Annotated in this window: 48 protein-coding genes (2 of these 48 only partly in view); 19 read left to right on the top strand and 29 right to left on the bottom strand. The window is 72.7% G+C overall.

Going from position 1 to position 57,671, the window contains the following annotated elements:
• Positions 1-823, top strand: the 3' portion of a protein-coding gene (locus tag Cba03nite_RS06360; protein WP_203742965.1) for an ABC1 kinase family protein. It extends 509 nt beyond the left edge of the window; 823 of the gene's 1,332 nt are visible here — the last part of the coding sequence; its start codon lies beyond the left edge, outside the window; its stop codon occupies positions 821-823.
• Positions 824-1,205: 382 nt separating this feature from the next.
• Here Cba03nite_RS06360 and Cba03nite_RS06365 read toward each other — a convergent pair whose 3' ends face one another.
• From Cba03nite_RS06365 to Cba03nite_RS06375, 3 genes are all read right to left on the bottom strand, one after another.
• Complete coding sequence (locus tag Cba03nite_RS06365) at positions 1,206-1,565, bottom strand: WhiB family transcriptional regulator (protein WP_203742967.1); 360 nt, start codon at positions 1,563-1,565, stop codon at positions 1,206-1,208.
• Positions 1,566-1,686: 121 nt separating this feature from the next.
• Positions 1,687-2,040: a hypothetical protein gene (locus tag Cba03nite_RS06370; protein WP_203742969.1), complete on the bottom strand. Its 354-nt coding sequence runs from the start codon at positions 2,038-2,040 to the stop codon at positions 1,687-1,689.
• Positions 2,041-2,172: 132 nt separating this feature from the next.
• Positions 2,173-4,347, bottom strand: coding sequence for an ATP-dependent DNA helicase UvrD2 (locus Cba03nite_RS06375; RefSeq protein ID WP_239125507.1), 2,175 nt, complete (start codon positions 4,345-4,347; stop codon positions 2,173-2,175).
• An 84-nt stretch (positions 4,348-4,431) separates the two neighbouring features.
• Here Cba03nite_RS06375 and Cba03nite_RS06380 point away from each other — a divergent pair, with 84 nt between their 5' ends.
• On the top strand, positions 4,432-4,692 hold the full coding sequence (locus Cba03nite_RS06380) for a mycoredoxin (protein WP_203742971.1): 261 nt from the start codon (positions 4,432-4,434) through the stop codon (positions 4,690-4,692).
• Between the two features lie 21 nt (positions 4,693-4,713).
• Here the strand turns inward: Cba03nite_RS06380 and Cba03nite_RS06385 are convergent, their stop codons facing one another.
• The 10 genes from Cba03nite_RS06385 to Cba03nite_RS06430 form a co-directional block, all read right to left on the bottom strand.
• The gene (locus tag Cba03nite_RS06385; protein WP_203742973.1) at positions 4,714-4,962 is read right to left on the bottom strand and encodes a hypothetical protein; all 249 of its coding nucleotides are present in this window, start codon (positions 4,960-4,962) and stop codon (positions 4,714-4,716) included.
• A gap of 161 nt (positions 4,963-5,123) precedes the next feature.
• Positions 5,124-6,062, bottom strand: a complete 939-nt coding sequence (locus Cba03nite_RS06390; RefSeq protein ID WP_203742975.1) for a helix-turn-helix domain-containing protein — start codon at positions 6,060-6,062, stop codon at positions 5,124-5,126.
• Between the two features lie 157 nt (positions 6,063-6,219).
• The gene (gene nudC, locus Cba03nite_RS06395) at positions 6,220-7,125 is read right to left on the bottom strand and encodes an NAD(+) diphosphatase (protein WP_203742977.1); all 906 of its coding nucleotides are present in this window, start codon (positions 7,123-7,125) and stop codon (positions 6,220-6,222) included.
• A complete protein-coding gene (locus Cba03nite_RS06400; RefSeq protein WP_203742979.1) occupies positions 7,122-8,444 on the bottom strand; it encodes a M16 family metallopeptidase in 1,323 nt (440 codons plus the stop codon). The genes nudC and Cba03nite_RS06400 overlap by 4 nt, the downstream gene beginning before the upstream one ends.
• Entirely contained in the window at positions 8,441-9,736 is a 1,296-nt protein-coding gene (locus Cba03nite_RS06405; protein WP_373315733.1) for a M16 family metallopeptidase, read from the bottom strand. Before Cba03nite_RS06405 ends, Cba03nite_RS06400 begins: the two co-directional genes overlap by 4 nt.
• A gap of 99 nt (positions 9,737-9,835) precedes the next feature.
• Positions 9,836-11,290, bottom strand: coding sequence for an FAD/NAD(P)-binding protein (locus Cba03nite_RS06410; protein WP_203742983.1), 1,455 nt, complete (start codon positions 11,288-11,290; stop codon positions 9,836-9,838).
• A gap of 192 nt (positions 11,291-11,482) precedes the next feature.
• On the bottom strand, positions 11,483-12,685 hold the full coding sequence (locus tag Cba03nite_RS06415) for a S8 family serine peptidase (protein WP_203742985.1): 1,203 nt from the start codon (positions 12,683-12,685) through the stop codon (positions 11,483-11,485).
• A 109-nt stretch (positions 12,686-12,794) separates the two neighbouring features.
• A complete protein-coding gene (locus tag Cba03nite_RS06420) occupies positions 12,795-12,938 on the bottom strand; it encodes a hypothetical protein (protein ID WP_203742987.1) in 144 nt (47 codons plus the stop codon).
• 121 nt (positions 12,939-13,059) lie between these two features.
• A complete protein-coding gene (locus tag Cba03nite_RS06425) occupies positions 13,060-16,347 on the bottom strand; it encodes an ATP-dependent helicase (protein ID WP_203742989.1) in 3,288 nt (1,095 codons plus the stop codon).
• A complete protein-coding gene (locus Cba03nite_RS06430; RefSeq protein ID WP_203743311.1) occupies positions 16,344-19,604 on the bottom strand; it encodes an ATP-dependent helicase in 3,261 nt (1,086 codons plus the stop codon). The genes Cba03nite_RS06425 and Cba03nite_RS06430 overlap by 4 nt, the downstream gene beginning before the upstream one ends.
• Before the next feature lie 232 nt (positions 19,605-19,836).
• On the opposite strand from Cba03nite_RS06430, the gene Cba03nite_RS06435 reads away from it, so the two are divergent.
• A complete protein-coding gene (locus tag Cba03nite_RS06435; RefSeq protein WP_203742991.1) occupies positions 19,837-20,367 on the top strand; it encodes a SigE family RNA polymerase sigma factor in 531 nt (176 codons plus the stop codon).
• Between the two features lie 2 nt (positions 20,368-20,369).
• Positions 20,370-21,629, top strand: coding sequence for a hypothetical protein (locus Cba03nite_RS06440; RefSeq protein ID WP_203742993.1), 1,260 nt, complete (start codon positions 20,370-20,372; stop codon positions 21,627-21,629).
• A 76-nt stretch (positions 21,630-21,705) separates the two neighbouring features.
• Here the strand turns inward: Cba03nite_RS06440 and Cba03nite_RS06445 are convergent, their stop codons facing one another.
• Together Cba03nite_RS06445 and Cba03nite_RS06450 are read right to left on the bottom strand one after the other, a co-directional pair.
• Positions 21,706-23,343, bottom strand: coding sequence for a PKD domain-containing protein (locus Cba03nite_RS06445; protein WP_239125508.1), 1,638 nt, complete (start codon positions 23,341-23,343; stop codon positions 21,706-21,708).
• Between the two features lie 288 nt (positions 23,344-23,631).
• A complete protein-coding gene (locus Cba03nite_RS06450; RefSeq protein ID WP_203742997.1) occupies positions 23,632-25,683 on the bottom strand; it encodes a glycosyl hydrolase family 28-related protein in 2,052 nt (683 codons plus the stop codon).
• A gap of 319 nt (positions 25,684-26,002) precedes the next feature.
• Here Cba03nite_RS06450 and Cba03nite_RS06455 point away from each other — a divergent pair, with 319 nt between their 5' ends.
• The gene (locus Cba03nite_RS06455; protein ID WP_203742999.1) at positions 26,003-27,304 is read left to right on the top strand and encodes a DUF4407 domain-containing protein; all 1,302 of its coding nucleotides are present in this window, start codon (positions 26,003-26,005) and stop codon (positions 27,302-27,304) included.
• A 33-nt stretch (positions 27,305-27,337) separates the two neighbouring features.
• Here the strand turns inward: Cba03nite_RS06455 and Cba03nite_RS06460 are convergent, their stop codons facing one another.
• A complete protein-coding gene (locus tag Cba03nite_RS06460) occupies positions 27,338-28,123 on the bottom strand; it encodes an LOG family protein (protein ID WP_203743001.1) in 786 nt (261 codons plus the stop codon).
• Between the two features lie 157 nt (positions 28,124-28,280).
• Here Cba03nite_RS06460 and Cba03nite_RS06465 point away from each other — a divergent pair, with 157 nt between their 5' ends.
• Positions 28,281-28,421 carry a hypothetical protein gene (locus Cba03nite_RS06465; protein WP_203743003.1) on the top strand — a complete coding sequence of 47 codons (141 nt, stop codon included), beginning with the start codon at positions 28,281-28,283 and terminating at the stop codon, positions 28,419-28,421.
• Between the two features lie 36 nt (positions 28,422-28,457).
• Here the strand turns inward: Cba03nite_RS06465 and dapE are convergent, their stop codons facing one another.
• Entirely contained in the window at positions 28,458-29,528 is a 1,071-nt protein-coding gene (gene dapE / locus Cba03nite_RS06470) for a succinyl-diaminopimelate desuccinylase (protein WP_203743005.1), read from the bottom strand.
• 19 nt (positions 29,529-29,547) lie between these two features.
• On the opposite strand from dapE, the gene Cba03nite_RS06475 reads away from it, so the two are divergent.
• From Cba03nite_RS06475 to Cba03nite_RS06495, 5 genes are all read left to right on the top strand, one after another.
• Entirely contained in the window at positions 29,548-30,486 is a 939-nt protein-coding gene (locus tag Cba03nite_RS06475) for a DapH/DapD/GlmU-related protein (protein WP_203743007.1), read from the top strand.
• 57 nt (positions 30,487-30,543) lie between these two features.
• Complete coding sequence (locus tag Cba03nite_RS06480) at positions 30,544-31,482, top strand: hypothetical protein (RefSeq protein WP_203743009.1); 939 nt, start codon at positions 30,544-30,546, stop codon at positions 31,480-31,482.
• On the top strand, positions 31,479-33,020 hold the full coding sequence (locus Cba03nite_RS06485) for a hypothetical protein (protein ID WP_203743011.1): 1,542 nt from the start codon (positions 31,479-31,481) through the stop codon (positions 33,018-33,020). The genes Cba03nite_RS06480 and Cba03nite_RS06485 overlap by 4 nt, the downstream gene beginning before the upstream one ends.
• Complete coding sequence (locus tag Cba03nite_RS06490; RefSeq protein ID WP_239125509.1) at positions 33,017-34,303, top strand: AAA family ATPase; 1,287 nt, start codon at positions 33,017-33,019, stop codon at positions 34,301-34,303. Before Cba03nite_RS06485 ends, Cba03nite_RS06490 begins: the two co-directional genes overlap by 4 nt.
• Positions 34,304-34,375: 72 nt before the next feature.
• Positions 34,376-35,719: a hypothetical protein gene (locus tag Cba03nite_RS06495; protein ID WP_203743012.1), complete on the top strand. Its 1,344-nt coding sequence runs from the start codon at positions 34,376-34,378 to the stop codon at positions 35,717-35,719.
• A 72-nt stretch (positions 35,720-35,791) separates the two neighbouring features.
• On the opposite strand, the gene dapC is transcribed toward Cba03nite_RS06495, so the two are convergent.
• The gene (gene dapC / locus Cba03nite_RS06500; RefSeq protein WP_239125530.1) at positions 35,792-36,865 is read right to left on the bottom strand and encodes a succinyldiaminopimelate transaminase; all 1,074 of its coding nucleotides are present in this window, start codon (positions 36,863-36,865) and stop codon (positions 35,792-35,794) included.
• 32 nt (positions 36,866-36,897) lie between these two features.
• Entirely contained in the window at positions 36,898-37,224 is a 327-nt protein-coding gene (gene fdxA / locus Cba03nite_RS06505; protein ID WP_239125510.1) for a ferredoxin, read from the bottom strand.
• Between the two features lie 102 nt (positions 37,225-37,326).
• On the opposite strand from fdxA, the gene Cba03nite_RS06510 reads away from it, so the two are divergent.
• A complete protein-coding gene (locus Cba03nite_RS06510) occupies positions 37,327-38,277 on the top strand; it encodes a GNAT family N-acetyltransferase (RefSeq protein WP_203743016.1) in 951 nt (316 codons plus the stop codon).
• Between the two features lie 52 nt (positions 38,278-38,329).
• Here the strand turns inward: Cba03nite_RS06510 and Cba03nite_RS06515 are convergent, their stop codons facing one another.
• Positions 38,330-38,779 carry a hypothetical protein gene (locus Cba03nite_RS06515; protein WP_203743018.1) on the bottom strand — a complete coding sequence of 150 codons (450 nt, stop codon included), beginning with the start codon at positions 38,777-38,779 and terminating at the stop codon, positions 38,330-38,332.
• An 11-nt stretch (positions 38,780-38,790) separates the two neighbouring features.
• Positions 38,791-40,506, bottom strand: coding sequence for a VanW family protein (locus Cba03nite_RS06520; RefSeq protein ID WP_239125511.1), 1,716 nt, complete (start codon positions 40,504-40,506; stop codon positions 38,791-38,793).
• A 101-nt stretch (positions 40,507-40,607) separates the two neighbouring features.
• On the opposite strand from Cba03nite_RS06520, the gene Cba03nite_RS06525 reads away from it, so the two are divergent.
• Positions 40,608-41,975: a DUF2254 domain-containing protein gene (locus tag Cba03nite_RS06525; RefSeq protein WP_203743020.1), complete on the top strand. Its 1,368-nt coding sequence runs from the start codon at positions 40,608-40,610 to the stop codon at positions 41,973-41,975.
• 207 nt (positions 41,976-42,182) lie between these two features.
• Here the strand turns inward: Cba03nite_RS06525 and Cba03nite_RS06530 are convergent, their stop codons facing one another.
• Positions 42,183-43,607 carry a DUF6923 family protein gene (locus tag Cba03nite_RS06530; RefSeq protein WP_203743022.1) on the bottom strand — a complete coding sequence of 475 codons (1,425 nt, stop codon included), beginning with the start codon at positions 43,605-43,607 and terminating at the stop codon, positions 42,183-42,185.
• 58 nt (positions 43,608-43,665) lie between these two features.
• On the opposite strand from Cba03nite_RS06530, the gene Cba03nite_RS06535 reads away from it, so the two are divergent.
• Complete coding sequence (locus Cba03nite_RS06535; RefSeq protein ID WP_203743024.1) at positions 43,666-44,424, top strand: bestrophin-like domain; 759 nt, start codon at positions 43,666-43,668, stop codon at positions 44,422-44,424.
• On the opposite strand, the gene Cba03nite_RS06540 is transcribed toward Cba03nite_RS06535, so the two are convergent.
• Together Cba03nite_RS06540 and mshB are read right to left on the bottom strand one after the other, a co-directional pair.
• On the bottom strand, positions 44,421-44,843 hold the full coding sequence (locus tag Cba03nite_RS06540; protein WP_203743026.1) for a hypothetical protein: 423 nt from the start codon (positions 44,841-44,843) through the stop codon (positions 44,421-44,423). The two genes, Cba03nite_RS06535 and Cba03nite_RS06540, sit on opposite strands and share 4 nt — an antisense overlap.
• Positions 44,840-45,685, bottom strand: a complete 846-nt coding sequence (mshB, locus tag Cba03nite_RS06545; protein ID WP_203743317.1) for an N-acetyl-1-D-myo-inositol-2-amino-2-deoxy-alpha-D-glucopyranoside deacetylase — start codon at positions 45,683-45,685, stop codon at positions 44,840-44,842. The genes Cba03nite_RS06540 and mshB overlap by 4 nt, the downstream gene beginning before the upstream one ends.
• A gap of 83 nt (positions 45,686-45,768) precedes the next feature.
• Between mshB and Cba03nite_RS06550 the strand changes: the two genes are divergently transcribed.
• Positions 45,769-47,484, top strand: a complete 1,716-nt coding sequence (locus Cba03nite_RS06550) for a S9 family peptidase (protein WP_203743028.1) — start codon at positions 45,769-45,771, stop codon at positions 47,482-47,484.
• A gap of 134 nt (positions 47,485-47,618) precedes the next feature.
• Here the strand turns inward: Cba03nite_RS06550 and Cba03nite_RS06555 are convergent, their stop codons facing one another.
• The 5 genes from Cba03nite_RS06555 to Cba03nite_RS06575 form a co-directional block, all read right to left on the bottom strand.
• The gene (locus tag Cba03nite_RS06555; RefSeq protein WP_203743030.1) at positions 47,619-49,358 is read right to left on the bottom strand and encodes an ABC transporter substrate-binding protein; all 1,740 of its coding nucleotides are present in this window, start codon (positions 49,356-49,358) and stop codon (positions 47,619-47,621) included.
• Between the two features lie 99 nt (positions 49,359-49,457).
• On the bottom strand, positions 49,458-50,444 hold the full coding sequence (locus Cba03nite_RS06560) for an ABC transporter permease (RefSeq protein WP_203743033.1): 987 nt from the start codon (positions 50,442-50,444) through the stop codon (positions 49,458-49,460).
• A gap of 9 nt (positions 50,445-50,453) precedes the next feature.
• On the bottom strand, positions 50,454-51,449 hold the full coding sequence (locus Cba03nite_RS06565) for an ABC transporter permease (RefSeq protein WP_203743319.1): 996 nt from the start codon (positions 51,447-51,449) through the stop codon (positions 50,454-50,456).
• A gap of 2 nt (positions 51,450-51,451) precedes the next feature.
• On the bottom strand, positions 51,452-52,492 hold the full coding sequence (locus tag Cba03nite_RS06570) for an ABC transporter ATP-binding protein (protein ID WP_203743035.1): 1,041 nt from the start codon (positions 52,490-52,492) through the stop codon (positions 51,452-51,454).
• Entirely contained in the window at positions 52,489-53,538 is a 1,050-nt protein-coding gene (locus tag Cba03nite_RS06575; protein WP_203743037.1) for an ABC transporter ATP-binding protein, read from the bottom strand. Before Cba03nite_RS06575 ends, Cba03nite_RS06570 begins: the two co-directional genes overlap by 4 nt.
• Before the next feature lie 267 nt (positions 53,539-53,805).
• On the opposite strand from Cba03nite_RS06575, the gene Cba03nite_RS06580 reads away from it, so the two are divergent.
• The 4 genes from Cba03nite_RS06580 to Cba03nite_RS06595 all read left to right on the top strand — a co-directional run.
• Positions 53,806-55,242, top strand: a complete 1,437-nt coding sequence (locus tag Cba03nite_RS06580) for a TldD/PmbA family protein (RefSeq protein WP_203743039.1) — start codon at positions 53,806-53,808, stop codon at positions 55,240-55,242.
• Positions 55,239-56,558, top strand: a complete 1,320-nt coding sequence (locus tag Cba03nite_RS06585; protein WP_203743041.1) for a TldD/PmbA family protein — start codon at positions 55,239-55,241, stop codon at positions 56,556-56,558. Before Cba03nite_RS06580 ends, Cba03nite_RS06585 begins: the two co-directional genes overlap by 4 nt.
• A gap of 247 nt (positions 56,559-56,805) precedes the next feature.
• Positions 56,806-57,612 (top strand): succinate dehydrogenase subunit SdhC, encoded by an 807-nt coding sequence (gene sdhC, locus Cba03nite_RS06590; protein WP_203743042.1) that lies wholly within the window; start codon positions 56,806-56,808, stop codon positions 57,610-57,612.
• 19 nt (positions 57,613-57,631) lie between these two features.
• Positions 57,632-57,671 carry the beginning of a fumarate reductase/succinate dehydrogenase flavoprotein subunit gene (locus Cba03nite_RS06595; RefSeq protein WP_203743044.1) on the top strand. Its footprint extends 1,847 nt past the window's final position, so the window shows 40 of its 1,887 coding nt (coding positions 1-40); the start codon lies at positions 57,632-57,634; its stop codon lies beyond the right edge, outside the window.

Here is a 57,671-nt window from a genome sequence, read left to right on the forward strand (position 1 = left end):
CCTGACCCAGCTGTCCCGGCTGGCCGGCCTGTTCAAGGTGATCCAGCCCGGCCTGGACGTGAAACCGCTGGTCACCGAGCTGCGCGAGCGGGTCGTGGAGGAGCTGGACTACGAGCTGGAGGCGGCCAGCCAGCGCGCTTTCGCCGAGGCCTACGCCGGGGACGAGGACTTCCTGGTGCCGCGGGTGATGGCCGCGGCGCCCCGGGTGATCGTCACCGAGTGGGTGGAGGGCATCCCGCTCTCGAAGATCATCGGCTCGGGCACCGTGGCGCAGCGCGACCGGGCCGGGGAGCTGATGGCCACGCTCCACTTCTCCGCGCCGGAGCGGGCCGGGCTGCTGCACGCCGACCCGCACCCCGGCAACTACCGGCTGCTGCCCGACGGGCGGCTGGCCGTGATCGACTTCGGGGCCGTGGCCCGAGTGCCGCAGGGGCTGCCGGAACCGGTCGGCCGGATCACCCGGCTGGCGCTGGCCGGCCGGGCCGACGAGGTGCTGGCCGGGCTGCGTGGCGAGGGTTTCCTGCGCAAGGACTCCGACATCGACGCGCAGGCGGTGCTCGACTACGTGCGCCCCATGCTGGACCCGCTGGCCGAGGAGGAGTTCCGGTTCAGCCGTGCCTGGCTGCGGGAGGAGGCGGCCCGGCTGGCGAGCCCGCGCAGCCCCGCGTACCAGCTGGGACGGCAGCTCAACCTGCCCCCGTCGTACCTGATGATCCACCGGGTGACGCTGGGCTCCATCGGCGTGCTCTGCCAGCTGGAGGCCAAGGCCCCCTACCGGGCCATCCTGGAACGCTGGCTCCCCGGCTTCGCCGACCCGGAGTGATCCACCCCGCGCCATGATCGCGGTCTCGTGTCGGAATGTGCGGCTGGGCCGCAGGTTTGGACACGAGACCGCGATCTTCACCCGGGGCGGAGCCCTGATACGAGCGAAGCTCCCGCCCGGCTGGACAGCCCGGCGGGAGCTTCGGTCATCACTTGCTTAGCGCTGCGACAGCTCACGAGCGCGCTTACGCGCGCGAACCATGATCTGGCGGGCGGAACGGGAAGCCTCAGAGGGGATGGTCTGAGGCTCAAGCATTCGGGCCCGGCTCATGACTTCGTGGATCATATAGATGTCGCTCATCTCGCTTCTCATTTCCTTCGTTTCCGTTCTCGAGTAGTTGCGTAGCCGGCAGGCGGCTGGATCGGTGTTGCGGAGTTGCTGCTCAGGCAGCGAGCCGGACCGACTCGCGAGCGGTGACCGCGGCGACGCGCGCCTCGGTCTCGGCCACCAGGGCCGCCTCGCGAGCGAGGTCGTCCTTACGCGGACGGCCACGCGGACGCTTGCGCGCCACGACCGCACCACGCTCGAAGATCTCGCCGCCCCAGACGCCCCAGGGCTCCTCGCGCTCCAGAGCGCCGGAGAGGCACTCGACCTTGAGCGGGCACTCGCCGCAGAGCGACTTCGCCAGCTCAAGCTCCGCAGGAGCGTCGGAGAACCAGAGGTCCGGGTCGAACTTCCGGCAGGGCAGCTCCGCACCCAGCTCGACGCTGAAGTCGAGGGCTGGGGCCAATGCCAGACTCATCTTCCGGTCACCTTCCTTTCATCGCGATCTCGTGGATCGGCTTTCCATGGGGGTGGAAATAACTAAGGCCGCGGATCCCGGTGTACGGGTTCCGCGGCCTCGAGGTGAGCCGGTGGTCTGGTCAGACCTTTGGTTTACCTCGAGGTGGAACACCGCCGAATCCATCGAGCTTGACGCCCGTGGACTCCTGGACCCGGTAGGCCAGGGTGGTGCTGATGGTGCTGGGGGTGGTGCTCTTCAGGGTCATGGCGCCCGCCGGAGCGGCCGCCTTGATCTCGATCGGGGTCCACGCCAGCTGTCGCAGGACGGGCAGCTGGGCCACCGGCAGCAGGCCGGCGACGGCCGGGGCCGCGAAGCCACGGGTGGCGTGGCCACCGATGACGGCACGGTTCCTCGGCGAGACGGTGACCGACGGCGCGCAGGCAGCGGCGAGCGACGGCAACACAGCGTTCGGGGTCATGAACGTGATCTCCATGGGACTCGCCTCCTCTCCAACGCACCCTAGAATCGAACAGAACGTGAATCACCGCTCAGGAGCAGCACTGATGCGCGCTCTTGAAGGTGTGACCGAAGGTTATGCCTCCCGGGCGGGAGCGCGCAAACGGTTTTACGGCTCTGTTGCCAAATCTTTTTGAAGATCTTCTGAGCCGGGTTCGGCGGGCAGTAGTTCATCGGGCGTCGCGCCGTTGAGCAGGGCCAGCACAGCCTGGCCGTACTTCTCCAGTTTGCGCGGACCGATGCCCGCGATCTGGACCAGGCCCGCGTTGTCGGAAGGCTGACGTTCGGCCAGCGCGGTCAGCGTCGCGTCGGTGAAGACGACGTACGCCGGCACGCTCTCCGCCTTCGCGGCCCGCGCCCGCCAGTCGGTCAGCCGCTCCAGCAGCTCCTCGTCCAGCGAGGACGGGCAGCCGGCGCACCGGCCGAGCTTGCGCTCCGCCCCCCCGAACAGGGTCGCCCCGCACACCCGGCAGCTCACGATCACCGTCTTGCGGGGCAGGCGCTGGGCCGGGCGCTCCGCCCGCTCGGCGCGCGGCGCGGTGGTGTGCCCGCCGAAACCCGACAGCACCCCCTGCAGGAAGCGGCACGGGCGCCGGGGCCGCCCGCCCGGTGAGCGGGCCTCGCCGTAGCTCAGCCAGAGCAGGCGCCGGGCCCGGGTCACCCCGACGTACAGCAGGCGCCGCTCCTCCTCCAGCGCCTCGGGGGTGCGGGCGTACGCCGTGGGCAGGGTGCCCTCGGCGAGCCCGACCAGGAACACCGCGTCCCACTCCAGGCCCTTGGCCGAGTGCAGGCTGGCCAGGGTCACCCCGTCCACGGCCGGGGCGTGCTGCGCCTGGGCGCGCCGGGCCAGCTCGGCGTTGAACCCGGCCAGCCCGTCCTCGCCGCCCGGCTCCGGGCGGAACTCGGCGGCCAGGCGCACCAGCGCGGCCAGCGCCTCCCACTGCTCGCGCGCCGCACCGCCGGCCGGCTGGCGCTCGGGCTGCCAGCCCAGGCCAGTGAGCACCGCGCTGACCGTGCCGGGCAGGTCGTCCAGGCCGTCCTCGGTGCGTGAGGCGCCGCGCAGGGTCACCATCGCCCGGCGGATCTCGGCCCGCTCGAAGAAGCGCTCGCCGCCGCGCAGCACGTACGGCACCCCGGCCTCGGCCAGCGCCTCCTCGTACGTCTCCGACTGGGCGTTGGCGCGGAACAGCACGGCGATCCCGGCCGCGGGGGTGCCCGCAGCGATCAGCTCGGCGCAGCGGCGGGCCACCGCGACCGCCTCGGTGTGCTCGTCGGCGAACACCCGCGCGTCCGGCTCCGGCCCGGCCGGGCGCTGGCCCACCAGGTCCAGCCGCAGCCGGGCCTCGCTGCCCTTCGCCTGCCGGATGACCGCGTTGGCCAGGCCCACCACCTGCGGCGTGGACCGGTAGTCGCGGACCAGCCGGACCACGGTGGCGTCACGGTGGGTCCGCGCGAAGTCCACCAGGTAGGCCGACGTCGCGCCGGTGAACGAGTAGATGGTCTGCGCCGCGTCGCCGACCACGGTGAGGTCGCGCCGCCCGCCCAGCCACGCCTCCAGCAGCCGCTGCTGCAGCGGGTTCACGTCCTGGTACTCGTCGACGACGAAGTGCCGGTACTGCGCGCGGACCTGCTCGGCGACGTCGGGGTGCTCCTCGATGCCCCAGCACATGGCGCGCAGCAGGTCCTCGAAGTCGATCACGCTCTGCTGCCGCTTGACCTGCTCGTACGCCGTGTAGACGGCGGCGACCTGGGCCGGGTCGAGCGGGGTCTCCCGGCCCGCCTTGGCCGCCGCGACGGCGTACTCCCCCGGCTCGACCAGGCAGGCCTTGGCCCACTCGATCTCGGCGGCGAGGTCACGGGTGCCGGTGCGGTCGACCCGCACCCCGGCGCGCGCCGTGGCCAGGGTGACCAGCTTCGCCTTGCTCTCCTCCAGCGGCGGCATGTCCCGGCCGCGCAGCAGCCGCGGCGCGAAGTAGCGCAGCTGGCGCAGGGCGGCGGCGTGGAAGGTGCGCGCCTGTACGCCGTGCGCGCCCAGCCCGATCAGCCGCTCCCGCAGCTGCGCGGCGGCCCGCGCGGTGAACGTGACCGCGAGCACGTGCTTCGGCTGGATCTGCCCGCTGACGACGCGGTGCGCGATCCGGCTGGTGATCGCCCGGGTCTTGCCGGTGCCCGCGCCGGCCAGGATGCAGACCGGGCCGGCGGGCGCGACGACCGCAGCCCGCTGCTCCTCGTCCAGGCCGGCGAGCACCTGCGAGGCCGTGTCGGCGTCGGCGAATCGGGTCACAACAAGGAATCATCCCAGGTGTTGTGGATGTTGAGTTGCGTAGAGTCCCCCGGAGCCCCCGCTCCCCCGACCCGAGGATCGTCCATGCTGACCATGTACTCGACCACGTGGTGTGGTTACTGCCACCGGCTGCGCTCTCAGCTCGACCGGGAGGGCATCGACTACACCGTGATCGACATCGAGCAGGACCCGAACGCGGCCGACTTCGTGATGAGCGTGAACGGCGGCAACCAGACCGTCCCGACGGTCCGCTTCGCCGACGGCTCCGCGCTCACCAACCCCAGCATCATCCAGGTCAAGGAGCGCCTGGCGGCCATCGCGGACACCGCCGCCGAGCCTGCCTGACACCTGCCCCGCCGGCCGGGCTCAGCTCGGCCAGCGGGGCGCGTCGAGGCGTACGACCTTGACGCGCTGGCGGCCGGAGCGCACGGCGCCCACCGAGGCCAGGGCACGGGCGAGCTGGAGCGCGGCGTCGAGGGTGTCCGCCTCGGCGACCTGTCGTCGCTGCTCGGGGCTGCTGGTCTCATCGCGCAGCGGCGATTCGTCGAGGAACGACGCGACCACTTCCTCGGGCGCGAAGGGTCGTACCTCGGTGCGAACGATCAGGTACCGCATGCGCTGCTCCGTCACTGTCTGCCGGGCGGAGGTCGAATGTGGGTCCATGGGTGGAAGTTCCACATTCGGCTGATGTCATGCTTGTGCATTTCCCGAGCTGGAATCAAGCAAGACGCGACGATCGGCGAGCAGCACCGCCCGAACGGGTGACGGAGCGTAGTTTACTTCCGGCGCGAATCTTCGATGCGGGCGCTGATCCACGATCGGGATCGGATCGGGTCGAGCGCGGCGTCAGTTAGCCAGCCGAACACCGTGGCGTACCGGTCGACGCTGTTGCGGTCGGTGAGAACCAGCTCACGGGCCAGCGTTTCCACCGCGACGGTCTCCGGGTCCCCCGGGTCGGGAAAGTGATAGATAGAAAATCCCGTATACGGTACGAAGTGGCGGCCGACCGTCGCGGTGCGCGGCAGTACTCTGATCGTCACGTTGGGTAACAACGCGAGATCGGCGAGGTGGACCAGCTGCGCGTCGCGCACCTCGTCCGGCGCGCCGCGGCCGGTCAGCGCCTGCTCGTCGAGGATCGCCTCGTAGCGCGGCGGATCGGGCGCCCGGGTGAGGATCGCCTGGCGGGCCAGCCGCGCGGCCACCTCGGTCTCCGGCTCCTGCGGCGCGGGCGGCTCGGCCACCGGCCCGATCGCGGGCCGCTGGGCGGGCACGGGCGCGGACACCCCGGCCGACAGCGACCACGAGGACAGGATGCGCACCCGCGCGTAGTCCGGCGTCTGCAGCAGGCCGGGCACCACGCCCAAGCCGTACTCCCTGATCCGGGCGCTGCCCGCCTCCAGTTCGGCGTACCCCCGCTGCCGCTGGGTCATCACCGGGTAGGCCCGCAGCCAGGCCCGGGTGTTGCCGGCGTCGCGGGCGATCGCGACCAGCTGCTCGCGGTCGCGGCCGCGCACGCGGTAGAGGTCGAGCAGGTCCAGCACGTCGGCCAGGTCGGGGCGGCTGCGGCCGTTCTCCAGCCGGGACAGCTTGGACTTCGCCGCCCAGCCGACCCGCTCGACGACCTGCTCCCCGGTGAGCCCGGCGACCTCGCGCAGGCGGCGCAGCTCCACGCCGAGGCGCTGGCGGCGGACGATCGGGCTGGATCCTCGCGGCAAGGGGGACCTCCGTCGGGGCGACCGGCCCCCAGGCTAAGCCGCCACCCCCACCCCTCCCCCGCTCCGACACACCCTTTTCCCAGGTTGATCACGGTCCCGGGGTGGCGACACGCCGCCCATCACGTCCATAAGTTCATGATCAACGCGACGGAAGGCGTCAGGCGTGGCCGTGGAGCCAGTGGAGGACCAGGCGGTAGGCGATGGAGGAGCGGTTGGGGAGGGTGAAGGAGGTGTCGGAGCCGTCGGTGACGGCGGCGATCTCGGCGCGGGTGAACCAGCGGGCGTCGATCAGCTCCTCGGGGTCGGTGCGGATCGGGTCGGCGGCGGGGTCGGCGGTCGCGGTGAAGCCCAGCATCAGCGAGCGGGGGTACGGGAACGCCTGGCTGGCCAGGTAGCGCACCTCGTGGACGCGGACGCCGGATTCCTCGTAGACCTCGCGGGCCACCGCGTCCTCGGCGGTCTCGCCCGCCTCGACGAAACCGGCCAGGGTCGAGTAGCGGCGCTTGTCGGCCTTGGCCCAGATGACGTTGGAGCCGAGCAGCGCGCGGCCGTCCGGGCCGGGCACTCCGTCGTGGACCAGCATGATGACGGCCGGGTCGGTGCGGGGGAAGTGCAGCTCGCCCTCGCTGTCGCGGCGGACCCAGCCGCCCTGCTCCACCGTGGTGGGGCGGCCGGTGCGCGGCGCGAAGAGGTGGTCGCGGTGCCAGCGGACCAGCGCCAGCGCCTGGGTGAGCAGCGCGGTCTCCCGGGGCGGCAGGTCGGCGCCCACCTCCCACAGGTGCCGTGGCGCCGCGCCGGGCACCTCGGGCAGGGTGCGGTTGACCGCGAAGTACGGCATGCCCTCGGCGTCCACCGCGAGGAACAGCGGCTCGCCCGCGGCGTCGCCGGGGCCCACCTCGGCCGAGGTGAACAGCACCAGCCGGTCGTCGCGGATCAGCGCTCTGCCGTCGTCGCCGACCACGACCACGCGGCCGCGCTGCCAGGCGTCGGCGAGCCACTGCGGGTCGGCGCGGCGGAACGCGGCCCGGTCGAGGTCCGACCGGGCCGCCTCATGCTCGTTCACGGCTTCGACTCGACCTCGACCGGCACGATCGCCGCGACCGCGGCCTGGATCTTCTCGGCGTCGCCGAGGATCACCGGGGCCGCCACGGCGGGCGCCAGGTACGTCGCCGCGGCGCGGTGCACGTCCTCCAGCGTGGCCGCGACGAGCCGCTCCGAGTAGTCGGCCAGGTAGGTCAGGCGCAGCCCGAACCCGGCGTAGGAGCTGGCCAGCCCGGCCAGGCCGGCCTGCGTGGACATGCCCAGCTGCAGCGTGCCCAGGGTGTACTGGCGTGCCTGCTCCAGCTCGGCCTCGGCCACCGGCAGCGCCGCGATGCGGCCCAGCTCGTACAGCGTCTCGACCAGCGCCGGGGCGGTGACCTCGGTGGCCACCTCGGCGGAGACGGTCAGCGTGGAGCCGGCCACGGAGTGCTCGATCACCGAGTGCGGGCCGTAGGTGTACCCCTTGTCCTCGCGGATGTTCTCCACCCAGCGGGACGAGAAGTAGCCACCGAAGATCATGTTGGCCAGCTGCAGCGCCGCGTGGTCCGGGTGGGTACGCGGCACCGCGGGCAGCGCGATGCGCAGCGACGACTGCACCGCGCCGGGCCGGTCCACCAGCAGCAGCGGCCCCGGCGTCAGCGCCGGGATCGGCGGCAGCTCGGCGGTCTCGCCCCGGCCGTCCCAGCCGCCCAGCCGCTTGGCCGCGATCTCGACCGCCTGCTCCGGGTCCAGGTCGCCGACCAGCACCAGGGTCGCCCCGGCCGGGTGCAGGCGGCGGGCGTGCAGCGCGCGCAGGCCCGCTGGGGTCACCGCGCGCACCTCCTCCACCGACGGCGTCTGCACCGCGTACGGGTGGCCCGGATAGATGCGCTTGAGCAGCGCGACCCGCGCCAGGTGGGCGGGCTGGCTCTGGGCCACCTGGATCCGGTCGGCCAGGCGCTCGGACTCGGTCGCCACCTCACCCTCCGGGTAGGCGGCGTCGTGGAGCACCTCGGCGAGCAGCTCCAGCAGCCGGTCCAGCCCGGACACCAGCGAGTTGCCGCTGATCAGCAGCCGGTCCGGGTCGATGCCCGCGCCCAGGCCGCCGCCGACCGCCTGCAGGTCCGCGGCGATCTGGACGGTGGTCTTGGTGCTGGTGCCGGAGAACAGCGTCTGCGCCAGCACCGCGGCCTCGGCCAGCTCGGTGCGGGCGAACGGCACCCGCAGCCGCACCTCGGCCAGCGGCACGCTCGGCCGGCGGATGGCCAGCACGGTCAGCCCGTTGGGCAGCGTCCGCTCGGCCTGCAGCGGCAGCGACAGCGGCCGGGTCTCGTCGAGCTCCGGCAGAGCGATCGTCGTCACTGGTTTCCTCCGGGCACGACCTCGATGGAAGCCCGGCGGTGCGGGCGCAGGGCGGCGGCGGCCGACCGGATCTGCTCCTCGGTCACCTCCGCGATCAGGTGCGGCAGGTCGTTGAGCAGGCCCGGGTTGCCCCGCTGGAGCTCCAGCACGGCCATCCGCAGCGCGCGGCCCAGCACGGCGTCCGTCTCGCGGAGCAGGTGCGTCGCCATGCGGGCCTGGGTGCGGGCCAGCTCGCCCGGGGTGAGCCCGTCGGTGGCCAGCCGGTCCAGCTCCTCGTCGATGGTGACCAGCACCTTGTCCACGCTGCCGCCGGGCGGCAGGTGCGACTGGAGCAGCAGCGCGGTGGGGTCGCGCACCTCGAACGGCTCGCCCATGAAGCCGAGGTAGCCGCCGACGCTGGTGACCGTGCGGTCCTTCAGCACCAGGCGCTCCACCAGCCGGGACGCGTCGCCGTCGGTGAGCACCTCGGCCAGGACCACGTACGGCAGGTAGCCGGCGAAGTCGGTGATCGGGTTCGGCACCCGCCACGCCGAGGCAACCGCGGGCAGCGGCGCGAGCCGGTCCACGTAGGACTCGCGGCGCTCGGCGGTCAGGTCCGGCTCGTCGAAGTCGGCCAGCTGCGGCGCCGGGCGCGCGGGCACGTCGCCGAAGTGCCGCTCGATCAGGGTCCGGGCGTACGCTGAGTCGAAGTCGCCGGACACGCTGAGCGTCGCGTTGCCGCAGGCGTAGTAGCGGTCGAAGAACTCGGCCGCGTCGGCCACGGTCGCGGCCTCCAGGTCGCTGAACGACCCGTAGCCGTCGTGCGCGTTGGGGAACGTGTCGAACATGACCGGCGGGAGCTTGAGCCACGGGAACCCGCCGTACGGCCGGTTCAGCACGTTGACCCGGATCTCCTCCTTGACCACGTCGATCTGGTTCTTGAGGTTCTCCTCGGTCAGGCGCGGCCCGCGCATGCGGTCGGCCTCCAGGAAGAGCATCCGCTCCAGCGCGTTGCTGGGCACCGTCTCGAAGTAGTCGGTGTAGTCCAGGTGGGTCGAGCCGTTGAAGGTGCCGCCCGCGCCCTGCACGTGCCGGAAGTGGGCGAGCTTCTCCAGGTTGGCCGAGCCCTGGAACATCAGGTGCTCGAAGAGGTGCGCGAATCCGGTGCGGCCCTCGGGCTCGGACCGGATGCCCACGTCGTAGACGACCGCGACACCGATCACCGGTGCGCTGCGGTCCGGGCTGAGCACGACGCGCAGGCCGTTGGGGAGCGTGAACCGCTCCACCTCGTATGCCGTGCGCGGGATCTGGATGCTGGTCTCGGTGGACACAAGGCCGACCCTAGCAACATGTCCGAGTGCGCGTCCGCACACGCGGGGTGTGACATGCGCGCGGGTGCCCGCCGGGAATTTCTACGACTCCACGCACTCGGCGACCGGTGCCAGGTCACGGCCGACCGCGCCGGCCAGTGCCCGCGCCAGCGCCCTCGCCTGCGCGCGGATCTCCGGTGCGGCGGTGGTCTCCCACAGCACGCCGCGGCGGGTGGGCCCGAGTGTCCACAGCGCCGGGTGCGCCGAGCCGTCGCGGCGCAGCAGCGCGCCGTGCGGGTCGGTGTCCAGGCCCAGGCCGTACGGGCCCGGCCGGGCCATGCCCTCGGCCACCAGCGCCCGGACCAGCGGATCGGACTCGACCAGCCGGCCCGGCCCGGTACAGTTCACCACCGCCGCGTAGCCGGTCGTGGTGATCGCGCCGCCGTGCCGCTCGCGCAGCACCACGCTGACCCCGCCGCCCGCCGCGGGCGCCAGCCCGCACAGCTCGGCCGCCTGGATACGCAGCTCGCCACGCTCGCGCAGCCCGTCGATCTCGTCCGCCACGGCCGGGGCCATCCGGTGCCGGTGCACCTCCCAGTAACGGGCCAGGTGCCGCAGGAAACGCCGCTGGTCCGGCTCGGGCAGGCCCTGCCACAGCGCGTCCCAGTGCGGCCGCAGCGCGTCCAGCACCGCACGCCAGTCGCCGGTCTGCTCGGTGATCGCGCGCAGGGTCCGGACCGTCCGCGCGAGCGAACCGGCGCCCAGCAGCTCGGCCAGCGCTGCCAGCGTCGCGGCCTGAGCAGCCGCCACCGCCCCGGTGCCGGACACCGCCCGCGCACCGGCCTGCGCGCCCGCCGTCCCCGCGCCCGCTGCCGGAGCGGGCCGGTGCGGCTGCGGCAGCAGGCCGTGCCGGGACACGGCGGTCAGCTCGCGGCGGCCCGCCTGGGACAGGCTCAGCGCCACGTCGACCGCGGTCAGGCCGGTGCCGATGAGCAGGATCGGCCCGTCCGGCAGATTCGCCAGCGCGCCCGGCCGCCACGGATCGGCGACGTAGCCGCCCGAGCGGGTCAGCGCCGGGTCGAGCCGGGCGGGCGCGGACGGGGCCGGGTGGCCCAGCGCCAGCACCACCCGGTCGGCCGGGATGACCACGTCGTCGCTGAGCAGCACGGTGAGCGGGCCGCCCGCGGCGGACGGCTCGAACACCCGGGCCACCCGGCCGCGCTGCACGGTGAGCCGCCCCTGCGCGGTGCGGTCCGCGTCGCGCAGCACCTCGGTGAGGTAGTCGCCGTACCAGGTGCGGGGCACGAACGCGCCGGGCGCGGTCCGCGGGTCGCGGGCGCGGCACCAGCGCAGGAAGTCCTCGGGCTGATCGGGGTCGGCGCTCATCGCCGCGGCGGGCGAGTTGAGCAGGTGCCACGGGGCGGCGGTGCCGTAGGCCAGCCCCCGGCCCGGCCGCGCGCCCGGGTCGACCATGACCACGTGCCAGCCGGTCCGCAGCAGCTCACGAGTGGCCAGTACACCGCTGCAACCGCCGCCGACCACCACCGCGATGCCCATGGCCGTACCTCCTCGTATCGCTGATCAAGTTAGGGCGCAGCCCGCCGGACCGGCCAGGCAGCCCGGCCCAAAACCTATATAACCTACCGACACGATAGGAGATGTCAGCGGCACTTGCCACCCCCACGCGCGCGCAAGGCTCCCACCAGGCCGCCCGCGCGGCATGAGGGGAGCCTTGGCGCGAAGCAGCGGTCAGCGGGCGGCAGCCGGGGTGCGCGAGGCGCGGCCCGCCCACACGCCCAGGCCGGTGAAGAACAGCAGCAGCGGCAGCACCACCAGCCAGCGCCGCCAGTCACTGCTGTCGGCCAGGGCGACCGGCAGCGGCGAGGCACTCGGCGCGGCGCTGGGGCTCGGCGCCGCCGGCGACGGGGCCGGGCTCGCCGGGGTGTCCTCCGGCAGCGCCACGGTCAGCGCGGCGGACAGGTTCAGCAGGCCGGTGCCGAACCGGCTGTCCGGGCCGGGCGCGCCCAGGTCCTGCGCGGACAGCCGCAGCCGCTGCACCACCTGCAGGGCGGTCGCCTTCGGGTAGGCCGACCAGACCACGGCGGCGGCACCGGCCAGCACCGCCGCGGCCCCGGCCCCGCCGTCGATGCGGTAGCCCGCGCCGGGACCGGTGGTGACCAGGTCCACGCCGGGCGCGGTGAGACCGGTGGTGCGCCCGCTCAGCGGCGCGACCGGCACCTGACCCGAGCGGTCGGCCGGGATGGCGTTGAGCACCCCCGGGTACGACGCCGGCCAGGGCGTGAACGGCAGCCCGGCCCGGTCCGCGTCAGCCGCGATGACCAGCACCCCGGCCGCGACGGCGGCCTCGACGGACGCCTCCAGCCGGGCGCTCGGCGCCACGCCCCGGGCCACGCAGATGATCTTCGCGCCCCCGGCCACCGCCCGGTCCACGGCCGCGGCCAGCAGGTCCGGGTCACCGCTCGCACCCGGCTCCGGCGCGAACGCGACCGGCAGGATCTTCGCGCCCGGCGCCACGCCCAGCACCCCGGCCGTACGCGGATTCGCCACAGCCTGCGGGGAGGGCTCCGGCGACGCCGACCCGGCTGCCGACGGGGATGGGGACGGCGACGTGCCCGGGGCCACCGGCACGACCGGCGGAACGTGGCCGTGACCTGCGATGAGACCGGCCAGCCCGGTGCCGCGTCCGTCCACATCGGTGCCCGAGGCGGCGTCCGCGCCCGGCAGCACCTGCCCGGTCAGGTCCGGGTGGGCGCCGTCCACCCCGGAATCGATCACGGCGACGATGATGCCCTCGCCGGTGGCGCGCTGGTGCACGGCGGCGAGGTCGAGGTCGGTGAGCTGCCACTGGGAGCTGCGGACGAGGTCGGGTTCGGCCGCCACGGCCGGGCCCGCGCCCGCGACCAGCACGGTGACCAGAACGGCCGCCGTCACCAGGGAAATCCGACTGAACATCGCGCCACTCCGGCAGGTATCGAGGAACCGCCGGTCCAGGGGGAACGGGCCGGGTTCCGAGGCGTTCACAGCTTCAGCTCCATCCGGCTCACGGCAGCGCCGGCGGATGCACCTCGACGACGATACCGGCCTGCGCCGCATGCCACGGCGCGAGCACCACGGCCCCGGCGATGCCCAGCCCGGCGAGCGCGAGCAGCATCACCAGGAGCAGTTCCCGGACCGACGACTCCACGGCGCGCCTCCCAGCGGATGCGTGTTTCCGCACCCACAATGCCCGTTCCGTACGACATCACGCTGTCGGTTCGACGACTCGTTCCGTCCGGCGTTCGGCCGATCTCCGATGGCACGGACCGTCAGTCGGTGTCCTGGGTGGGCAGTGCGGTCAGCAGCGCGGCCAGGCCCGCCGCGTCGAGCAGGTCCGCCGGGCGCACGGTGTGGTTGTCGCGTACGTAGTGGAACGCGGCGCTGACCTGGGACACCGGCACCCCCGCCAGGGCCGCCCAGGCCAGCCGGTAGGCCGCGAGCTGCACGGCGGCCGCGGTGGCCGCCGCACCGGTGGGCACCCGGCCCGTCTTCCAGTCCACCACCTCGTAACCGTCGCCCGAGCGGAACACCGCGTCCATCCGTCCACGCACGACGGTGCCACCCAGCTCGACCACGAACGGCGTCTCCACCTCGACCGGCACCCGGTCCGCCCAGACGCTCTGCTCGAAGCGCTCCTTCAGCACCGCCAGCTCCTCGTCGGGAGCGGCGTCCTCGTCGGCCGCGCCGGGCAGGTCGTCCAGGTCGAGCAGCTGGTCGGCGCCGTAGCGCTGCTCCAGCCAGTGGTGGAAGGCGGTGCCGCGGCGCGCGTACGGGTCGGGCGCGGCGGGCAGCGGGCGGCGCAGCCGCCGGGCCAGCGCCACCGGATCCTTGCGCAGCGCCACCAGCTGCGACACCGACAGGTGGGCGGGCAGCACCACGTCGGCCCGCTGCGCGCGGCGCGTCTGCTCGGCCCGCTCGACCAGCAGCAGGTCGGCCTCCTGCCGCCAGCGCCGGGTCACCTCGTCGTGCTCGGCGAGCGCCACCCCGCCGTCCGGGTCGTCGAGCATCGCCCGGACCAGGTCCGCAGCGCCCTCGACCTGGGCTCGGCGCGCGCCGAGCGGATCGCTGGGCCAGGTGGACACGACCTCACCGCTGGTCGGGTTGACCGCGTCGGGCTCCGGCTCGGGCGCCCACACGTCCACGTGGCCCTCGCCGGCCCGGCACACCGCGACGATCTCCTCCAGCAGCGGCGACGGGCCGCGCGGCTTGCGCACCTTGTCGCCCCACCAGTAGCCGGAGGCGAACAGCCAGGTCCGGGGACGGGTGACGGCGACGTACGCCAGGCGGCGCTCCTCGCGGGCGTCGTGCTCCTTCCAGTCCCGCTCGAAGTCGGCGACGGCGCGGCCCAGCTCCTTCTGGTCCCCGGCCCGCTGCACGTGCAGGGCGGGCAGGCCGTCGCGGTCGCCGCGCAGCGGGAACGGCAGCACGCCCAGGCCCTTGAGGTAGTGGTCACTCGCTTTGCTCGGCCCCGGCCACACGTCCTTGGTCAGCCCGGCCACGGCGACGACGTCCCACTCCAGGCCCTTGGCCGCGTGCGCGGTGAGGATCTGCACCGCGCCCTCGGCCACGTCGATCTCACCGGGGGCCAGCCCGCGCTCCTCGTCCTCGGCCGCGGCCAGGTAGGACAGGAACGCGCCCAGCGGCGCCCCGTCGGTCTCGATCGCGAACCGCGCCGCGACCTCGCCGAGGGTGTCCAGGTGGGCGCGGGCCAGGCCGACCTCACCGGCCCGCACCGCGACCTCGACGTCCAGGCCGGTGGTGCGCTCGATGTCGGCGATCAGGTCGCTCACCGGCTGGTCCAGCCGCGCCCGCAGGGCGGCCAGCTCCCGGGCGTACGCCGACAGCCGGGTGAACGCGGCGGGCGAGTACTGCTCGGCCGGGCCGAGGTCGTCCAGCGCCTCGGACAGCGCCGCGTCGTCCAGCCGGTCGGTGACGATCTCCGCGTCGGGCCCGGCGTGCTCGCGCCGCTCGTGCGCGATCGCGCGGGCGCGCCGGTGCAGCGCCACCAGATCGCGCGGCCCGATCCGCCAGCGCGCGCCGGTGAGCAGCCGCAGCAGGCTCGCCCCGTCCATCGGGTCGTTGAGCACCCGCAGCGTGCACACCACGTCGCGCACCTCGGGGGTGTCCAGCAGGCCGCCCAGGCCGACCACCTCGACCGGCAGCCCGCGGGCGCGCAGCGCGGCCTCGATCGGCGCGATCTGCGAGCGCACCCGCACCAGCACCGCCGAGGTGGGCCGCCGCTCGACCGGGATGTGCGCCGGGTTCTGGTCGTCGGCGACCTTCGCCTCGGTGCGCCAGGCGGTCACGATCTGGTCGGCGATCCAGTCCGCCTCGTCCAGGTGCGACTCCAGCAGCGCGCACTGCACGATGCCGGGCGCGTCGCTGCCCGAGGTCAGCGACACGACCCGGGCGCCCCGGTCGCGCAGCGGCGCCGAGATCGCGTTGGCCACCGACAGGATCTCCGACCGGTTGCGGAAGCTCCGGCCGAGCTGCGCGGTCGCCGCGGGCTCGCCGTTCACGTCGGGGAACTCGGCCGGGAACCGGTCCAGGGTGCCCGCGCTGGCCCCGCGCCAGCCGTAGATGGACTGGCACGGGTCGCCCACGGCGGTGACCGGATGCCCGCGCCCGGTCGCGCCGCCCTCGACCACGGCCACGTCCCCGGCGAACAGCGCCCGCAGCAGCGTCACCTGCGCGTGGCTGGTGTCCTGGTACTCGTCGAGCAGGACCACCCGGAAGCGGTCCCGCTCGGCCGCCCCGACCTCGGGATGGTCGCGGGCGACGCGGGCCGCGCGCGACATCTGGTCGCCGAAGTCCATCGCCTCCAGCACCTGCTTGCGCTGGTCGTACGCGCGCACCAGCGGCAGCAGCTGGAGCCGGGCGCGCTGGCGGGCCAGCAGGTCGCGCACGTCCGCGGTGACCTTCCCCGGCTTCGCGCTGAGCGTGGCGTGGAAGCGGCCGGTCCAGGCGGCCAGGCTGTCCGGGGTGACCAGGTGCTCGGCCAGCTCCCCGGCCAGCGCCAGCACCGCCGACACGACTGTGCTCGGCGCGGCCTCCACCGCCGTCATGTCCCCGGTGTACGAGCGCACCACCTCGTCGGCCAGCTGCCAGCAGGACGCCTCGGTGAGCAGCCGGGTGCTGGGCTCGTACCCGGCGCGCAGGCCGTGCTCGGTGACGATGCGCGCGGCGAAGGAGTGGTACGTCGCGATGGTCGGCTCGCCGTCCAGCCCACCCGGGATCCGGTCGCCCGCGTGCCGGCGCAGCTGGCCGAGGCGTACCCGCACCCGGTGCGCCAGCTCGCCCGCGGCCTTGCGGGTGAACGTCAGGCCCAGCACGTGCTCGGGGCGTACGTGCTGGTTGGCGACCAGCCACAGCACCCGGGCGGCCATCGTCTCGGTCTTGCCCGAACCCGCGCCCGCGACGACCAGCAGCGGCGCGACCGGCGCGCTGATCACGGCGGACTGCTCGGCCGTCGGCTCCTTCAGCTCCAGCCGCGCGGCCAGCTCCTCCGGCGTCCACCGCGGACCGTCCTCGACCAGCGGCTTCGTCGTCAGCGTCACGGTTCGACCACCTGGCGGCCCTTGCCGGAGACCGGGCAGCTGCTCTTCACCGGGCACATCCGGCACTTGTCGTTGATCTTCGCGACGAACGTGGACGCCGCCATGGTCGCCGCGGTGCGGTGCACCATCGCGTGCGCCCACTGCGGATCCTCCGCGCCGCCGATCGCGTCCTGCACCTGCTCCTTGGCGTCCTTGTGGGTCGTCCCAAGCTGCACCAGCGCCGCCCCGCCGGACTCGTCGCCCTCCGGGAACGCGCCCGCCTCCACGGCCACCTGGTATGCCCCCAGCTGCGGGTGCTCGGGCAGCTCCTCGCGGGTGGCGGTGGTGGTCTTGCCGGTCTTCAGGTCGATCACCACGAGCCGGCCCTGCTCGTCGACCTCCAGCCGGTCCACCCGGCCCACCAGGTCGATCGGCGGCTCGGCGTCCAGCCGTACGGTGAACTCGCGCTCGATCGCGACCAGGCGGCGCGGGTTCTCGGCCAGCCAGCGGGTCAGCTTGCCCAGCATCTCCTGTGACCGGTCCCGCTCCCGGCCCGCCAGCCAGGCGGCGGCCAGCTCGATCGCGTCGAAGCGCGCGGCGACGTACTCCACCAGCACCGACGGGTCGGTCATCGCCTCGTCGGCCAGCATCGCCGCGGCGTGCACCAGATTGCCCACGCCCTGCGCGCTGGACGAGGCGGGCGCGCCGCCGTGCCGCTCCAGCAGCCAGCGCAGGCCGCAGCGCAGCGCGCTCTCCATGGTGGACGGGGTGACCCGCACCGGCTCGTCCGGGCCGTGCAGCGGGCCGTCGTCGGACAGCTCCGGCAGCCCCCACCAGCTGTCCGGGTGCGCGCCGGGCACCCCGGCGGCGGCCAGCCGGGCCAGCTCCCGGGCCGCCGCGTGCCGCCGGGCCGGATCCGGTCCCGCCACGGCGGTGCGCAGCTCGGCGACCAGCGCGGGCAGCGTCAGCGCCCGCGGCGGCCGGGCCAGCTCCAGCTCGGCGACCTCGTCCTCGTCCACCTTGACCGGCGGCGCCAGCTCGAACAGGAAGCGGCTGGGCCGGTCCTCGCCGTCCGCGCCGCCGACCGCGCCCGAGTCGACCGCGGTGACCACCAGCCGCCGCCGGGCCCGGGTCGCCGCCACGTAGAACAGCCGCCGCTCCTCGTGCAGCAGCGCCGCGGTCTGCGCCACCCGCTGTGCCCGGTCGCCGGTGAACGCGCGCTGCGCCACCTCGTCGACGAGCTGCTCCGAGCCGAGCAGGCTGCCGCGCAGCCGCAGGTCCGGCCAGACGCCCTCCTGCACCCCGGCCACCACGACCACGTCCCACTCCAGGCCCTTGGCCGCGTGCGCGGTGAGCAGCCGCACCGCCTCGCCCCGGTCGCCGCTGGCGGCCAGCGAGTCGGCGGGCAGCTGCTGGTCGGCGACGTGCTCCAGGAACGTGTCGATCCGCGCGCCGGGCAGCCGGTCGGTGAACCGGGCGGCCGCGTCGAACAGCACCATGATCGCGTCCAGGTCGCGGTCGGCGGTCTCGGCGCGGCGCTGCTGGTCCAGCCCCAGCGCGGGCGCGGTGGCCAGCGCCGCCCAGCGCTCGGCCAGGCCCGCGGCACGCCATACGGCCCACAGCACCTCCTCGGCGGTGGCCCGCGGGCGCGCCGCCGCCTCCCGCCCGGTGGCCAGCAGCTTCGCGATCCGGGTCGCGGGTTCGGCCCAGCGCCGGTCCAGCGCGGCCAGCTCCGCCGGGTCGCGCAGCGCCTCCACCAGCAGCTCGCCCGAGCCGCGCGGGTCGCCGCCGGCCATCGCCAGCGCGCGCAGGCCCTGGCGCAGCCGCCGCTCGGCCATCGGGTCGGCCCCGCCCAGCGGCGAGTGCAGCAGCGCGACCGCCGCCTCCTCGGTGAGCTGGTCCGGCCGCAGCGCGCAGCGCAGCAGCAGGAGCAGCGGTTTCACCGCCGGCTGCTGGTGCAGCGGCAGGTCCTCGGCCAGCACCTTGGTCGGCACGCCCGCCTGGCGCAGCGCCCGCTCGTACGCCGGGAGCTGCGCGTTCGTGGAGCGCATGATGACCGCCATGCGCGACCAGGGCACCCCGTCCACCAGGTGCGACCGGCGCAGCCGGTGGGCCACGAACGCGGCCTCGCTGACCCGGCTGCGCAGCGCCACCACCTCGACGCCGACGTCGGGATCGTCGACCTCCTCGGCGGCGACCGCCGCGTCGAGCACGGCCGTGGCGAGCAGCGGAACCGTGTCGGGATCGGGCTCGCGAGGCGCGGGCACGAGCGGCAGGTGGCTCGGCAGCCGCCGGGCGACGCGTGCGGTGGCCTTCCGGATGGCGGGCGCGGCCCGGTGGGCGGTGGCCAGCAGCACCTGCCCGGCGCCGGGGAACAGCTCGCCGAAGGTGCGCACGATCTCCGGGTCGGCGCCCCGGAACGCGTAGGTCGACGAGTCCGGGTCGGCGAAGGCCACCAGCGGCAGCCCCTGCGCGATCAGCTGGAGCAGCTCCACCTGCGCCGGGTCGGTGTCGGCCAGCTCGTCGACGTAGACCGCCGACAGCCGGGAGCGTTCGGCGGCCAGCAGCTCCGGGTCGCGGCGCAGCGTCGCGGTGGCGGCCCGGACCAGCTCGGCGTGGTCGTAGCCGGCCGAGCCGCGGGTGCTCGCGTCGCGCAGCGCCATCGTCTGCTCGTACTCGTGCAGGAAACGTGCGGCGGCCTGCCAGTCGTCGCGCCGCTGCCAGAGCGGGTCCTCGGGGCCGATGCCGCGCTCGGCGGCCCGCAGCAGCAGGTCGCGCAGCTGCTCGGCGAAGGCGCGGGTGCCCAGGGCGGGCTGCAGCCGCGCGGGCCAGGCGGCGTCCTCGCCGGGCAGCAGCTCGCGGATGACGAGGTCCTGCTCCGGGCCGGACAGCAGGCGCGGGGACGGGTCGCCCAGCAGCGCGGCCGAGCGGCGCAGCAGGCCGAAGGCGTACGCCGGAAAGGTCCTGACCAGCGGCTCGTGGCCGACACCGCGCGCGATGCGGGACTCGATGCGGCGGCGCAGCGACTGCGAACCGCGCCGGCCGAAGGTCAGCACCAGGATGCGCTGCGGGTCGGTGCCCTCGGCCACCCGCCGTGCGACCGCCTCGACCAGGGTCGTCGTCTTGCCCGTGCCCGGCCCGCCACGCACCAGCAGCGCACCGGCCTCGTGCTCGATGGCCCGGAGCTGGGCCGGATCGGCATGCAGCGGCGGCCGGTCGGGGCCGCCGGCCCGGACCAGCCGCCAGTTCCGCTGCGCGCCGCTGCTCACGCCGAACATTCCAGCACGCCGGGGCGACACCGCCCCACTAGCCATGCGTCCCCCGTGACCCCCACCGCCCCGCCCCCGGTGGGGATGATCGCCGTTTCGTGTCACAAAGTGGGGTGTGGCCGCAGGTTTCGACACGAGACACCGATCTTCGGCCCGACCAGACACCCGTCCGCGCCCCGGCGATACAACCCGCCGCGCGCCCGGACCCGTCCAAGGGCAAACACCTACCACGGGGCGGGCGATGGCATCGAAGAACGAGCAACGGGACGCGGAGTACACCGAGTTCGTGTCGGCGCAGCTGACGTCGCTGCGCCGGACGGCCTTCCTGCTCTGCGGCGACACGCACCGGGCCGACGACCTGGTCCAGCAGGCGATCACGAAGCTCTACGTGCGCTGGCACCGCACGCGCGACGTGGTCCACCTCGACCGGTACGTGCGCACCATGCTCGTCCGCGAGTTCCTGGACGAGCGCCGCCTGTCCTGGGCGAAGGTGCGGCTGTTCGGGCACACGCCCGACGAGCGCCGCCAGCCCGAGCCCAACACCGACCTGCGGCTGGTCGTCCGCGCCGCGCTGGAACAGGTCCCCCGCCGCCAGCGGGCCGTCCTGGTCCTGCGCTTCCTGTGCGACCTGCCCGTGGACGAGGTGGCCCAACTGCTGGGGTGCTCCCCCGGCACGGTCAAGAGCCAGACCTCGCACGGTCTGGCCGCGCTGCGCCGCCACCTCGGCGGGGCGGCCGACTTTCCCCTGACGACAGCAGCCAGGAGTCACTGAATATGAACGACGAGGAGTACGGGCACCGCATCCTGCGGCCGCTCGACGAGGAGCCGGACGCGCCGTCCCGGGTGGACGTGACCGCTGCCGTGGTCGCGGGCACCCGCCACCGGCGCCGGCGGCGGCTGGCCGTCACCGCCGCCGCGGCGGCCGTGGGGCTGGCCGCCGCGAGCATCCCGGTGGTGCTCAGCCAGGCCGCCGAGGTGACGCCGGACGCGGCCGGGCGGCCGAGCGCGTCGGCCAGGCCCAGCAGCTCGCCCAAGCCGAAGTACGACCGCACGGTGAGCGTGTCGTTCCCGACCTCCTGCACCGGCGAGGCGCTGCCGGTGCCCGGCGGCGGGCAGAGCCACGCCAGCGCCCTGGACCCCACCGGCCGGTACGCCACCTACCGCACCTACTCGGCGGGCCGGCAGCCGATCATCTGGCACGACGGCGTGGTGACGAAGGTCGGCGAGCCGGGCGACGACGACAGCCTGGGCAGCATCAACTCCAACGGCGTCGCCGTCGGCCAGGTGTGGGGCAACGGCGGCCCCAGCGCGGTGGTCGCGGTCGGCAAGAGCTCGAAGGTGCTGCCCGGCGGCAAGGGCCGGGACGCCCGCGCCATCAACGAGTTCGGTGTCATCGTCGGCGGCAGCGCGGACGAGAACGCCCCGGTGCGCTGGGACTCGGCGACGTCGCAGCCGACGAAGCTGCCCCTGCCCAAGGGCGTCAAGCGCGGTCATGCGTATGACGTCGACTCCGACGGCATCGTCGTCGGCTACGTCGAGCTGCCCGGCGAGGCCACCGACGACATGAAGGCGGCCGGGGTACGCGCCGAGCGCGTGGCCTACCTGTGGCCGGCCAAGGGGCCGGGCCGGGTGCTGGAGCGCCCGGTGCTGCCCGGCGGCGTACCGGCCGACTACTACGACGCCCGCGGGATCAGCAACGGCTGGGTGGTCGGCTACGCGTCGTCGGCGAAGGCCGTCGGTACGCCCGTCGGCGTGCGCTGGGACCTGGTCACCGGCAAGGCGGAGGTGCTGCCCGAGCTGGAGTGGAGCAACGGCGTCAACGCGCACGGCTGGGTCGCCGGGATGGGCAGGGACCAGCACGCGGTGCTCACCGACGGCACCCGCACCGTGCGGCTGCCCGACGTGTTCCCGTTCCCGGAGCACGGCATGAACTTCGCGCAGGCGGTCAGCGACGACGGCCGCACCGTGGTCGGCAACGCCGACGACGGCACCCGCGACGGCCTCCAGCAGGCGGTGCTCTGGCGCTGCTCCTGAGCCGTACCCCCGGAAGAACGAAGCTCCCGCCACGCTGTGTCGACAGCATGGCGGGAGCTTCGCCGTGTGACGGGGTTTACGCGGGCTGCAGGATCACGGTCCACGTGGTGGTCGTGGTGCTGGCCGCGGCGCCGGTGGCGGTGAGGCCGCCGTACGTGCCGGTCGGCAGCGAGCTGCCGGAGTCGGCCAGCAGGCCGGTGACCCGGCCACCGCCGGTCTGCGAGCCGTTGCTGCGCACCTCCACCCCGGCCGGAGCCGTCAGCGCGGTGGACGCGGCGTCGCCGTGCATCCAGTACGACACGCCCCAGCTCTGCGCCGCGGTGACCGCGGCGTTCGGCGTGATGCGGGCGGCCGCGCTGGCCGTGTCGGCGGCGTTCGCGAAGACGACCGGCGCCGACGTGTCCACGCCGCGGTAGGCGGCGAGCACGAAGTTGCCCTTCGACTGCGCCCCGAGCGTCACCTGCACGGTGCTGCCCGCCATGCCGGCCGTGGCGGTCTTGCGCCACACCGTCGTGGTGGCGTAGCCGCCGTCGAGCCGGTCGAGCTGGGTCCAGCCGCCGCCGGTGGGCGTGCCCGTGGTGGCGTGGGTGTTCTGGCTCAGGAACAGCAGCAGCTGGTCGCCCGCCTGCACGCCGGACGGCACCGTCACCGTGTGCGTGGTGACGTTGGCGTTCGAGGTGGCCTGCCCGACGAAGGAGATCTTCTCCGGGATCGGCGCGACGGTGACCTGCTGCGTGTCCGTGTCGACGGCTCCGTCGTCGTCGGTCACGGTCAGCGTGACGTTGTAGGTGCCCGCCGCCGCGAACGTGTGCGACGTGGTCGGCACGCTGTCGGTGTCGGCGGTGGCGCCGTCGCCGAAGTTCCAGGCGTAGTTCTGCACCGCGCCGTCGGCGTCGGTCGAGCCCGCGCCGGACAGCGCGCAGACCAGGCCGGTGCACGAGGCCGCGACGTTCGCGACCGGGGCCGCGTTCGACGTGCCGCCGGAGCCCTTCATGAGCTTGATGTAGTCGATGTCGCCGACGAAGTAGTCGCAGGTGACCTCGACGCCGTCGCAGGCGCTCTTGCCCGCGATCGACAGCTGCCAGTTGTTCGCGATGGTGCCGGTCGGGCCGGTCAGGCGGCTGGTGCGCACCCCGTCGACGTACATCTCGACGTAGGTCGAGGTGCGGTTACAGGTGATGGTGTGCCACTGGCCGTCGTTGATCGTGCCGTCGAAGTACCCGGTGCGCGACGCGCCGTTGCCGCCGCGGAACAGGCACTTCGGGCTGCCACCCGGGGCCTCGAACTTCCAGTAGCCGCCCGCGGTCGCGCCCTGCCCCTTCTGCATGATGTTGCCGAAGGAGTAGGTCGTGCGCAGGCGGACGGTGAACGAGAAGTCGCCGGCGTCCGGGTTGAAGTCGCTGTGCGCGGGCACCAGGTCGACGTGTCCCGGACGGTACGCGTTCTCGCTGGGCAGCACCGTCGCGAAACGATGCCCGGTCGCACCGGCGTACAGCGTGCCCGGGGTCACGTCGGACCCGATGGTGCCGTTGCGCCCGTTGCCGCTGCTGTCCACGAGCACCGACGCGCCGTCCGGCTCGTCCATGCTCCAGAAGGCGACCGTTCTGGTGGCGACCGCGTGCGCCGGGGAGGCTCCCACGATCAGACCGGTGGCCACCAGCGCGCCCGCTACGCCCAGTCGTACGACAGAGCGCAGCCAACGCCCCTTGCTCATTGACATGGATCCCCCTAGTCGTGGCCGGCCTTCACCTAAACACGCGGTAACGAACGGGCTCTATTGCCCGATGAGCCGATAGGTGAGGTCATCCGGTCGCATGCCCGTCGACCTCGACGTGCTCTGACCTCACCGAACGCACGGGCCAAAAGAGACGGCCGGGGTCCCCCACAGGGAGCGTCGGGAACTTGTCATAAGAGGCTGGACATGCCGCGGGCGGGCGCCCGGTGCCGTGCACTCGAACGCCCGCCCGCTTCCCTTATCCGGTATGGCCTTACGACCGGCCCGTCACCACGCGGACGGGGCCGGGGGCACGACGACCGGCGGCCGGTCGTCGCAGGTGATCGTGTTCGGCAGCTCCCACGACGCCATCCAGGGGCCCGTGGTGCCCCCGCCGTCGTTGCCGCCCAGGTCGGTCACGACGAACTCGGAACCGGCCGGGGTGAAGTGGAACGAGCCGCAGTTGTTGATGCCGACCGCGCCGACGTTGCGGGCGTCGACGTTCTCGAACGACGCGCCGCCCTCGACCCGGGCGCTGAGCACCGAGGTGCCGGTGCCGTCGATCCGCAGGTCCTTGAACTTGACGCCGCGGATCTGGTACAGGTCCTTAACACTCCACTCGCTGACCATCATGATCGCGTTGTAGGTGCTGTCGAGGTAGTGGTCCCCGGTCACCTGGATGTCCGCGTCGATCGTCTTGTCCAGCGCGTAGATCCAGATGGCGCCAAGGCCGATGTTCCAGTTCAGCTCGTACGTGCCGGACCGGACCGCCGTGTTGTTCGTGAACTTCAGCTGCCCGGCGAACGGGGTGGCCCCGAAGCGCGAGCCGGCGTGCAGGCCCGAGCCCTCGCGGACCGGGTCGGCGACCAGGTTGTGCGACACGGTGTTGTCCGTGCCGCCGTAGATCGCGATGCCGTTGGCCAGCGACGGGCTCTGCACCGTGTTGTGCTCGTAGACGTTGTTCGCGTCCGCGACCCCGTCGGACCACATGGCCAGGCCGTCGTCACCGGTGTTGCGGATGAAGTTGTGCGACACCAGCGAGTTGGTGACGCCCTTGCGGAAGTTCAGGGCGTCGGCCATCTGGTCCACGATGATGTTGTTCGTGACCTTGATGCCGTCCATCGGGCCGTCGAACCACATGCCCACCTTGGTGTGCCGGATGTAGAGGCCGTCGATGGTGGAGTCGCTCATCGCGCCGCCGATGCCGTTCACCTGGTCGGTGTCGATGCGCTCGCGCACGTCGCCCTCGATGGTGAAGCCGGACAGGTGCACGTTGCTGCTGCCGCCGTCCTCGGCGTACTTGCCGTAGAAGCCGACGCCGGTGTGCACCGAGCCGTCCTCGGCCGGCTCGCTGAGCGCGACCTGCTTCCCCTTGATGATCGTGTACCAGTTGCCGGCGCCCTCGATCGTCACGTCGTCGACGATGATGTGCCGGTTGACCTGGAACACGCCCGGCGGGACGTAGACCTTGAGCTTCCACTTCTTCGCGAACGCGATCGCCTTGTCGAACGCGTCCGACGACTCCTTACGGCCCGTCGGGTCCGCGCCGAAGGCGAGCACGTTGGCCGCGAACAGCCGCCCGTGCGGGGCGCCGACCAGCTCGGAGTCGAGCAGGTCGATCACGGTCCAGGCGGCGTTGCTGCCGCTCGGCACCGTCAGCCGGACCTTGTCGCCCGCCTTGTAGGTCTTGCCGAGCAGCAGGCGCTGCTCGTCGTAGAAGTGCATCGGGCGGAACGGCTTGCTGATGACCGGCTTCGGCTCGGTGAACGCCGGCACGCACGCGCACTCGGTGATCCACCAGTCCTCGTGCAGCAGGCCTGCGTTGGGGTCGTTGGTGAACGGGTACTGGTTGTACAGCCAGGAGAACTCGGAGGTCAGCGTCATGACCTTCTTGTTCTTGCCGTTGACGGTGACGTTCAGCGGCGCGGTGATGCCGCCGCCGTTCGGCGCGTCGGGGATGCTGTAGCGCACCGTGATCGCGTTCGCGGCGGCGGGCAGCGTGAACTCGACGTACTGGCCGGGGACGAGCTTGACCGCCTTGCGGCCGGAGGCCTCGGCGGGCAGCGTGTACGCGGTACGGTCCGGCCCGATGAGGGTGCCGTCGGTGGCCGCGTTCTCGGCCTCCTGCTCAAGGAAGGCGACGTCGGCGCCCCGGCCCGCGACCAGCGCGGGGTCGAGGGCGGCGCGCGTCACCACGGGTCCGGTGGCGCTGGTTCCGGCGTTGGCGACGCCGGCGCTGCCGACGAGGGTCAGGCCGACGGCCGCGACGGTCGCCGAGGCGACCACCGCCGGGGCCCAGCGGCGGGACCTCGTTGCAGCTCCTGTGATGCTCCGTGTCATCGACAGACTCGTTTCTGGAGGGACAGAGGATCGCCTGAGACGCTCGAGGCGGAGCGGACGCCAGGAGGTGTAGGTGACTTTAGATTCGCGGTGACGGCGCGCACAAGGTTCTGCGTAATCTTTTCGTAACGACCATGCGCCACATACAACTAGCCATTAGGTTGTTGCGTTCTAGTTGCAAGTAGTTGCATCAGCGCGGGGCGATGCGCGGTGGCCGATAGGGCCACGTAGGGGCCAACCCCGACAACCCACGGACAGACAGACCGCGTGTGTTCACCGGAGTATGGACGGCACCCCACCCGGCGCTAAGGAGCTCGGCGTGCACCCCACCGAACCACTGCCCCAGCCCGACCCCGAGCCCGCACCGCCGCCCGACCGGCCGCGCCGCCCGATGCCCCGCCTTCAGCTCGGCCGCCGCCTGCGGGTTCTCGCCGGAGTCGACGAGCGCCTGCTGGACCGGGTGCCCCAGGAGCGGGCCTGGTACACCTCGCTCGGCGGGGTGGTGCTCGGCACCGCCACCATCGCGGCGATCTCCATGTACTTCGCCATCACCCAGGCCATGGGCGCGGCGAGCTGGCTCGCGGTCTTCCCGGTGCTGGTCTGGTTCCTGTTCATCCTCAACGTGGACCGCTGGCTGGTGTCCAGCCGCCTCGGCGAGGGCTGGTTCCGGCGGGTGCCGGTGCTGCTCATGCGGGTGCTGATGGCGGTCTTCTTCGGCGTGATCATCGCTGAACCGCTGGTGCTGCGCATCTTCGAGACGGCCGTGGTGCAGCACGTCGCCGACCAGCGCACCGAGGCGCTGGCCCAGCTGTCGGGGCGGCTCAAAGCCTGCAACCCGGTGCCCGGCTCCACGGAACTCGCCGCACCCGCCGACTGCAAGGCCATGGAGGTCTTCAACTTCGACCAATCCCCGGTGGCGACCCTGCGTGAGCTGGCGACCCGCCGCACCGACGCCGCCGCGCTGCAGAAGACCGTGGACGCCGACCAGGCGCAGCTGCGCGCGATCAACGACCTGGCCCGCCGCGAGTGCGTCGGCGACTCCGGCGCCGGCCTGACCGGGCAGCGCGGCGTCGGGCCGAACTGCCGACGGCTGCGCGCCGAGGCGGACGCGTTCGCGCGCACCCGCCAGATCAACGCCAACAACGTGAAGCTGGCGGGCCTGCGTACCCGGATCTCGGAGCTGGAGGTGTCGGCGAACACCAGCCACGCCGCCTTCGAGGCCGAACGCGAGACGAAGATCGAGGCGCGGGTCGCCGAGGAGCGCAGCCATCAGGGCCCGATCGGCCTGCTGGAGCGGCTCGGCGCGCTGCACGACCTGGCCGACTCCAGCGGCGTGCTCGCGGTCGGCATCTGGGCCGTGCGCATCTTCTTCATCCTGGTCGACTGCATGCCGATCCTGGTCAAGTTCGTGGGCGGCTCGACCACGTACGACCGCCTGGTCAGCGCCCAGCTCGCGGTGGCCGAGCGCGACCTGAACCACGACATCGAGACCGAGTACGCCGAGCGCGAGGCCGTCCTGCGCAAACGCCGCGCCGAGATCGACCTGGAGATCCTCGAACACAAGGCGGAACTCAACCACCGCCTCCACCGCGCCGCCGACCGCCTCTCCGACCGCGTCTAGAGAAGCAGGGGCACCCGAAGGGTGCCCCTGCTTTCAGCCGAGGGGGTCGCCGGTGAGGAGGGCGTGCTGCTCGGCGGTGAGGACCTTGTCGGCGTCGACGATGTGGGTGATCGCCTCGTCGACGTCGTCGGTGCAGATGAGCAGGTCCAGGTCGGCGACGTTGATCTTGCCGTCGGCGAGCATGGTGTCGCGCATCCAGGCGATCAGGCCGCTCCAGTAGTCCTTGCCCATCATGACCACGGGGAAGCGGGTGACCTTCTCCGTCTGCACCAGGGTGAGCGCCTCGAACAGCTCGTCCATGGTGCCCAGCCCGCCGGGCAGCACCACGAAGGCCTGGGCGTACTTCACGAACATGGTCTTGCGTACGAAGAAGTAGCGGAAGTCGATGCCGACGTCCACCCACTCGTTGATGCCCTGCTCGAACGGCAGCTCGATGCCCAGCCCCACGGACAGGCCGCCCGCCTCGGTGCAGCCGCGGTTGGCCGCCTCCATCACGCCCGGCCCGCCGCCGGTGATCACGGCGTACCCGGCGCGGGCCAGGGCGGCGCCGAGGCGCTGGGCCAGCTCGCACTCGGGCGAGTCGGGGGCGCTGCGCGCGGAGCCGAACACGCTGACCGCCGGGGGCAGTTCACTCAGGGTGTCGAAACCCTCCACGAACTCGCTGAGGATGCGCAGCGTGCGCCACGAGTCGCGGACCTTCCAATCCGGACGGCCGGCCGAGTCGAGCAGCGCCCGGTCCGCCGTGCCGGTGGAGACCGCGTCGCGGCGCAGGGTCACCGGACCCCGGTGGCGCTCGGGCCGACGATTGCTTTGCGTCATGCCATCACGTTATCCCCGCCCGATCGTTTACGTGACGACGCTGCGCGCCACGTCGCAGCAAATTCCCAGCGAACATCGCAACTTTTCGCCATGCTGTGGCGTCAAGATGTCATACCGCAGGGATAGACAGGACTGGCCGACGAGGGAGGCGATGAACATGATGACCCGCACCGTAGTGCTCCGCCAGAAACAGGCGATGCGCCAGCGGATCCGCGCCACCGTGCACGCCCGCCGGATCGCCGTGCTGACCGACCCGCCGCAGACCCAGCCGGTGGAGGAGCCCGCCACGGCCCGCTGACGAGTTCCGGCCGGTGACCCCCCGCACCGGCGCCCGTCAGCTCGCCAGCCAGCGGCGCAGCAGCTCCGCGCCCGCCACGATCTTGTCCAGCTCCACGTGCTCGTCGCGCTTGTGCGCCAGGTTCGGGTCGCCCGGCCCGAAGTTGAGCGCCGGGACGCCCAGCGCCGCGAAGCGCGCCACGTCCGTCCAGCCCAGCTTGCCCGTCGGCGGGGCGCCGGTGAGCGCGAGGAACTCCGCCGCCGGAGCCGCGGTCAGACCCGGCAGCGCGCCGGGCGCCGAGTCGGTGATCTGGACGTCGTAGCCGCCGAACACCTCGCGCAGGTGCACCTCGGCCTGCGCGGGCGTACGGTCCGGAGCGAAGCGGAAGTTCACCTCGACCTCGCAGGCGTCGGGGATGACGTTGCCCGCCACGCCGCCGGTCACGCGCACCGCGTTCAGGCCCTCCCGGTAGGCGCAGCCGTCGATCTCGACCGAGCGCGCCTGGTACTCGTCCAGCCGGCGCAGCACCTCACCGGCCTTGTGGATGGCGTTGGAGCCGAGCCACGAGCGGGCCGCGTGCGCCCGTGTCCCGCTGGTGCGCACCACCGCCCGCATGGTGCCCTGGCAGCCCGCTTCGACCGCGCCGTAGGTCGGCTCCAGCAACACCGCGAAGTCGGCCTCCAGCAGCTCCGGCCGCAGGTCACCGATGATCTTCAGGCCGTTGCGGGCCGCCTCGACCTCCTCGCACTCGTAGAAGAAGTACGTGACGTCGTAGCGCGGCTGCGGCACCGTGGCCGCCAGGTGCAGCGCCAGCGCCGTGCCGCTCTTCATGTCCGAGGTGCCGCAGCCCCACATGATCTTCTCGTCCATGGTGGACGGGAAGTTGTCCGCGATCGGCACCGTGTCCAGGTGTCCGGCGAGGACGACCCGCTGCGCGCGGCCCAGCTCGGTGCGCGCGATCACGTTGTGGCCGATCCGCTCGACCCGCAGGTGCGCGCACGCCTCCAGCGCCTCCTGCACCGCGTCGGCGATCTCCTTCTCGTTGCCGGAGACGGACTCGATGTCCACCAGCGCTCGGGTCAACATGACGGGATCAGCGAGCACCTGAGGCGTCAGCGGGTTCGGCATACGGGTAGCCTAGGGCACCGTGAGCAGCGAACGTCTCGACCAGCCCGCCTGGGGCTTCGGCCTCGCCACCGTCACCGGCGAGCAGACCCTTGAGGTGTGGTATCCGACCGGCCAGCTCGGCATCGGCCTGTGCGGCCAGGACGCGCCCGACCTCAAGGTCGCCGAGCCCTGCCTGCCCGGCCTGCGGGTCGTGCCGGTGCACACCGTCATCCCGACCCTGGCCGGCGCGCCGCGCGACACCGCCGACGCGTACCTGCGCCTGCACCTGCTGTCGCACCGGATCATCAAGCCGCACCAGGCGAACCTGGACGGCATCTTCGGCCTGCTGCCGAACAACGCGTGGACGTCGGCCGGGGTCTGCCCGCCCGACCGGGTCGACGAGCTGCGCCTGTTCGAGCGCGCCGCCGGCCGCCACCTGGCCGTCTACGGCGTGGACAAGTTCCCGCGGATGACCGACTACGTGGTCCCGTCCGGCGTGCGCATCGCCGACGCGGACCGGGTCCGGCTGGGCGCGCACCTGTCGTCCGGCACCACGGTCATGCAGAAGGGCTTCGTCAACTTCAACGCGGGCACGCTGGGCACCTCGATGGTCGAGGGCAGCATCTCGGCCGGCGTCCTGGTGGGCGAGGGCTCCGACATCGGCGCGGGCGCGTCCATCATGGGCACCCTGTCCGGCGGCGGCAAGGAGATCATCAGCGTCGGCGAGCGCAGCCTGGTCGGCGCCAACGCCGGCATCGGCATCTCGCTCGGCGACGACTGCGTGGTCGAGGCCGGCTGCTACGTCACCGCGGGCACCAAGGTCACGCTGACCGCCACCGGCGAGGTGGTCAAGGCGGCGACCCTGTCCGGCGCGTCCAACGTGCTGTTCCTGCGCAACTCGGTGACCGGCGCGGTCGAGGCCCGCCCGCGCACCGGCACCGGCATCGTGCTCAACGCGGCACTGCACGCCAACGACTGACCGCCGCGCCGGTCGGGGCCTGGCCTCGACCGGCGGCAAGCCCGGGAGGCGCTGACCTTGGATCCACGACGGATGGCCGGGCTGCTCGACGCGCCCGGCTGCCGTCGCAGGCTCGCGCTCGACGCCGCCCGGGTCGACCTCGGCGTGCTGGCCGAGGCCATCGGCGCCCCGCCCAGCGGGCAGAGCCCGTACGCGCGGGAACGGGACGGCACCTTCGCGCACCTGGCCACCGCCCGGCTGCCCGAGCTGGTCACCCGGCACCTGGGCATCGAGTGCACGGCCGCGGTCGAGACCGAGGCGCTGCCCAGCGGCCCCGGGCTCTGGGTGTGGCGCGAGCCCCGGCTGCGGCTCGGCGACCTGCCGGTCACCCCCGACCAGGTCGTCCTGGCTTCCGACGGCACGCTGCTGCATCCCGTCGAGATCAGGTCGTACGCCGTCGTCGACGGTCACGCCGATCCGGCCAAGGTCGCGGGCACCGCGCGCGAGGTGGCCGTGATCGTCGGTGCGCTGCGCCAGGCCGCGCCGGTGCCGGAGCGCATCAGCAGCCGGGCGCTGCTGGTGCTGCCGCGTAACTTCGGTCTCGCCCCCGTCGCCACCACGCTGGACGTCGCGCCGCAGGTGCGCCGCCTGGGCTGGGCGCTCGCGCGGCTGCGCACCGACCTGCCCGACCGGCTGCGGCGGCAGGCCGACGGCGGCCCGGCGCTGCAGGGCGACGCGCTCGTCGGCGCGCTGGCCGAGGTCGAGGCACGGTTCGGCGACGGCTGCCCGAGCTGCCCCATGTACACGCACTGCCGGACCGGCGCGGAGCAGGACGGCTCGGTGGCCCGCGCCGGGGCCGCCGCGGCGAACCTGTGCGGCCCGGTCGGGCTGGCCGCGCATGCCCTCGCGCTGGCCCACGGCGAGCGCACCCCGCAGGGCGAGTCCGAGCAGGCCATCGCGGCCGAGCTGGCGCGGGCGGCGCAGGCGTACGGGTGGGCCACCGGGAGCGTGCCGTGAGCCTCGACGTGTACCAGCGGCTGCTCGCGCTGTCCCGGGCGCGGGCCGTGCCCGCCGCGTCCCGCGCCCACCGGCACCTGTCGCCGCGGCCCTGGGTGCTGTCCGGCTACCACCTGGCCGGTGAGCCGTCCGCGCCCGTCGCGATCCGCTACGGCTCGTTCCGCGACTCCCCCAAGCTGCTCACCATCGCCGAGCCGCGCGACCGGAAGCAGCGCTTCACCGCGCTCGGCGCGCTCGCCCGGGACCTGGCCACCTACCTCAGCCGCTACACGGTGACCGAGCCGGTCGTGCGGGCCACCGGCAACGGCCGAGAGCTGGACGTGAACCACTGCTGCGTGGACGCGCCGCAGCTGGTGGTGCCCAACGAGGCCACCGCGCACTGGGTCGGCCTGCTCGGGCAGTACCTGCGCACCCTCGACGACCCGGTGCTGCAGCAGGCCGGAGCGCACCTGGGCTGGATCGCCTCGCGCCGCCACCTGCCCGGCTCCAGCGTGCTGCTCACCGCGACGGACCTGCTCACCACGCACTGGCGGACCGGCCAGCTACCCACCGAGGACGGTCACCTGGGCCGCCTGCTGGCCTGGATCGAGCCGCCCGCCGGGTCCGACGCGTGGCAGGCCGCCCGCGACGCCGAGGCCCGCCCACCGGCCGGTCCCGCCAGCGATCCCGCCTGGGACCAGGTCGTGCTGCGCCCCGCCCTGGAACGCGCCAAGGAGCAGGGCGACGTACGCCGCCTCAAGATCGCCGCGACCGAGGTGCTGGACGGCGCCTGGCGCGACACGTGGGCCGCCCTGGACCTGGTGCGGCTGCTGCCGCCCGGCGAGCACGTGGCCCGGCGCTGGGAGTCCGACCGCTGGTCGTGGACCCGGCACCGGGAGCGGGTGCTGGCCGGCACCGTCTCGTTCACCACCCGGCTCGCCGACGTCCCGGCCTACCGCTACCTGCACGAGCTGGAGACCCGCACCACCGCCCTGGACCGGCAGATGGCCCTGGACGACCCCCTGGTGATGGCCCGCTACCTCGCCACCGGCGAGGCCGTGGCGGGCGTCGTGGTCAAGCGCGACCCCGAGCACACCATCACCAACGCCGGCGGCCGGTCGGTGCTGCGGCCCCTGCTGTGGGTACGCACGAACGCCGCGTTCGACCGCCCCGCGGGCACCGAGCTGTGGCTGGGCAAGCTCGGCATGACCGTGCGCGCCGCGACCGACGACACCGTCGAGCTGATGGTGGTCAGCGGCGCCGTCACCCGCCCCAAGCTGAACCTGCTCCCCGAGACCGACACCGAGGTCGTGCTCGCGCCCTTCGGCCCCCAGCAGCACTTCCCCGACAACCTCCCCGACGAGCTGCCCTGGCCCACCCGCGGCCACCGCAGACCCGCCGCCGAGCCCGAGCAGGACGACGAGCTGGACACCGACGTCGCGGCCGGCCCGCCGACGGCCACACCGCAGCCCCGGCTCAGCGGCGCGGTCCCGGCCGCGCGGACCGCCCCGGACGGCGAGATCGATGCCGTCGCCTCGGGGACGGAGGCAGCGGAGTGAGCACGGCGGGGGCGCGGCACGGGGCCGCGATCGAGGAGGTCTGGGACCGCGTGCGCGGCACCGACCGGGCCGTGGTCGTGGACTCGCCGCCGGGGGCGGGCAAGTCGACGCTGGTCCGGGAGCTGACGCGGCGGCTGGTCGCGGCCGGTGAGCACGTGCCGATCGTGGTGCAGACCAACGACCAGGCCGACGACCTGGTCATCGCGCTGGCCGGGGCGGGACTGAACACGGGCCGCCTGCACGGTCAGGAGTGGACGCCGCCGCGCGGCTGGCCGAGGACGAAGGTGCGCACCGGCACCAAGCTCGGCGAGCTGGGCGGCAGCGACGTCATCGTCGGCACCGCCGCGAAGTGGGCGTACGTCAAGGCCGACGAGCGGGTGTGGCCGCTGGGCATCATCGACGAGGCGTACCAGATGTCGGCGGCGGCGCTGGTGCGCGTCGGGCACCTGTTCGACCGGCTGCTGCTGGTGGGCGACCCGGGGCAGCTCGCGCCGTTCACGGTCGCCGACGAGCACTCCGTACGCTCCATGGCGACCTGGCCGCTGGACACCGCCGCCGGGACGCTGCTGCGCCACCACCCGCAGACCCCAGTCGTGCCGCTGCCGGTGAGCTGGCGGCTCGCCCCGCACACGGCGCCGGTCATCTCCGACGCGTTCTACACCCGCGCCTTCACCGCTGGGGCCGCGCCGCAGGACCGGCGGCTGGAGCTGGGCAGCCTCACCCACCCCGCGCTCGCGCACGCCGCCGACCACGGCTGGGCGCTGCTGGAGCTGCCCGAGGCGCACGTGCCGCGCACCGACCCGGCGCTGGTCGCGACCCTGGCCGAGCTGGTGCACCAGCTCGTCACCGCCGAGGCGTCCACGGTGGACCCGTCCGGCGCGCGGCCGCTCAGCCACGCGGACGTGGCCGTGGGCGTGGTGCACCGGGACCAGAAGGCGCACGTCGAAGCCGCCCTGCAACGGCGGGGCGTCACCGGGGTCACCGTGGACACGGCGAACCGGCTGCAGGGGCGGCAGTACGAGGTCGTGCTGGCCTGGCATCCGCTCAGCGGGCGGCGCGACGCCAGCGCGTTCCACCTGGAGGCGGGGCGGCTGTGCGTGCTCGCGTCCCGGCACCGGCAGGCGTGCGTCGTGGTGACGCGCGGCGGGGTCGAGGAGCAACTGCACGCGTACCCGGCCGCCGAGCCGGTGTGGCTGGGCACCGACCCGCCGCAGGTCGACGGCTGGGAGGCCAACCGCGCCTTCCTCGAACGCCTCGCCGCGCACCGCGTGCCACACCGCTAACCTGCGACGTCGCTCGATGGCGGCGTACCGCTACAGTCTGGCGCACTGTCACGGGGGAAAGCAGGTACGCAAGTGGACGCCAAGGTGGCCCTGGGCCTCGCCTTTCTCGTCACCATCCCGGCGCTCGCGGTCATGGCGGCGGGCCGCGCCGGGCTGACGAACTTCGTCCGGTGGCACCGGCTCGACCTGCCCGACGAGTGGGGCGCGCCGGTGACCAGATATCTGAGCCAGGCCCGGCGGTCGCGGATCTGGGGCATGGCGGCGGGCATGGTGCTCCCACTCCTGTGGCTGCTGCCGCAGCAGCGGATCGCCGTTGACTTCCTGGCCATGTCGGCAGGCTGGCTGCTCGGCGGCATGCTGGCCGAGTTCCGGCTGTTCCGGTCCGGCGCCGCCCTCAAGCCGCCGCACCCGCTGCCGCGCTGGCTGCGAGCCACCCCTGCCGTGGCGGCCGTCCTGACGGTGCCGGTCACCGTCCTGTGCGTACTGGCCGATCCCGGAGACCCGATCGTCGTGGCCGCCTGGGGGCTGGCCGCGCTGACCGCGTGCGCGGTGGTGGCGGGGACGGTGCGGCACGTCGCGCGGCGTCCCTCGCTGCAGGGTGCACCCGTCGAGGTGGACCGCGCCATTCGCGACCGGGCGGCCGCCGGGCTGACGGCGTTCGGCGTGCTGGTCACGGTCCAGTGCCTGCTGCGCCAGGCGGACCTGCTGACTCCCAGGCTGACCGGGGCGACGCAGGATGTGGTGACGGAAGCCGGCTGGCTGTGGGTGTTCGGCGGCCTGCTGCTGGCCCTCAGCGTGTGGTGGGCGACCCCGCCCGTCCGGCGCGGGCCGGTGCCCGCCGTGCTCGGCCTCATGCTGGTGGCCGCAACCGCCGGCTGGGTCGGTGCCGGAGTCGCGCGCGACACCCCGCCGTACGGGCCGGAGGCCGTGCAGGCCACCGCCCGGCTGCGCCTGGCCACCTCGCAGACCCACCAGGCCGACGCCGCCGCGTTGAAGATGGCCTGGGCCGACCGCGGCTGGACCGGCGGGAACGACATCGTGCAGCTGCTCGGACGGGTCGACCTGACCCTGCCGCCGCAGCGCTCACCCGACGACCGGCACCAGGTTTTCGTCGTCGACACCCGGACGAACACCACGGTGACCGTCTACGGGCAATACGGCGCGGGCTGGGACGGCTACCTTTACGAGCTCGCCGACCGCTACCCCTGGCTGTCGGCCCTGCGCCCAGGCGGCACGACGCACGAGCAGCCGATGGCGGTGGACGCCACGACGGAGGACCCCGCCTCGATCACCTTCTCGAACGACTTCGGCCGCGCAAGCGCACCACAGCTGTCCGACCTGGCGGTCGTGCTCGTCTTCACCGGCCCGCAGCAGCAGATCTACTGGGCGACCCGGGTGCCGATCGCGCTCACCTGACCCTCAGCTCCACGATCGAAGCTCCAGCCATGCCGGAAACAGCGGCGGGAGCTTCGATCAGGCGAGAAGGGCTCAGCGGGCGGCGAGACGCGCGACGGCGGTGCGTACGCGCTCGTCGGTCGCGGTGAGCGCGACCCGTACGTGCTGCGCGCCGCCGGGGCCGTAGATGGCGCCCGGGGCGACCAGCACGCCCAGCTCGGCGAGCGCGTCGACGGTCTGCCAGCAGTCCTCGCCGCGCGTGGACCACAGGTAGAGCCCGGCCTGCGAGTGGTCGATGGTGAACCCGGCCTCCCGCAGCGCCCCGGACAGCAGCTCGCGGCGCGCGGCGTACCGGGCGCGCTGCTCGTCGACGTGGGACTCGTCGGCCAGGGCGGCGATCATCGCGGCCTGCACGGGGCCGGGCACGATCATGCCGGCGTGCTTGCGCACCGCCAGCAGCTCGCCGACCAGCTCCGGGTCGCCCGCGACGAACCCGGCGCGGTAGCCGGCCAGGTTGGACCGCTTCGACAGCGAGTGCACGGCGAGCAGGCCGGTGAGGTCGCCGTCGCACACCGACAGCACCGACAGCGGCTGCGCCGTCCACGGGAGGGTCAGGTAACACTCGTCGCTGACCAGCACGGCGCCGGTGGCGCGGGCGTACGCGATCCAGGCGCGCAGCTCGGCCTCGGACGCGACCCGTCCGGTCGGATTGCCGGGCGAGTTGATCCAGATCAGCGCGGGCCGGACGCCCCCGGGCGGGCTGTCGGCCCGGACCACGGTGGCACCGGCGAGCCGGACGCCCACCTCGTACGTCGGGTAGCAGACCTCGGGGATGACCACCGTGTCGCCGGGGCCGACGCCGAGCAGCGACGGCAGCCAGGCCACCAGCTCCTTGGAACCGATGGTGGGCAGCACCCCGAACCCGGGCGGGGCGCCGCAGTGACGCGCCGTCCAGGCGGTGATCTCCTGCCGCAGCTCGGCCGTGCCCGCCGTCAGCGGGTAGCCCGGCCAGTCCGACGCCTCGGCCAGCGCCTTGCGCACGACCGCGGGCACCGGGTCGACCGGTGTGCCGATGGACAGGTCCACGATGCCGTCCGGGTGCGCCGCGGCGCGCCGCTTGGACGGCTCGAGCAGGTCCCAGGGGAAGTCCGGCAGGCCGGCGGAGATCCTCCGCCGGCCTGAGCCGGGAGCCTGAGCGCTCAGTGGTCGCCTTCCTTCGCCGGCTGGGCGGCGACGAACGGCGCGTCCGCGGTGATCTTCCCGATCTTCGAGGCGCCGCCGGGCGAACCGAGCTCGTTGAAGAACTCGTAGTTGGCGGTCGTGTAGTCGCGCCACTGCTCCGGCACGTCGTCCTCGTAGAAGATCGCCTCGACCGGGCACACCGGCTCGCACGCGCCGCAGTCAACGCACTCGTCCGGGTGGATGTAGAGCATCCGGTTGCCCTCGTAGATGCAGTCGACAGGGCACTCCTCGATGCAGGCCTTGTCGAGCACATCGACGCACGGTTCGGCGATGATGTAGGTCACGGGTCGTCCTTCCACGCACTCCCGGAACATGAGCAAACACGTTCCGCCGCGTTACGCGGCCAACGGCAAGCCTAATATCCGGGGCGAGGAGGTAGGTAGTCAGTGTTGGCTAAGAACGATCTCGGGTCCCGCGTGGTGGTACGCCGACGCGCCGGGACCCACGGCGACCGGCAGCTATTCACCGATGTGCTGGGCGAACTCACCGCGGTCGGGGACACCTCGCTGACCGTCGCCACGTCCCACGGGCTGGTCGTCGTACCCCTGGCCGAGGTGCACCGGGCCAAGGTGGTGCCCGCCCGGCGCGGCCCCACCGCCCGCGAGACGGCTGCCCTGGAGCTGGCCGCCGCCGACGCGTGGCCGCCGCCGGCGGTCGAGATGCTCGGCACCTGGCGGCTGCGCGCCGCGGGCGGCTACACCGGCCGGGCCAACTCGGCGCTGCCGGTCGGCGATCCAGGCATGCCGCTGCCGGAGGCACTTGACGCGGTGATCGACTTCTACCGGCGCCAGGGCCTGCCGCCGCAGGTCGACGTGCCGCTGCCGCTGGCCGCGGGGGTCGAGCGGGAGCTGCTCAAGGACGGCTGGCACGCCGAGTGCACGGTCGAGGTACAGGTCTGCCCGCTGCCGGAGCTGATCGCCGCGACGCCCGACGGGGCCGGGTTCGCCCTGAACGACGCGCCGTCGCCGGAGTTCCTGGCCATGATCGCGGGCACCCGGGGCGAACTGCCGGAGGCCGCGCTGCACGTGCTGACCGCCGTGCCCGATCTGGTCTTCGCGCAGCGCTTCGACGCCGACGGCACGCTGCTCGCCCGCGCGCGCGGCTCGATCACCGGGGAGGGGCGCTGGCTGGGCGTGTTCGGCGTGGAGACGTCACCCGCCGCCCGCCGCCGGGGCCTGGCCCGCGAGGCCATGGGCGTGCTCGCCCGCTGGGCCGCCGGGCGGGGCGCCACCGACGTGTTCCTCCAGGTCGAGTCGCGCAACACCGCTGCCCTGGCCCTCTACGCCGACCTCGGCTTCACCCGCCACCACCACTACACCCGCTACCAGCTCAGATAAGGAAGGGCACCTTCTGCAACGCATAGCGTCAAGAAGGTGCCCTTCCTTGCCTTTACACGCGGCGGGGGTGGGCCTTGCTGCGTTCGGCGTAGGACTTGAGCTGCTTGGAGCGGTAGTCGGCGGTGAACGCGACCAGGCCCGCCAGGCCCAGGCCGGTGCCGACGGCGAAGACCGCGGCGTAGACCCAGATCTGGGCGAAGAAGGCGCCGGCGCCGTTCGCGAACGGGCCCTCACCGGCCAGCAGCGGCCCGATGAAGATGCTCAGCAGGCACGCCACCCCGCCCGCGGCGGCCAGGTCCGCGACCACCCGCGAGATCGGCCGCGTACGCCCCCAGTAGGCCGCCATCGCGAGGAAGACGAGACCGATCACACCCAGCGCGATCATCCCGGCCACGGACTGCTTGTCCGCGTCGTCGATCCCCTTGGCCACCCACCTGGCAACCACGTTGATCACGAACAGCACACCGGCGATCACGCCGACCGGCAGCCAGCGCTCCTTCATCGGACCCCTCCTCAGGGCTTGGCAGTCTGGGGCGGCGTCTTCGCCTCGCACACGAACTGTGGCTCAGCGTCATACCGCCAGGTGAACTTCTCTCGCTTGATCTCTCTACCGTCCTTGCGGAAGATACGCCAGGCGTCCTGAGTAAACCCTTGACTACCGTTAGTAGCAATGCAGGTGGGGCCGTCCTCCAGCACCTTTTTCTCCGGCTCGACGATGTCGCGCTTCGGGTCGTACTGGGTCGTGATGCTGTCGTAGACCTTCGTGGACCACATGCTCACGGTCACCGACTTGTTCGTGTACGAGGTGTCGATGAGCACGCCGTACGGGCTGGTGTTGGTGAACTTCAGGTCCAGCGACGGATACATGATCGTGGACTCGATGACCGCCGGGTACCGCGAGAAGTAGTACGAGTGCGGCTTGTGCTCGACGTCCTGCATGCCGGCGTAGTAGGACGCGTTGAAGATCGTGGTGGTGAACTGCGACGCGCCGCCGCCCACCCCCGGGATCAGCTTGCCGTCCATGATGATCGGGGCGTCGTGGTAGCCCTCGGCGTAGCCGCGCGGGCCGGTGTGCCCGTTCAGCGAGAACGTCTCGCCGGGCCGCACGATGGCACCGTCGACCTCCTTGGCGATCTGCACGATGTTCTTGCTCCGCGGGTTGCTCAGCCCGCCGGTGAAGTACGTCGTGAAGCTGGAGATCTGCTCCTTGATGCCCAGCTCGGCCAGCTCGCCGGTGGTGGTGGCCGGCTGCACGTCCTTGATCACGGCGGGCACGGTCCGGGGGCCGGTCTGCTTGAGCACCGGCAGCAGGTCGTTCGCCAGCTTGGCGGTGTCGACCAGGGTGCCGCCGGTGGAGGCGACCACCTGCGCGGTGGTGCCGTCGCCGCCGCCGATGGTGGCGTTGCGCGGCTGGGTCTCCACCCTGGCCAGCTCCGTGCCCATCGCCTTGCGCAGCTTGGCCGCGTCGACCCGGGCGGACAGCCTGCCCTGCGCGTCCGAGCTGATCACCAGGCTGGCCGCGACCGCCTTCGGCGACACGGTCAGGTTGCCGCGCGGCGTGGTCACGGTGACCGGGGCGGCCGTCGCCGGGCGGGCGACCTCGGCGATCATGCGGTCCACGTCGGCCTGCGTACCCGCGGGGGCCTTGTCCTTGAGGGGCACCTTGATCTCGCTGTCGCGCAGCCAGCCCTCGCGCACCGCCGCGGCCGCGCCGGCGCCGTCCAGCGCCTGGCCCGCCTTGGGGTACACCGGCTTCGGGGTGGTGCCATCGAACGTGACGCCCGGCAGGGTCATCGCGGCGGCCGCCTTCTGCACGGCCGGAGCAAGCGACGTGGCCAGGCGCGCCTCGTCCAGGGTGACGACGGGCGGCACCGCGCCGCCGCCGAACACCGTCGCGATCGGGTTGCGGGCGCGCGCCATGGCCGCGTCCACGGTCTTGTCGACGTCGATGTTGAGGCCGACGTCCTGCGGCTGCACGCTCGCGGTCTGCGAACCCACGCGCACCGTCACGGGCGCGCTGAGCTGGTCGGCCTTCGCGGCCAGGCCGGTACGCAGCGCGTCCTGCGCGTCTTCGCGGCTGCCGCCGATGGCGATGCCGAGCACCTTGGCGCCGCGCGGCACGTCGGCACCGAACGCGTTGCCGGCGAACGCGCCGGACACGGTGAGCACGAGGACGGAAGCCAGACCCGCTATCAGCCAGCGTCGGTGGGGAACGGGGGCGACGGACAAGACGGCACCTCATCATCATTGGTGGGAGACGTACGGCGACCAAGGGTAGCGCGATACACGAAGCTCACCCACATTCGAGAAAATAGCGGCTTATGACCGAAATGAGTGATTCGACGCACGGCGACGGGTCGGCCGAGCTCGAACACGAGGTGGCTCCACACCTGCGCCGCCTGCGCTCGCGCGCCCTGCGGGACCGCATGGCGGAGAGCCTGCTCTTCCTGCCGATGGTGATGCTGGTGCTGTCGATCGGGCTGAGCTACGCGCTCGGCGAGATCGACGAGCGCTTCATGACCAACCCCAGCAAGGTGATCACTTTCACACCCGACATCGCGGTGACCCTGCTGGGCACCATCGCCGGTGCGATGATCACCACTGCGGGCGTCGTCTTCTCCCTGCTCGTGGTGTCGCTCCAGCTGGCCAGCGGCCAGTTCTCGCCCCGGGTGCTGCGCGGCTTCTGGCGTGACCGCCACGGACAGGTGCTGGTCGGCCTGCTGCTGAGCACGTTCGCGTTCTGCGTGGTGGCGCTGTCGCGCATCGACACCGGCGCCGACCACGCCCCGCCGCTCACCGTCGGCCTGGCGCTGCTGCTCACCCTGCTGTCGGTCATCGCGATCGTGGTCTACCTGGACCGCATCAGCCGCCAGCAGTACGTCGGGCGGATCATGCAGCGGGTGGCCCGGGAGACCCACGTCCTGATCAGCGAGCTGCCCTACGGCCCGCACATCGGCGTCAAGGTCGGCGACCCGGTCGAGCCGCCGGACCTGGCCGCGCTCGGCCGCCCGCTGGTGGTCACAGCGGTCGCCGACGGCTGGGTGCAGCAGCTCAGCCGGCGCGCCGTCGTCGCCGCCACGCCGCCCGGCACCGTGCTGCGCCTGGAGACCCGCGTCGGCGCGTACCTCACCGCGGGCACCTCGCTGGTGACCATGTGGCCGCCGCCGCCCGACCCGGCCGTCACCGCCCGGCTGATCGCCGAGGCCGTCATCGTGGGCCCGGCCCGCACCATGCAGCAGGACATCGACTTCGGCCTCCGGCAGCTCAACGACATCGGCCTGCGCGCCCTGTCGGCCGCGGTCAACGACCCGACCACCGCCGTCGAGGTGATCCTGCGCATCGGCTCGGTCATGCGCCCGCTGCTGCTGGCCGACTGCCCCGCCCAATCCGTGCGCGACCCCGAGGGCCGGATCCTGCTCACCCCCTGCGACCTCGACCACGCAGAGTACGTCGGCCACGCCTTCAATCAGCTACGCCACTACGCCGCCCCGCACACCGCCGTGGTCATTCCGCTGGTACGCACGCTGCGCATGCTCGCCGACGGCTGCCGCTCCGGCTACCGCGGCGCCCTGACCCCCGATCGGGTACGCACCATCGAGGCGCTGGACCGACAGCTCGAACTCACCGTGGCGGGCGCCCGAGCAGCCGGGCTGCTGCCCGAGGACCTCGCCCAGATCGAGGCCGCCGCCACCGCCTGACCCGGCCCCGCGCTGCCCTTGGGGGACGGGCGAGGCGTGCTTGCCCCGCCCCACAACTTCTGCGTTGTATCCACAACTCGTGGGTTGTAGCGCGCGGAGGTGATGTGTCCCCGGCGGCGGTGCACAAAATCGCGGGGCATGCATCTTCTGGGTTTCATGCGCATCCCAGAAGATGCATGCCCCGCCGGCTCACCTCCCACGGTCGGCTCAGCGGCGCCGGCGGCGGGCCGCGAGCAGCAGGCGCGCCCCGGACAGGCCCAGGATGAAGATCACGACGGTGTTGCGTCCCGTCGTCACAGGGTCGTAGCCGTCGTATACCGGTTCCGGCAGGTAGACCGCCGGTCGCCGGGCCGGGCTCGGCTGCGGCGCGGGCGATTCAGGCGACGGCTCCGGCTCCGGCGAGGGGCCCGGCGGCTCAGGCACCGGAGGCGGCGGCAGCTCCGGCACCACCAGCGGTGGCACCACCGGCGACGGACTCGGCGACGCCGACGGTGATGGACTCGGTGACGGCGACGGCGGGCTGGGGCTGGGCGGCGGCGATGGGCTTGGAGAAGGGCTCGGACTGGGCGATGCTGACGGGCTCGGCGAAGGGCTGGGGCTGGGGGAAGGGCTGGCGCTGGGCGAGGGACTCGGGCTCGGCGACGGACTTGGACTCGGCGACGGACTTGGACTCGGCGGCGACGGACTGGGTGAAGGGCTGGGCGATGGGCTCGGGCTCGGTGAAGGGCTTGGGCTGGGCGAAGGCGACGGCGACGGCGTGGGTGACGGTGGCGGGCTCGGCGAGGGCGGTGGGCTCGGCGGCGGTGCCTGAACCCACGCGGCGTCGGTCGCGTGCACCGGCTGAGACACCGACAGCTCGGTCGCGACGCCGGTGCCGAGCATGACGCGGTACGCCCGCAGCGGCCGGTCCATGCCGTTGTTCACCGTGTAGAGGACGTCCCCGGCCAGCGCGGCGGAGCCGTACGAGCCGCCGCGCCGCGCCCCGCTCAGCGCCCGCGTGGACACCTGCCCGCTACCGGGATCGACCTCGACCAGGCGCACGGAGCCACCCGTGCCGTCGAGGCCGACGAGCACCTGCCGGACCGGGTCGTAGTCCCAGTCCCCCACGTCCACCGGCGCCGACAGCCGCACCTGCCGCACGACGTGCCGGAACGTCGGCGATGTGGGCCGCACGTCCAGCCCGAGCAGCCGGTTGCCGGCGCGCAGCAGCAGCTCGCCCCCCGCGACGGCGCCCGCGTAGGCGGTGGCGGCAGACCCGCCGAGCACCGGCCCGTGGTCGATGACGTCACCCGCAGGGCTGACGGAGACCAGATGCCCGCCCCCGCTCAGCGGCGCCAGCCGCCACCGGGTGGCCACGCCGTAGAGCAGGCCCTGCGCCGCGTCGTACCCGATGGCGTTGACGGTGTGCTCCAGCCAACGGTGATGCAGCACTTCGCCGGTGTCGGGATCGAGCGTGACCAGGGAAGACGGCGCGTTCGGCACCACCGAGCGCACCTGCAGCACGACACCCGCCGCGGCGACGGCGGCGTGGGCGGCGGGCCGGGCGTGCCAGCCCACCGCGGGCGGGACGGCGACGGCGGCGGCCAGAAGCAGCCCGGCAACGAGGGGTCGATATCTGGACGTCGCACGCATAGCATCCTGTATAGCCCCAAACGTCCCGTTTGGGCAGACTCGATTTCCGGGAGGCGCGATGCGCGCGTACGCGAGCGGCTTGTTGTGGTTTCTCGGGGTCTGCGGTCTCGCCGCGCTCGCGGTCGTGCTGATCCGCCGGTCCTGGCCGCCGGACCGCCGCGCCGACACCCACGACGTGCTCAGCGTGGTCTTCTCGATGACCGGCACGCTGTACGCCGTCGTCGCCGCGTTCGTCTTCATCGACGTGTGGCAGATCGGCAACGACGCGCGCGACGCCACCTACCGTGAGGCGCAGGCGGTGCAGTCGGTGGCATGGGCCGCCGACGCCGGGCCGCCGGAGGCGCGAGCGCGCATCCAGGCCGTCTCCCGCGCCTACCTCCGGGAGATCATCGACCGGGAGCTGCCGCGGCTGCGCGACGGCAAACCCGTCGGCGACCAGGGCTGGACCATGCTGAACGAGCTGCGTACGGTGTCCGCGCAGCTGCCCGTGTCCACTGACGAGGGTGAGTCGGCGGGGGCCGCGGTGCACGCGGTGATGCAGGCCCGGGAGGACCGGCTCGCCCTGGCGGACAAGCGGATCGGCGACGTGACCTGGTTCGCGCTGCTGTTCGGCGCGCTGCTGGCGGGGATGCCGATCCTGTTCTTCCGGTTCGACCACATCGGAACCCAGCTCGCGATGACCAGTGCCGTGGCCGGGATGATCACGTTGCTGCTGTTCACCATCCACCAGATCGAGCGGCCGTTCACCAGCACCGAACGGGTTCCCGCGACGGCATACCAGAACGCGGCCGACCGCCTCGACGTGCTGAGCCGCTAGCGGCGCGCCCCGTCGCCCAGCGGCTGCGCGGACGGCCGCCGGGCGGCGGGCGCGGTCGTCGCGCGGCCCGCCCGGTAGGCGGCCGGGCCGACGAAGCCGATGCCACCGGCCGCCAGCACCAGCAGGCCGAGCCAGGTCGCGGCGATCTGGTCGCCCTCCTGGGTGCCGCCCACCGCGAACACCATCACCAGGAACCACGGCACCGCGGCCAGCCACAAGCCCCAGGCCGTGCCGGTCACGGTGCGCGCGAACCAGCCCAGCAGCAGGCTGACGCCGAACGCCAGCGGCGGCAGCCACAGCGCGGGCCAGCCGCCGATCCGGTACGGCGTGTACACGGCCTCCAGCAGCGCGGTCATGCCCCCGAGGAACACCGCGAGCAGCGCCCCGACCCCGCGTATCGCGAAGTCCAGCAGCTTCACTCCGGCAGTCCGGCGAACAGATCCGTCTCCCAGCCGTACGGGCCGTCGCCGCGCCCGCGGTCGCCCACCGCGAGCGTGTAGTGCTCGACGCCCATGAACTCCTGGCCGAAGTTGCCGGCGATGGAGTAGAGCCAGGACGTGTCCGGGATCTGGGTGGCGTGCGCCTTCAGCGCGGCGACCTTCGCGTCGTGGAAGTCCGAGCCGTCGATGCAGGCGGCGACCTCCTCGTCCGGCGTGCCGAACGGGAACTCCGACACGTCGGTGACCGCCGCGAACGGGTTGTCCGTGGAGTCGCGCAGCGCCTCGACGCCCGCCTTGAGCACGCTCAGCGGCATCGCGGTCCAGTAGATCTTGGCGGGGCCGAAGCCGCGCTCGGCGGCCAGCTCCGAAGCGCGCATCGCGACCCGGTGCGCCTGGATGTGGTCCGGGTGGCCGTAGAAGCCGTTCGGGTCGTACGTGACGACGACCTGCGGCCGCACCTCATCCATGATCTTGAGCAGGTGGTCGGCGGCCTCGTCGAGATCCGCGCCCCAGAACGCGCGCTTGTGCTCGTTGGCCGGGGTGCCCATCATGCCCGAGTCGCGGTAGCGGCCCGCGCCGCCGAGCATCCGGTGGTCGATCGGGCCCAGCGCCGCCAGCGCCTGCCGCAGCTCGGTGAGCCGGTAGCCGCCGAGCTGGTCGGCCTGCGCGGCCTCCAGCTGGGCCAGGTCGGGCACGTGGATCTCGCCCTCCTCGCCCAGGGTGCAGGTCACCAGGGTGACGTGCGCGCCCGTCGCGGCGTAGTGGGCCATGGTCGCGCCGGTGCCGATCGACTCGTCGTCGGGATGCGCGTGCACGAACATAATGCTGCGAGCCACCCGGTCACTCTAGCCCGCATCAGGCAAACCGCCACGCGCCGACCTCCCGCGTCGATAGCATCGCGGCCATGGAGGCGCAGCAGCCTGACGGGCCGGGGCCTGGCCACCGCATCGCCGTCAGTGCTGACGGCCTTCGGGTGGGGCACCTGCACGATCGCGTACTCGACATCGACGAGCCGCTCGGCCGCCGGTCCCGGACCGTGGCCGACGACGTGGACGACTTCGCCCTCGACCGCACGGGCACCGTCGTGACCTGGACCTCGGGCGGCCGCCTGTTCCGGGCCGACACCGACGGCGTCACCGCCCTGGCCACGCCCGGCCCGGTGCGCGCGGCGCGGCCCGATCCGACCGGGCGGCGCATCGCGTACCTGTACGAGGGCACCCTGCGGGTGGCCTCCGCCGACGGCGACGACCTGCTGGCCGGGGAGCCGGACGGGGTGCGCTGGGGCGAGACCGACCCGTACGCCGCGTACTTCGGCCGGGGTTCGGGCTGGTGGTGGTCCCCTGACGGGGAGAGCGTGCTGGCCACCCGGCGCAGCGGCGACCAGGTCTCGCTGCACCTGCTCGACCTCGACGGCGGCTGGGTGGACGTGCACTGGGACCGCGAGATCTACCCGTACCTCGGCGCGGTGCGCTGGGCCGACGGCGGCCCGCTGATCACCGCGCTGCGCCGCTCGCAGGGGCACGGCCTGGTGCTGGCGGTGGACCGGCGCACCGGCGAGACCCAGGTGCATGCCGAGCTGGCCGACCCGCGCTGGGTCAACCCCATCGCCGGTACGCCGCGCCACCTGGCCGACGGCCGGGTGCTGGTCGGCGGCGAGATCTCCCACGACGGGTACGACGCGCGCTGCCTGTTCGCCGACGGCACCCTGCTCACCCCGCCCAACCTGTACGTCCGGCGCGTCGTGGGCCGCCTCGGCCCCGGCTCGGCCGGTGGCGAGCTGGGCGACCTGCTCATCGAGGCCAGCGAGGGCGAGCCCGCCGAGCAGCACCTGTTCCGGGTACGCAGCAGCACCAGCGGCGGCATGGTGGTGCACCGGCTCACCAGCGCCCCGGGCTGGCACAGCGCCGCCTGCGGCGGGGACACGGTGGTGACCGGGTTCCGCAGCCTGGACGACGAGGGTGTGCAGCTCACCGTGTGGCACGCCGGCAACATGGTCGCAGAGCTCACGCCGCGCCGCCCGGTCCCCGCGACCACCAACCGCCCGACCCTGGACCGGGTAACCGACCGGCGGCTGCCCACGGCCGTGCTCTACCCGCCCGGCCACGTCTTCGGCCGTCGCCTGCCGGTGCTGCTGTGCCTGCCGCACACGCCCACCGCGCAGCAGGTGCGCAACGACCACGAGGCGTTCACGCAGGCCCGGCACTGGGCCGAGGCCGGGTTCGCGGTGGTGCTGGTGGACGGGCGGGGCACGCTCGGGGTGTCGCCGAGCTTCGAGAAGGTGACCCACCGCCGGGTGGCCGACCTGGCCGTCGCCGATCACGCCGAGGCACTGCGGATCATCGCCGACAAGCACTCGGACCTGGACCTCACCCGCGTCACGGCGTACGGCAGCGGCTTCGGCGGCTGGCTGGCCGCGATGCTGGCGGCACGCCGCCCGGACACGGTGCGCGCGGCGATCGCGGTGGAGCCCTGGGACTGGTCGGCGCTGCCGCCACCGCTCGCCGAGCGCTACCTGGGCCCGCGCGAGCTGGACAGCGAGATCTACGCGCGGCACGCCCTGGACGACCTCCCACCCACCGTCGTCATCCAGGAAGCCGCCCCCACCACGATCCCGTCGTGAAAGGAGCCGGGCCCCCCGCGGAAGTCTCCGCGGGAGCCCGGCTCTGGCGATCTTGCGTGAAGTGTTGCCGTTATGCCCTTTTGGGGCGTGTCGTACCCACCGTCCGTGCAAGATCGCCGGGTGAGGGGGTCACCTCACTGCTTGACGAACGCGCGGGTGAAGGCGGGGTAGCCGAAGATGCTGTCGATGTAGAGGCCACCGACCTTGGTGCCGTGGATGTAGAAGGCGACGTCGGCGTAGAGGGGCACCGCCGGGGCGAGCTCCTTCATGATCCGCTCGTCGATCTTCGCCCACTCGTCGGCCTGCTTGGCCGGGTCCATGCCCAGCACCCGGTCGAACTCCGCGTTGATCGCGTCGTTGTTGATGAAGGACGTGTTGCTGTTGCCCTCCGGCTTGATGTTGCGGCCGTCGAAGAGCACCGGCAGGATCGCGGCGCCGCTCGGCCAGTCGGCCGCCCAGGAGTCCAGGTACAGGTCCCACTGGTTGTTCTTCTTCTTGGTCTCGTCCAGCTTGCTGTCCGAGGGGGTGGTGCGCACCGTGATCTTGAAGCCGGCCTTCTCCAGGTTGTTCTTCAGCTGGGTGCCGATCTCCTGGTCGCCCGAGTCGTCGCTGATGACCAGCACCAGCTCGGGGGTCTTGCCGGCCAGCGTCGCCTTGGCCTTCTCGATGTCGCCGTTCTTGCCGGCCGGGTACACGTCGAAGGACTTGAAGCCCAGGGTCGACGGCGGCATCAGGGTGGTCATCGGGGACGCGACATAGTCGCCGCCCAGCGTCTTGATCAGGCCCTCGCGGTCGATCGCGTAGTTGAGCGCCTGGCGCACGGTCAGGTCGGTGACCCGCTGCGTGTTGATGGTGAGCCGGTTCGCGCTCGGCGTCGGCTCCAGCAGGGTGCGGCCCTTGAGGGTGCCGTCAGCGGACACCTTCGCCACCCGGGAGGTGGCCACGCCGTTCCAGCCCAGCGTCGCCGCGTCGGCGCCGTCGGTGATGATCCGGTCGGTCTGCGCGGTGGCGTCGGGGCCGAACTGCCAGACGAACTTGTCCGGGTACTGGTGGCGCACCGGGTCGGTGGCCGGGTCCCAGTGCTCGTTCTTCTCGAAGACCAGCTCGACACCGGCGGTGTTCTTGGTCAGCTTGTACGGGCCGGACGCGAACGGCGCGGCGTCCAGGTCGACGCCGGTGTCCTTGGCCGGCGGCAGCGGCGCGGTCGACGGCAGCGACGCGGCGAACGGCAGGTCACAGTGCGGCTTGGCGAACTCGAAGCGCAGCGTCTTGTCGTCCGGCGTGGTCAGGCCCGGCGGCAGCGAGGTCTTGTTGGCCTTGAAGTCCCACTTGGTGTCGAACGCCGCGGTGTCGGCGAGCCACTCCTGGATGTAGGTCGGGCCGCCGGCGAGGTCGGGGTTGAACGAGCGGGCGATGCCGTACGCGATCTCCTTGGAGGTGATCGGGCTGCCGTCCTCGAACTTCACCCCGCTCTTGATCTTGAATTCCCAGACCTTGCAGTCGTTGTTGACGTTCACGCCCGGGGTCTCGGCCAGGTCGCCGACCAGGGTGACCTTGCCCTTGCCGTCGTCCTTCCAGGTGGTCAGGAAGCGAGCGAAGAGCGGAGCGGTGTTGAGACCCACGAAGTTGTAGATGCGCTGCGGGTCCAGGTGCGAGATCTTGGTCTCGCGCAGGATGGTGAGGGTGCCGCCCTTGACGGCCCCCGGGACCTCGGGCGCCGGGCCGAGCGAGTCCTTGGGGTCGGTGGCGATGACCCCGCTGGACTGCCGGTTGGGGTCGATGCCCGAGTTGCCGTCGGTGTTCTCCGTGCAGGCGCTCAGGCCCACGACGAGCGCGAGCGCGCCGCCGGCGGCCAGTGCCGCTCTCGTTCTCATATCCACTCCAGTCACTCGTGCCAGATGTGAAGGAAACCTACAAATTATGTAGCAATGATCGACGGATTTCGCCATACCCCGTCGATCACAGGTTGGCCGCTAACTCAGCCGGACCCGCGGGTCGATGACCGCGTACAGCAGGTCGACCACGATGTTGGCGACGACGATGAAGACCGCCGAGATGAGCACGGTCGCCATGATCGTCGAAAGGTCGCCCAGCCGGACCGCCTCGACGGCGGTACGGCCCAGGCCCTGGATGCCGAAGGTGGTCTCGGTGATCACCGTGCCGCCCAGCGCGCCGCCGACGTCGAGACCGGCGATGGTCACGATCGGCGTGATCGCAGCGCGCAGCGCGTGCCGCCCGTACGCCTTCGACTTGGTCAGGCCCTTGGCCCGCGCGGTGCGCACGTAGTCCTCGGCCAGCGTCTCCAGCATCTGCGCCCGCGACAGCCGCGCGTACACCGCGGAGAACAGGAAGGCCAGCGCCATCCAGGCCAGCACCAGGCCGGCGGCCCAGTCCAGCGGGTTCTCCCACAGCGACACGTAACGCGGCGGCGGCAGGATCTTCAGCGTGTACACGAAGACGATCAGCAGGATGCCGCCCACGAAGTAGAGCTGCATCGAGGCGCCGGTCAGCGAGAAGCCGATGGCCAGCCGGTCGAAGACGGTGCCGCGTTTCAGCGCCGACAGCATGCCCAGCCCGATGCCCAGCCCCAGCCACAGGATCGCGGCCGGGATGACGATGCTCAGCGTCACCGGGATGACCCGGGCGAAGATGTCGGTGACCTCCTCGCCGTTGGTGTACGAGTACCCCAGGCAGGGCGCGTCGCACCGGCCGCCCTGGGCGCTGCCCAGGTCCCGGCCCACGAAGATGCCCTTCATGTAGCCGGTGTACTGGTCGAACAGCGGGTCGTTGAGGCCCAGCTCGTCACGCATGCGGTCGAGCCGCTCGGCGTTGCAGTTCTTCTCGCACATGGTCGCGACCGCGTCGCGGGGCAGCATGAAGAACATGCCGAACGCGACCAGGCTGACGGCGAACAGGGTCAGCGCGCCGAGCAGCAGCCGCTTGATCAGGAAACGCAGCATGCCCCGCCCCTACCGCGAAGACTTGGGGTCGAGCGCGTCGCGCAGGCCGTCCCCGAAGAGGTTGAAGGTGAGCACCAGCAGGAAGATCACGAAGCCGGGGATGATGAGGTACATCGGGTCCCCGTCCATGTAGTCCAGGCTGTTGCTGATCATCACGCCGAAGTCCGGCGTCGGCTCGACGATGCCGATGCCCAGGAAGGACAGCGCCGCCTCGCCGGTGATGTAGCCCGGCACCGCCAGCGAGAAGGTGACCAGGATCGGCGCCCACAGGTTCGGCAGCAGCTGCCGGAACAGGATGTGCCCCAGCCCCGCGCCGCTGGCCCGCGCCGCCTCCACGAACTCCCGTTCCCGCAGGGAGATCACCTGCCCGCGGACCAGCCGGGCCGTGCCGGTCCAGCCGAACATCGCGAACAGCAGGATCATCACCGCGATCCGGAACGGCACGTCGATCTCGTCGCGCGGGCCGTAGAAGCGCGCGGTCACCGTCGGCATCACGGCCAGCGCGAAGATGAGGAACGGCAGCGCCAGCGCGAAGTCGATGACCCAGCTGATCACCGCGTCGATCCAGCCGCCCAGGTAGCCCGCGACGATGCCGAGCACGATGCCGATCGCCGTGGTGATCACGGCGGCCGAGGTCGCGATGAGCAGCGAGGTGCGCAGGCCGTACACCAGGCGGATGAAGATGTCCCGGCCCAGCTTGGGCTCCAGGCCGAACCAGTGGTCGCCGGAGATGCCGCCGAGGTAGCCCAGCGGCAGGCTGTTGTTGGCGATCCGGTCCTGGAACTGCTCGTACGGCCCGATGCCGTAGAGCAGCTCGACCAGCGGCGCGGACACGCCCAGCACCACCAGGAAGAGCATGATCCAGCCGCTCACCATCGCGGTGCGGTTGCGGCGCAGCCGCTCCCAGGCCAGCCGGCCGGGCGAGCGCCCGACCATGCCCCGCTCCGGCGCGACCGGCACCGCCGTCGGGTCCATCCCCGCCGGGTCGGTCTCGATCTGCAACATGCTCACTCGGTCACCTCCGAAACGTGCGCCGTAGCCTGCGCCGGGACGAGCACGGCTGCTTCCGGCCCGGCCGGCTCCGGGAAGTGGCAGGCCACCGCCTGGGCACTGCCGTCGCGGGTGATCAGGGCCGGTTCCTCGGTGGCGCAGATGTCCTGCGCCTTCCAGCAGCGGGTGCGGAAACGGCAGCCCGACGGCGGGTTGAGCGGGGTCGGCACGTCGCCGGTGAGGCGGATGCGCTGCCGGGGCTCGCCGAACGCGGCCACGTCCGGCACCGCCGAGAGCAGTGCCTTGGTGTACGGGTGCCGCGGCCGCTCGTAGATGTCGGCGCGGTCGCCGACCTCGACGACCTTGCCCAGGTACATCACCGCGACGCGGCGGCTGAAGTGGCGCACCACGGCCAGGTCGTGCGCGATGAACACGAACGCCAGGTCCAGCTCCCGCTGCAGGTCGCGCAGCAGGTTGACGACCTGCGCCTGGATCGACACGTCGAGGGCGGACACCGGCTCGTCGGCGACGATCAGCTTGGGGCGCAGCGCGAGCGCGCGGGCGATGCCGATGCGCTGGCGCTGGCCGCCGGAGAACTCGTGCGGGAAGCGGTTGTAGTGCTCGGGGTTGAGCCCGACCAGCTCCAGCAGCTCCTGCACCCGCGTCTTGATCCCGCCCGGCGGCTTGATGCCGTTGACCTCCAGCGGCATCGCCACGATCTTGCCCACGGTGTGCCGCGGGTTCAGCGACGAGTACGGGTCCTGGAAGATGATCTGCAGGTCCTGCCGCAGCGGGCGCATCGCCGAGCGGCCCAGCCGGGTGATGTCGCGGCCCTCGAACTCGATCGAGCCGGACGTCGGGTCCAGCAGCCGGACCAGCATCCGGCCGGTGGTCGTCTTGCCGCAGCCCGACTCGCCGACCAGGCCGAGCGTCTCACCGGGGTGCACGTCCAGGTCGACCCCGTCGACGGCGCGCACCAGCGCCTTGCCCCCGGCCGCCCCCTGGCGCACCGCGAAGTGCTTGGTCAGCCCGCGTACCTTCAGCAGCGGTTCGGTCACTGGGCCACCCCCACGTGCGCGATCTCCTCGGTGTAGATCGAGGTCCGGCGGTCCTCGGGCAGGTGGCAGGCGACACGGTGGCCGTCGGCCAGCACCGGCAGCAGCTGCGGCACGTCCGCCGCGCAGGGCTCGGGCTTCATCGCGTACGCGCAGCGCGGGTGGAACGCGCACCCGGCTGGCACGTTGATCAGGCTCGGCGGGTTGCCCTTGATCGGCTTGAGGTCGACGTCCGGGTCGCCGTGCAGGCTCGGGATGCTGGCCAGCAGGCCCCAGGTGTACGGGTGCTGCGGGCCGCGCATCACCTGCGCCACGGTGCCGTGCTCGACGGCGCGGCCGCCGTACATGACCAGCACCTCGTCGGCGACCTGGCTCACCACGCCCAGGTCGTGGGTGATCAGGATGACCGCGGAGTGGAACTCGCGCTGCAGGTCGGCGAGCAGGTCGAGGATCTGCGCCTGCACCGTCACGTCCAGGGCGGTGGTCGGCTCGTCGGCGATGAGCAGCGCGGGGTCGTTCATCAGGGACATCGCGATCATGACGCGCTGCCGCATGCCGCCGGAGAACTCGTGCGGGTACTGGCTGAACCGCCGGTCGGGCTGCGGGATGCCGACCCGGCCGAGCATGTCGACGGCGCGCTTGCGGGCCTGCGCCTTGGACTCCCCCGGATGGTGCGTGCGGTATGCCTCCACGAGCTGGCGGCCCACCGTGTAGAAGGGGTGCAGGGCGGACAGCGGATCCTGGAAGATCATCGCGACGTCGCGCCCGCGCAGCTTCTGCATCTGGTCGTCGGGCATCCCCACCAGCTGCCGGCCGCCGAGCGTGATGGCGCCGGTGATCGTGGTCCGGGTCGGATCGTGCAGGCCCATCACCGCTAGACTGGTGACGCTCTTGCCCGAGCCGGACTCACCGACGATGCCGAGCGTCCGCCCTCTGCCGAGGCCGAAGCTCACCCCGTCCACCGCGCGGACCTCGCCGTCCGCGGTGCTGAACCGCACCCGTAGGTCGTCGACCTGCAGATACGGCGGGTCCGCAGCGTCGTGCGTCATTGCCGCTCCCGTCCGTGCCGATGAAGAAAACTTTCATACGCGTGCGCCAAAAGGTAACGGACCCCGGCGTGTCGGCAACAGACGCGGCACGTAACAACTGGCTAACGCCCACCCGCCCGATCGGCCAGATCTCACCACTGAGCAGCCGAAAGAGTGTCTCGATCATTGCTCCGGCAGGCAAGTCGGACGATCAACGCGAGTGCCGCGAGCCGGGCGATCACGGCACGTGGGCGACGCGACGGGAGCCATCGGACTAGGGTGGCGATCATGAGCTTCTTCGACGTCGCGGAGGCGGCGGTGGCGGCGGCCCTGGACGCGGGCGCGCGCTACGCCGACGCGCGGGTGATGCACCGGCGCTACGAGTCCATGGACGCGCGCAACGGTGAGGTCGAGGACCTCAACTCGGACGAGTCCGCCGGGATCGGCGTACGCGCGCTGGTCGGTTCGAGCTGGGGTTTCTACGCCGTGCCGGACCTGTCCGACAGCGCCGCCCGCCTGGCCGGGGCCCGCGCCACGGCCATCGCCAAGGCCAGCGCCCGGGTCGCCGGGCCCGCCGCCGACCTGGTCCCGACCACGGTCAGCCAGGCCACCTGGGTCAGCGAATGCCGCGTCGACCCGCTGGCGGTGCCGCTGTCGGACAAGGGCGACCTGCTCACCCACGCCACCAAGACCATGGTCGAGCACGGCGCGGACCAGGCCACCGCGCTCTACCAGATCTGGGACACCCGCAAGTGGTTCACGTCCAGCGAGGGTCACCGCATCGACCAGCACGTGCGCGAGTGCGGCGCGGGCATCCAGGCCACCTCGATCGGCGAGGGCGAGACGCAGGTGCGCTCCTACCCCGCCTCCCGCGGCCAGTACGGCACGCAGGGCTGGGAGCTGGTGCAGGGCCTCGACCTGCTCGCGCACGCGCCGCGGCTGGCCGAGGAGTCCCGCGCGCTGCTCACCGCGCCGCTCTGCCCGGCCGGCGAGACCACCCTGATCCTCGGCCCCGAGCAGCTGTTCCTGCAGATCCACGAGTCGGTCGGGCACGCCATCGAGCTGGACCGCATCCTCGGCTGGGAGGCCGCGTTCGCGGGCACCTCCTGGCTGGACCTCGCCCAGCTCGGCAGCCTGCGCTACGGCTCGGAGCTGATGAACGTCACCATCGACCCGACCCTGCCCGGCGCGCTGGGCAGCTTCGGCTTCGACGACGAGGGCACCCCGGCGCAGAAGCGGTACGCCGTCAAGGACGGCATCTGGGTCGGCGTGCTGGCCGGGCGCGACTCGGCGGCGCTGGCGGGACTCGACTACGGCGGCAGCGTGCGGGCCGACGGCTGGGCCCGGCTGCCCATGGTGCGGATGACCAACGTCGGGCTGGAGCCCGGCCCGCACACGCTGGAGCAGATCATCGCCGAGACCGAGGACGGGGTGTTCATGGAGAACAACCGCTCCTGGTCCATCGACGACAAGCGGCTCAACTTCCAGTTCGGCTGCGAGATCGCGTACGAGGTGAAGAACGGGAAGCGGGGCCGGATGCTGCGCAACCCCACCTACACCGGCATCGGGCCGAAGTTCTGGCAGTCCATGGACATGCTCTCCCGCGACATCGAGTACTGGGGCACCCCGAACTGCGGCAAGGGCCAGCCCACGCAGTCCGGGCACACCGGCCACCCGTCGGCCCCGGCCCGCTTCCAGAACGTCCGCGTGGGGGTGCGCGCATGAGCATCGACAAGATCGCCGAGCAGGTGCTCGACCTGGCGGTACGCGAGCTGCCCGGGGCCGAGATCGAGGTGAGCGCCGACGCGGTGCACCGGGCGCTGACCCGGTTCGCCAACTCGCGCATCCACCAGAACGTCACCGAGGACACGGTCGGCGTGCGGCTGCGCGCGCACCTCGACGGGCGGACCGTCTCCACGACCACCACGCTGACCAGCCCCGAGGGGCTGACCTCGCTGGTGACCCGCACCGCGACCGCGGTCCGTTCCGCGCCGCGCGACCCGGGCTGGCCCGGCCTGACGCCGCCCGCCCCGCTCGCGCTGGCCGGCGAGGCCGACGCGGCGACCCGGGACGCGTCCCCCGACGACCGCGCCGCGCGCGTACGCGACTTCGTCGACGCGGCGGGCGGGCTGGAGACGGCCGGCTACTGCCAGACCGGCTACTGGACCGGCGCCTTCCGCAACTCGGCCGGCCAGGCGCTGAGCGCCGCGGCGACCACCGCCGACATGGACGGCATCGCCCGCGACGCGGGGGCCGACGGCGTGGCGCGCCGGTCCGGCATCAGCCTGTCCGAGCTGGACGGGGCGGCGCTCGGCACGCGCGCCGCCGCCAAGGCCCGGGGCCAGGCCGACCCGATCGAGCTGCCGCCCGGCCGGTACGAGGTGGTGCTCGAACCCGAGGCCGTGTCCGACCTGCTCACCAACTTCTCCTACTTCGGCTTCAACGCCAAGGCGTACCAGGAGCGCCGCTGCTTCGCCGAGCCCGGCACGCAGCAGTTCGACGAGGCGATCACGCTGTACGACGACCCGCGCGAGCCGTACGACGCCGAGGGCACCCCGCGGACCCGGCTGGCGCTGGTCGAGAAGGGGGTGACCGCGGCGCTCGCGCAGGACCGGCGCACGGCCGCGACCGGCGGCGGCACGTCCACCGGCCACGCCGGAGCGTTCGGCCCGGCGTTCGGCCCGACCCCGCAGAACCTGGGCTTCGCCCCCGGCTCGGCGACGGTGGCCGAGATGGTGTCGCGGGTGGCCCGCGGCCTGCTCATCACCGATCTCTGGTACACCCGGGTGCTCGACCCGCGCACGCTGGCGCTGACCGGCCTCACCCGCAACGGCGTCTGGCTGATCGAGGACGGCGAGGTCACCCGCCCGGTGCGCAACATGCGCTTCACCCAGCTCTACCCGCAGGCGCTGGGCCCCGGCGCGGTGCTCGCCGTGGGCGCCGAGGCGGTCCCGCAACCGTCGCGAATGTTCCTCGGCGCCTGGGCGTCGCCCGCCCTCCACCTCGCCTCGTGGAACATCACCGGCGGCGCCGGCGGCTGACGGCGGCTTTCTTGATCGTCCGACTTGCCTGGCAGATGGGCGTATCCGCGCTCGCAATTCGCCCGTTTGCCAGGCAAGACAGGTGATCAAGCGGGGGTCGGCGCGTGATCCGTGTCCGAGGACGACTGGGCCGCGATGCCGTACGTCACAGTGTCCCCGGTCACATGATCGACATCTTTCGGCGTAACGTGTCCGTGATTGATCCACGCACGTGTTCCCCACTGGTAGCTCAGGGAGCGACGAAGAGATGACGACGACGGCAACGAGGCCGACCGGCGCGAAACCGCGCGCCGCGATCGACGCCAAGACGTTGCGTACAGACCGCTGGTGGCTCGCGCCGGTACTCACGGTCATCGGGCTCACCGCCTGGGTGGTGTACGCGACGGTCCGGGTGTTCATGCAGAAGTGGTACTGGATCGACGCCTACCACTACCTGACCCCGTTCTACTCCCCCTGTGTCTCCAAGGGCTGCTATCCGGCGGCAGCGGAGTTCGGACGGTTCATCCCGGACAACCCGCTCATCCCGTTCGCGGCGCTGTCCCTGCCGTTCCTGCTGCTCTTCCGGCTCACCTGCTACTACTACCGCAAGGCGTACTACCGGTCGTTCTGGCTGTCCCCGCCGGCCTGCGCCGTGCCCGACGGCCACGCGAAGTACTCCGGCGAGACCCGCTTCCCGCTGATCTTCCAGAACGCGCACCGCTACGCCTTCTACGCGGCGGCCCTGATCTCGCTCATCAACACCTGGGACGCCGTCCTGGCGATGCACTCGCCGACCGGCTTCGGGTTCGGCCTGGGCAACGTGATCCTGTGGATCAACGTGATCATGCTGTGGGCGTACACGATCTCGTGCCACTCCTGCCGCCACATCATCGGCGGGCGGCTGAAGCACTTCTCCAAGCACCCGGTGCGCTACCGCGCGTGGACCTTCGTGTCCAAGCTGAACGCGCGCCACATGGGCCTGGCCTGGATCACGCTGGCGACGCTGGCGATCACCGACTTCTACATCATGGGCCTGGCCGCGCACTGGTGGCCCGACCTGCGGTTCATCGGCTGAGCCGCGAGAGGTGACACAGATGGTCAACATTGAGAAGCACTGGTACGACGTCGTCGTGA

The sequence above is a fragment of the Catellatospora bangladeshensis genome (assembly GCF_016862575.1).
Classification (GTDB): Bacteria; Actinomycetota; Actinomycetes; order Mycobacteriales; family Micromonosporaceae; genus Catellatospora; species Catellatospora bangladeshensis.

Coding starts and splice junctions, on each gene's coding strand:
- Cba03nite_RS06560 (WP_203743033.1), bottom strand. CDS start 50,444: ATGCTGCGTTTCCTGATCAAGCGGCTGCTGCTCGGCGCGCTGACCCTG.
- Cba03nite_RS06575 (WP_203743037.1), bottom strand. CDS start 53,538: ATGACGCACGACGCTGCGGACCCGCCGTATCTGCAGGTCGACGACCTA.
- Cba03nite_RS06410 (WP_203742983.1), bottom strand. CDS start 11,290: ATGGGCATCGCGGTGGTGGTCGGCGGCGGTTGCAGCGGTGTACTGGCC.
- Cba03nite_RS06530 (WP_203743022.1), bottom strand. CDS start 43,607: ATGCGTGCGACGTCCAGATATCGACCCCTCGTTGCCGGGCTGCTTCTG.
- Cba03nite_RS06385 (WP_203742973.1), bottom strand. CDS start 4,962: ATGCGGTACCTGATCGTTCGCACCGAGGTACGACCCTTCGCGCCCGAG.
- mshB (WP_203743317.1), bottom strand. CDS start 45,685: ATGTTCGTGCACGCGCATCCCGACGACGAGTCGATCGGCACCGGCGCG.
- Cba03nite_RS06525 (WP_203743020.1), top strand. CDS start 40,608: ATGAGTGATTCGACGCACGGCGACGGGTCGGCCGAGCTCGAACACGAG.
- Cba03nite_RS06380 (WP_203742971.1), top strand. CDS start 4,432: ATGCTGACCATGTACTCGACCACGTGGTGTGGTTACTGCCACCGGCTG.
- Cba03nite_RS06580 (WP_203743039.1), top strand. CDS start 53,806: ATGAGCTTCTTCGACGTCGCGGAGGCGGCGGTGGCGGCGGCCCTGGAC.
- Cba03nite_RS06365 (WP_203742967.1), bottom strand. CDS start 1,565: ATGAGTCTGGCATTGGCCCCAGCCCTCGACTTCAGCGTCGAGCTGGGT.
- Cba03nite_RS06465 (WP_203743003.1), top strand. CDS start 28,281: ATGATGACCCGCACCGTAGTGCTCCGCCAGAAACAGGCGATGCGCCAG.
- Cba03nite_RS06370 (WP_203742969.1), bottom strand. CDS start 2,040: ATGGAGATCACGTTCATGACCCCGAACGCTGTGTTGCCGTCGCTCGCC.
- sdhC (WP_203743042.1), top strand. CDS start 56,806: ATGACGACGACGGCAACGAGGCCGACCGGCGCGAAACCGCGCGCCGCG.
- Cba03nite_RS06440 (WP_203742993.1), top strand. CDS start 20,370: ATGAACGACGAGGAGTACGGGCACCGCATCCTGCGGCCGCTCGACGAG.
- Cba03nite_RS06550 (WP_203743028.1), top strand. CDS start 45,769: ATGGAGGCGCAGCAGCCTGACGGGCCGGGGCCTGGCCACCGCATCGCC.
- Cba03nite_RS06565 (WP_203743319.1), bottom strand. CDS start 51,449: ATGTTGCAGATCGAGACCGACCCGGCGGGGATGGACCCGACGGCGGTG.
- Cba03nite_RS06450 (WP_203742997.1), bottom strand. CDS start 25,683: ATGACACGGAGCATCACAGGAGCTGCAACGAGGTCCCGCCGCTGGGCC.
- Cba03nite_RS06585 (WP_203743041.1), top strand. CDS start 55,239: ATGAGCATCGACAAGATCGCCGAGCAGGTGCTCGACCTGGCGGTACGC.
- Cba03nite_RS06515 (WP_203743018.1), bottom strand. CDS start 38,779: ATGAAGGAGCGCTGGCTGCCGGTCGGCGTGATCGCCGGTGTGCTGTTC.
- dapE (WP_203743005.1), bottom strand. CDS start 29,528: ATGCCGAACCCGCTGACGCCTCAGGTGCTCGCTGATCCCGTCATGTTG.
- Cba03nite_RS06445 (WP_239125508.1), bottom strand. CDS start 23,343: ATGAGCAAGGGGCGTTGGCTGCGCTCTGTCGTACGACTGGGCGTAGCG.
- Cba03nite_RS06535 (WP_203743024.1), top strand. CDS start 43,666: ATGCGCGCGTACGCGAGCGGCTTGTTGTGGTTTCTCGGGGTCTGCGGT.
- Cba03nite_RS06430 (WP_203743311.1), bottom strand. CDS start 19,604: ATGTTCGGCGTGAGCAGCGGCGCGCAGCGGAACTGGCGGCTGGTCCGG.
- Cba03nite_RS06435 (WP_203742991.1), top strand. CDS start 19,837: ATGGCATCGAAGAACGAGCAACGGGACGCGGAGTACACCGAGTTCGTG.
- Cba03nite_RS06555 (WP_203743030.1), bottom strand. CDS start 49,358: ATGAGAACGAGAGCGGCACTGGCCGCCGGCGGCGCGCTCGCGCTCGTC.
- Cba03nite_RS06460 (WP_203743001.1), bottom strand. CDS start 28,123: ATGACGCAAAGCAATCGTCGGCCCGAGCGCCACCGGGGTCCGGTGACC.